Annotated in this window: 37 protein-coding genes and 3 tRNA genes; 11 read left to right on the top strand and 29 right to left on the bottom strand. The window is 59.4% G+C overall.

Annotated features, from left to right (window positions below):
* From IE111_RS09385 to rluC, 3 genes are all read right to left on the bottom strand, one after another.
* The coding region (locus tag IE111_RS09385) for an IS1182 family transposase (protein ID WP_189608298.1) at nucleotides 1–1,094 on the bottom strand (1,094 nt) is incomplete at its 3' end.
* A 177-nt stretch (nucleotides 1,095–1,271) separates the two neighbouring features.
* Nucleotides 1,272–2,264: a S49 family peptidase gene (locus IE111_RS09380; protein WP_189608297.1), complete on the bottom strand. Its 993-nt coding sequence runs from the start codon at nucleotides 2,262–2,264 to the stop codon at nucleotides 1,272–1,274.
* A gap of 48 nt (nucleotides 2,265–2,312) precedes the next feature.
* Nucleotides 2,313–3,266 (bottom strand): 23S rRNA pseudouridine(955/2504/2580) synthase RluC, encoded by a 954-nt coding sequence (gene rluC / locus IE111_RS09375; RefSeq protein WP_229805303.1) that lies wholly within the window; start codon nucleotides 3,264–3,266, stop codon nucleotides 2,313–2,315.
* Between the two features lie 536 nt (nucleotides 3,267–3,802).
* Here rluC and rne point away from each other — a divergent pair.
* Entirely contained in the window at nucleotides 3,803–6,652 is a 2,850-nt protein-coding gene (gene rne / locus IE111_RS09370; RefSeq protein WP_229805302.1) for a ribonuclease E, read from the top strand.
* Nucleotides 6,653–6,748: 96 nt separating this feature from the next.
* Here rne and murB read toward each other — a convergent pair whose 3' ends face one another.
* From murB to IE111_RS09335, 7 genes are all read right to left on the bottom strand, one after another.
* Nucleotides 6,749–7,765, bottom strand: coding sequence for a UDP-N-acetylmuramate dehydrogenase (gene murB, locus IE111_RS09365; protein WP_189608295.1), 1,017 nt, complete (start codon nucleotides 7,763–7,765; stop codon nucleotides 6,749–6,751).
* Nucleotides 7,765–8,274 (bottom strand): low molecular weight protein-tyrosine-phosphatase, encoded by a 510-nt coding sequence (locus tag IE111_RS09360; protein ID WP_189608294.1) that lies wholly within the window; start codon nucleotides 8,272–8,274, stop codon nucleotides 7,765–7,767. Before IE111_RS09360 ends, murB begins: the two co-directional genes overlap by 1 nt.
* Nucleotides 8,271–9,026, bottom strand: coding sequence for a 3-deoxy-manno-octulosonate cytidylyltransferase (gene kdsB, locus IE111_RS09355; protein ID WP_189608293.1), 756 nt, complete (start codon nucleotides 9,024–9,026; stop codon nucleotides 8,271–8,273). Before kdsB ends, IE111_RS09360 begins: the two co-directional genes overlap by 4 nt.
* On the bottom strand, nucleotides 9,019–9,972 hold the full coding sequence (lpxK, locus tag IE111_RS09350; protein ID WP_189608292.1) for a tetraacyldisaccharide 4'-kinase: 954 nt from the start codon (nucleotides 9,970–9,972) through the stop codon (nucleotides 9,019–9,021). The genes kdsB and lpxK overlap by 8 nt, the downstream gene beginning before the upstream one ends.
* 59 nt (nucleotides 9,973–10,031) lie before the next feature.
* Complete coding sequence (locus IE111_RS09345) at nucleotides 10,032–10,451, bottom strand: ExbD/TolR family protein (RefSeq protein WP_189608291.1); 420 nt, start codon at nucleotides 10,449–10,451, stop codon at nucleotides 10,032–10,034.
* A gap of 12 nt (nucleotides 10,452–10,463) precedes the next feature.
* On the bottom strand, nucleotides 10,464–11,078 hold the full coding sequence (locus IE111_RS09340; RefSeq protein ID WP_189608290.1) for a MotA/TolQ/ExbB proton channel family protein: 615 nt from the start codon (nucleotides 11,076–11,078) through the stop codon (nucleotides 10,464–10,466).
* A gap of 115 nt (nucleotides 11,079–11,193) precedes the next feature.
* A complete protein-coding gene (locus IE111_RS09335) occupies nucleotides 11,194–13,401 on the bottom strand; it encodes a DNA internalization-related competence protein ComEC/Rec2 (protein WP_189608289.1) in 2,208 nt (735 codons plus the stop codon).
* Between the two features lie 306 nt (nucleotides 13,402–13,707).
* Here IE111_RS09335 and IE111_RS09330 point away from each other — a divergent pair, with 306 nt between their 5' ends.
* On the top strand, nucleotides 13,708–14,253 hold the full coding sequence (locus IE111_RS09330) for a DUF2062 domain-containing protein (protein WP_189608288.1): 546 nt from the start codon (nucleotides 13,708–13,710) through the stop codon (nucleotides 14,251–14,253).
* On the opposite strand, the gene lolD is transcribed toward IE111_RS09330, so the two are convergent.
* The gene (lolD, locus tag IE111_RS09325) at nucleotides 14,254–14,964 is read right to left on the bottom strand and encodes a lipoprotein-releasing ABC transporter ATP-binding protein LolD (RefSeq protein WP_189608287.1); all 711 of its coding nucleotides are present in this window, start codon (nucleotides 14,962–14,964) and stop codon (nucleotides 14,254–14,256) included.
* Nucleotides 14,954–16,198 (bottom strand): lipoprotein-releasing ABC transporter permease subunit, encoded by a 1,245-nt coding sequence (locus tag IE111_RS09320; RefSeq protein WP_189608286.1) that lies wholly within the window; start codon nucleotides 16,196–16,198, stop codon nucleotides 14,954–14,956. Before IE111_RS09320 ends, lolD begins: the two co-directional genes overlap by 11 nt.
* A gap of 109 nt (nucleotides 16,199–16,307) precedes the next feature.
* Here IE111_RS09320 and IE111_RS09315 point away from each other — a divergent pair, with 109 nt between their 5' ends.
* The gene (locus tag IE111_RS09315) at nucleotides 16,308–16,844 is read left to right on the top strand and encodes a PilZ domain-containing protein (protein WP_189608285.1); all 537 of its coding nucleotides are present in this window, start codon (nucleotides 16,308–16,310) and stop codon (nucleotides 16,842–16,844) included.
* 68 nt (nucleotides 16,845–16,912) lie between these two features.
* Nucleotides 16,913–17,968, top strand: coding sequence for an agmatine deiminase family protein (locus IE111_RS09310; protein ID WP_189608284.1), 1,056 nt, complete (start codon nucleotides 16,913–16,915; stop codon nucleotides 17,966–17,968).
* 16 nt (nucleotides 17,969–17,984) lie between these two features.
* Here the strand turns inward: IE111_RS09310 and dinG are convergent, their stop codons facing one another.
* Nucleotides 17,985–20,099, bottom strand: a complete 2,115-nt coding sequence (dinG, locus tag IE111_RS09305; protein ID WP_189608283.1) for an ATP-dependent DNA helicase DinG — start codon at nucleotides 20,097–20,099, stop codon at nucleotides 17,985–17,987.
* Between the two features lie 64 nt (nucleotides 20,100–20,163).
* On the opposite strand from dinG, the gene kdsA reads away from it, so the two are divergent.
* Nucleotides 20,164–21,009: a 3-deoxy-8-phosphooctulonate synthase gene (kdsA, locus tag IE111_RS09300; protein WP_189608282.1), complete on the top strand. Its 846-nt coding sequence runs from the start codon at nucleotides 20,164–20,166 to the stop codon at nucleotides 21,007–21,009.
* 93 nt (nucleotides 21,010–21,102) lie between these two features.
* Here the strand turns inward: kdsA and IE111_RS09295 are convergent, their stop codons facing one another.
* The 11 genes from IE111_RS09295 to IE111_RS09245 form a co-directional block, all read right to left on the bottom strand.
* Complete coding sequence (locus IE111_RS09295) at nucleotides 21,103–21,657, bottom strand: KdsC family phosphatase (protein WP_189608281.1); 555 nt, start codon at nucleotides 21,655–21,657, stop codon at nucleotides 21,103–21,105.
* Between the two features lie 11 nt (nucleotides 21,658–21,668).
* The gene (locus IE111_RS09290; protein ID WP_189608280.1) at nucleotides 21,669–21,902 is read right to left on the bottom strand and encodes a hypothetical protein; all 234 of its coding nucleotides are present in this window, start codon (nucleotides 21,900–21,902) and stop codon (nucleotides 21,669–21,671) included.
* A gap of 144 nt (nucleotides 21,903–22,046) precedes the next feature.
* Complete coding sequence (locus IE111_RS09285; protein ID WP_189608279.1) at nucleotides 22,047–23,927, bottom strand: SurA N-terminal domain-containing protein; 1,881 nt, start codon at nucleotides 23,925–23,927, stop codon at nucleotides 22,047–22,049.
* Between the two features lie 122 nt (nucleotides 23,928–24,049).
* Nucleotides 24,050–24,322, bottom strand: coding sequence for a nucleoid-associated protein HU-beta (hupB, locus tag IE111_RS09280; RefSeq protein WP_189608278.1), 273 nt, complete (start codon nucleotides 24,320–24,322; stop codon nucleotides 24,050–24,052).
* A gap of 189 nt (nucleotides 24,323–24,511) precedes the next feature.
* A complete protein-coding gene (gene lon, locus IE111_RS09275) occupies nucleotides 24,512–26,935 on the bottom strand; it encodes an endopeptidase La (protein ID WP_189608277.1) in 2,424 nt (807 codons plus the stop codon).
* A gap of 237 nt (nucleotides 26,936–27,172) precedes the next feature.
* Nucleotides 27,173–28,459 carry an ATP-dependent Clp protease ATP-binding subunit ClpX gene (gene clpX / locus IE111_RS09270; RefSeq protein ID WP_189608276.1) on the bottom strand — a complete coding sequence of 429 codons (1,287 nt, stop codon included), beginning with the start codon at nucleotides 28,457–28,459 and terminating at the stop codon, nucleotides 27,173–27,175.
* A gap of 149 nt (nucleotides 28,460–28,608) precedes the next feature.
* Nucleotides 28,609–29,247 carry an ATP-dependent Clp endopeptidase proteolytic subunit ClpP gene (clpP, locus tag IE111_RS09265; protein ID WP_189608275.1) on the bottom strand — a complete coding sequence of 213 codons (639 nt, stop codon included), beginning with the start codon at nucleotides 29,245–29,247 and terminating at the stop codon, nucleotides 28,609–28,611.
* A 119-nt stretch (nucleotides 29,248–29,366) separates the two neighbouring features.
* A complete protein-coding gene (tig, locus tag IE111_RS09260) occupies nucleotides 29,367–30,680 on the bottom strand; it encodes a trigger factor (RefSeq protein ID WP_189608274.1) in 1,314 nt (437 codons plus the stop codon).
* A 279-nt stretch (nucleotides 30,681–30,959) separates the two neighbouring features.
* Nucleotides 30,960–31,035 (bottom strand) — tRNA-His (locus IE111_RS09255).
* 28 nt (nucleotides 31,036–31,063) lie between these two features.
* Nucleotides 31,064–31,140: transfer RNA gene (locus IE111_RS09250), tRNA-Arg, on the bottom strand.
* A gap of 65 nt (nucleotides 31,141–31,205) precedes the next feature.
* Nucleotides 31,206–31,282 (bottom strand) — tRNA-Pro (locus tag IE111_RS09245).
* A gap of 198 nt (nucleotides 31,283–31,480) precedes the next feature.
* Here IE111_RS09245 and folD point away from each other — a divergent pair.
* The 3 genes from folD to IE111_RS09230 are packed head-to-tail and all read left to right on the top strand — an operon-like array spanning nucleotide 31,481 to nucleotide 33,600.
* Entirely contained in the window at nucleotides 31,481–32,347 is an 867-nt protein-coding gene (folD, locus tag IE111_RS09240; protein WP_189608273.1) for a bifunctional methylenetetrahydrofolate dehydrogenase/methenyltetrahydrofolate cyclohydrolase FolD, read from the top strand.
* Between the two features lie 13 nt (nucleotides 32,348–32,360).
* Nucleotides 32,361–32,858, top strand: a complete 498-nt coding sequence (locus tag IE111_RS09235) for a peptidylprolyl isomerase (protein WP_189608272.1) — start codon at nucleotides 32,361–32,363, stop codon at nucleotides 32,856–32,858.
* Nucleotides 32,859–32,862: 4 nt separating this feature from the next.
* Entirely contained in the window at nucleotides 32,863–33,600 is a 738-nt protein-coding gene (locus tag IE111_RS09230; RefSeq protein ID WP_189608271.1) for a UDP-2,3-diacylglucosamine diphosphatase, read from the top strand.
* 173 nt (nucleotides 33,601–33,773) lie between these two features.
* Here the strand turns inward: IE111_RS09230 and IE111_RS09225 are convergent, their stop codons facing one another.
* Nucleotides 33,774–34,370: a MiaE family protein gene (locus IE111_RS09225; protein ID WP_189608524.1), complete on the bottom strand. Its 597-nt coding sequence runs from the start codon at nucleotides 34,368–34,370 to the stop codon at nucleotides 33,774–33,776.
* Nucleotides 34,371–34,553: 183 nt separating this feature from the next.
* On the opposite strand from IE111_RS09225, the gene trmA reads away from it, so the two are divergent.
* Nucleotides 34,554–35,639, top strand: coding sequence for a tRNA (uridine(54)-C5)-methyltransferase TrmA (gene trmA / locus IE111_RS09220; protein WP_189608270.1), 1,086 nt, complete (start codon nucleotides 34,554–34,556; stop codon nucleotides 35,637–35,639).
* A 7-nt stretch (nucleotides 35,640–35,646) separates the two neighbouring features.
* On the opposite strand, the gene IE111_RS09215 is transcribed toward trmA, so the two are convergent.
* A complete protein-coding gene (locus IE111_RS09215) occupies nucleotides 35,647–36,069 on the bottom strand; it encodes a secondary thiamine-phosphate synthase enzyme YjbQ (RefSeq protein WP_189608269.1) in 423 nt (140 codons plus the stop codon).
* A 24-nt stretch (nucleotides 36,070–36,093) separates the two neighbouring features.
* On the opposite strand from IE111_RS09215, the gene IE111_RS09210 reads away from it, so the two are divergent.
* The gene (locus tag IE111_RS09210; RefSeq protein WP_189608268.1) at nucleotides 36,094–37,197 is read left to right on the top strand and encodes a class I SAM-dependent methyltransferase; all 1,104 of its coding nucleotides are present in this window, start codon (nucleotides 36,094–36,096) and stop codon (nucleotides 37,195–37,197) included.
* Nucleotides 37,198–37,209: 12 nt separating this feature from the next.
* Here IE111_RS09210 and rlmKL read toward each other — a convergent pair whose 3' ends face one another.
* Entirely contained in the window at nucleotides 37,210–39,357 is a 2,148-nt protein-coding gene (rlmKL, locus tag IE111_RS09205) for a bifunctional 23S rRNA (guanine(2069)-N(7))-methyltransferase RlmK/23S rRNA (guanine(2445)-N(2))-methyltransferase RlmL (RefSeq protein ID WP_189608267.1), read from the bottom strand.
* Nucleotides 39,358–39,640: 283 nt separating this feature from the next.
* On the opposite strand from rlmKL, the gene rmf reads away from it, so the two are divergent.
* Complete coding sequence (gene rmf / locus IE111_RS09200) at nucleotides 39,641–39,856, top strand: ribosome modulation factor (RefSeq protein ID WP_189608266.1); 216 nt, start codon at nucleotides 39,641–39,643, stop codon at nucleotides 39,854–39,856.
* A 67-nt stretch (nucleotides 39,857–39,923) separates the two neighbouring features.
* Here rmf and IE111_RS09195 read toward each other — a convergent pair whose 3' ends face one another.
* Together IE111_RS09195 and IE111_RS09190 are read right to left on the bottom strand one after the other, a co-directional pair.
* Nucleotides 39,924–40,937 (bottom strand): quinone-dependent dihydroorotate dehydrogenase, encoded by a 1,014-nt coding sequence (locus tag IE111_RS09195; RefSeq protein WP_189608265.1) that lies wholly within the window; start codon nucleotides 40,935–40,937, stop codon nucleotides 39,924–39,926.
* 72 nt (nucleotides 40,938–41,009) lie between these two features.
* Complete coding sequence (locus tag IE111_RS09190; protein WP_189608264.1) at nucleotides 41,010–41,234, bottom strand: DUF2835 domain-containing protein; 225 nt, start codon at nucleotides 41,232–41,234, stop codon at nucleotides 41,010–41,012.
* Nucleotides 41,235–41,715: the final 481 nt, after the last annotated feature.

The raw sequence follows: 41,715 nt of genomic DNA, 5'->3' as shown, positions 1-41,715 counted from the left end.
CCCGTCCTTGATAGAAGCTGCCCCCGGGGGCACAGGTAGACGTCGCGCTCAGCATCGTAGGTGAAGGCCTGGCGGGAGAAGCGGCCGTTTTGGTCGAAGCGTTTCGCGGTGTTCGGGATGGCGACGTAGGCGGTGACGCCGTTATCTTCGCACTGCTTGAGTTGATCGCTTTCGTAGTAACCCGCATCGCTCAGAGCGGTCAGACTCTCCACATCCAGAGCCTCTTTGGCCCGTTCGGCCATGGGGGCCAGTTGATGACTGTCGTTCCCCTCATTGGTGACCTCGCTGGCGGCGATCAGCTTGTGCTCATCGTCCACAGCGATCTGGACGTTGTAGCCACTGACGGATTGACCGCGCTTAGTCAGTCGGCGCGCATCGGGGTCGGTTGTCGATATCTGCTTGTCGCCGCTGGCTTCCAGGGTTTGAAGCTGCTCTTGCTTGGCGGACAATTTCTCCTGCATCGCCTCCAGCTTGGTGGTCAGCGACGGATCCTCGGTGGTGGCCGGTGTGTCGGGGCGACTGTCTTGCCGGTCGTTTTGATCCAGTTCCGTATGCCACGCCTCGATGTCCTGTTCCAGCGAGGCGACCTGCTTTTTGAGCTTGTCTTGGGTGTGGATGCTGCTTTTGCTGGCGTTGGCCCGGAAAAAGCTGCCGTCGATCCCCACGGTGTGGCCGCCGAATAACGCCAGTTCTCGACACAGCAGCGTGAACTCCCGGTTCACCCGTACCAGGGCCTGGGCGTTGTGTTTGCGGAAGTCGGCGATGGTCTTGTAGGACGGCTCCAGCCCCCCAAGCAACCAGATCACTTCGAGATTGCGCCGGGTCTCGCGCTCGAGGCACCGGCTGCTGCGCACCTTGTTGGTGTAGCCGTACATGTAGAGTTTGAGCAAATCCGCCGGGTCGTAGGCCGGCTGCCCGGCCTGGGTCGCACTGCCGGCGGCATGCAGAAAGCCCAGCTGGGCCAGGTCCAGGCTGTTGACGTAGGCGTCGATCGCACGAACGTGATTGCCTTGATCGACATAATCATCCAGGCGTGGCGGCAACAAGCTCTCTTGCAGACGGCATTGGCCGGTTTTGTAGCGGCGGGCAGGCACTGGAAAGCTCCCTTTTGAATAGCAAGCCGTGATTGTAACCTTAAAGAAGGGATACTTTCACAGCCTCATGGCCCGCCACGACAGATTAATGACCCCACATTTCCGGTCACTTTTCCGTTGAATGGCAATCGCACGGTTCAGTAATTTCTTTAGCTGCGCTGGTGGGCAGTGCCCACCCTACTTAAGAGTCCAATTGTCGGTAATGCCGAGCTCGACAAGGGTCTCGGCCATGCCGACTCCCATCTCGCGGGCGAACTGGCGCCACGGCGACGGGCGCATGGTGAAGTCGATCAGTTTCGGGTAACCGAGTTCCCGGGCCAGTTGGGAGGTGGATTTCAGACCATCCACCAATCCGAGCTCCACCGCCTGTTGTCCGGTCCAGACCAGCCCTGAAAACAGGTTGTCATTGCTCGTGTCGAGACGCTCGCCCCGCCCTTCGCGAACGTCGGCGATGAACTGCTCATGCACGTCGTTCAGCAATTCCTGGAACAGTTCGCGTTCTTCCGGGTCCACATCCTGAAACGGGTCCATAAAAGCCTTGTGCTCACCCGCGGTGAAGTCTCGCCGTTCCACCCCGATCTTGTCGATAAGCTCGGTAAACCCGAAACCGGCCGCTGTCACACCGATGGAGCCGACGAGGCTGGCACCGTTGGCGTAGATGTTTTCGGCGCCGGCGGCGATGTAATAGGCACCACTGGCACCGGTGTCCGTAATGACGGCGTTGATGGGAATATCCGGGTGTTCGTCGCGCAATCTGCGCAACTCTTCATAGACATAGGCGGACTGAACCGGGCTGCCGCCGCCACTGTTGATGCGCAGAATCAGTGCCCGGGTGTCCGGGTGATCCAGCGCCGAACGCAAGCCGCTGTAGATATTGTCGGCGCTGGCCTGTTCGTTGGCGGCAATCAGACCTCGCACTTCGACCACCGCGGTATGACCGCCAGTAGTCTCCGGTATCACACCGCCCCCAAAATCCCGGCTCGCGATGATCAGCCACAGCAAGGCGAACAGGTATATAAATGTCATCAGCTTGAAAAAGATGCCCCACCGCCGCTGTTTGCGCAGCTCCAGGGTGTTGGCCATGACCACTTTTTCGATCAGATGCCATTCTTTCCGGGAGCCGGCCCACTGCTCGCTGGTGTTATCGTCGGTGTTGCGATTTCCAAACATGATGTCTCAGCCTGTCCAGAAGTTCATAGAATCATCGGTCACCCACGCTCAGCGTGAGGTATCTTGCCGGCTTAAGTCCGTCAGCAGCCGGGTCAGTGCCGGGTCGAGAGGCGCTTGTACGGTCAGGGGTTCACCGCTGTCCGGATGCGGCACCCTAATTTGTGCCGCGTGCAAAAACAAGCGCCCCAGCCCAAGACTGCGACACAGTGCCTCGGCCCGGGGTGTTTGATACTTGGTATCCCCAAGAATCGGATGACCGGCGTACTGGGTGTGAACGCGGATCTGGTGGGTTCGCCCCGTTACCGGCTGGGCTTCGACCCAGGTGGCCTTGTCGTAATGCTTTAACACCCTGAACCGAGTCAGCGAGGGTTTGCCGTCCGGTGCGACGGTTACGATGCGCTCCCCGCCATTCGCCTCGTTCTTGCGCAGCGGCGCCTCCACCCGATCCAGGTCATCGGGCCAGGTGCCGTGCACCAGGCACCAATAGGTCTTGCGGACCTCGTGTTTCTGGCGAAAGGCGTCCTGCAGGGTCTTCAGGGCGCTGCGTTTCTTGGCGATCAGCACGACACCCGAGGTGTCCCGATCCAGCCGATGCACCAACTCGACGAACTTGAGCTCCGGCCGAATCACCCGATAGGATTCGATCAGGCCGAGCGCAATGCCCGAACCGCCGTGTACCGCCAGACCATGCGGCTTGTTGATCGCCACAAGCCAGTCGTCTTCATACAGAATGGCCTTGTCCAGTTGATGGCGCAGCTGTTGCCCCGGAACGGCGGTGTTCACCGGTTTTTCACTGACTCTGACCGGCGGGATACGGATTTCGTCGTCCGCCTGCAGCCGGTACTCGGGCTTGACTCGCTTGCCGTTGACGCGGACTTCGCCTTTACGCAAAACCCGGTAGACCCGGCTCTTGGGTACCCGCTTCCAGTAACCAATAAGAAAATTATCGACCCTCTGACCGGCGCGATCCACTTCTACCCGATAAAAACTGACTTTTGACACGGTGCCCCTGTCGTTGACGCAAATAAAAACGCGATTGTACCAGCTCGAAGCGAAAGCACGCAGCGCCAGCATGCGTGAGGCTCCGGGGTGGCCGCGGGAATTGTCCACAGGGATCTTTGCTGCTAGACTCGAAAGCGCTGGGAATCCGGCGGACCTACCGCCCAGAGACCACACAGGCGGCAAGGACCGGACCCCAACCCACGGAATACAAACAACGTGTATTCCGGACGTATTGGTTGGGCAGCAAGTACAGTTTAAAACAGTGTATGACCCAGGGTTCATACGGAAGAACGCACTTCATCATCTCGGAGACCTCAGTCAGAGTCCCGGCTACGCAAGTGCATCTAAAGAGAGCAGGCATCCCCATAAGACTCTGTCCGTGTGCCCGGTTATTGTTGGAAGACACCGAAACGCTGTACCGGTAAAAAACCGGTGCAATTCATAGTGTTACCGATTTTCTATCGGTGTTCGCCTGCCTGTAGACCCTGCCCTTGCTGCTCTGTCACTCATAGCTAATTGCAGAGTAAAGAATCTCGATGAAAAGAATGCTGATCAACGCAACCCAGGCAGAGGAGCTCAGGGTTGCCCTGGTAGACGGTCAGAAATTGTATGACCTGGATATCGAAACTGGCTTCAGGGAACAGAAAAAAGCCAACATCTACAAAGGCAAGATCACCCGCATCGAACCCAGCCTGGAAGCCGCCTTCGTCGACTTCGGCGCCGAGCGCCACGGCTTTCTCCCGCTTAAAGAAATCGCCCGTGAGTACTTCGTCGATCCGAACATGTCGTCCCGTTCCGGTATCCGCGAGTTGGTGAAGGAAGGGACCGAGGTCATCGTCCAGGTGGATAAGGAAGAGCGCGGCAATAAAGGCGCGGCCTTGACTACCATGGTCAGCCTGGCCGGTCGTTATCTGGTGCTGATGCCGAACAACCCCCGCGCCGGCGGTATTTCCCGCCGCATCGAAGGCGACGAGCGCGCCCAGATTCGCGAGGCGTTGCAGGGTGTGAGCATCCCGGATGGCATGGGCGTGATCGTTCGCACCGCCGGCATTGGCCGCAGTGCCGAGGAACTGCAGTGGGATCTGGACTACCTGATCCAGCTGTGGGGCTCCATCAAGGAAGCCTCCACGTCCCGCCCGGCGCCCTTCCTGATCTTGCAGGAAAGCAACGTTATTCTGCGTGCGATTCGCGATTATCTGCGTCAGGACATCGGCGAGGTATTGATCGACAGTAAGGATGCCTACAACTACGCCCTGGATTTCGTGCAGAAAGTCATGCCGAACTACCAGAGCAAGTTGAAGCTGTATGAAGATCCGGTCCCGCTGTTCAATCGCTACCAGATCGAGTCCCAGATCGAGAGTGCCTTCCAGCGCGAAGTGAAACTGCCCAGCGGCGGTTCCATTGTCATCGATCCGACCGAGGCGCTGGTGTCCATCGACATCAACTCCAGTCGCTCCACCAAGGGTGGCGACATCGAGGAAACCGCCTTCCACACCAACCTGGAAGCGGCCGAGGAAATCGCACGCCAGTTGCGCTTGCGCGACATGGGCGGCCTGGTCGTTATCGATTTCATCGACATGAATCAGGCCAAGCACCAGCGTGAGGTCGAATCCCGCATCAAGGACGCGACCAACTCCGACCGGGCCCGCGTCCAGGTCGGCCGATTGTCGCGTTTCGGCTTGCTGGAAATGTCGCGTCAGCGCCTGCGTCCCTCCCTGGGCGAAACCAGCGGCATCGTCTGCCCGCGCTGTAACGGACATGGTATTATCCGCGACGTGAAATCCCTGTCGTTGGCGATTTTGCGCCTGGTGGAAGAGGAAAGCCTGAAGGAACGCACGGCGCAGATTCGCGCTATTGTTCCGCTGTCGGTGGCCACCTTCCTGCTGAATGAAAAGCGCGACACCATCCATGACATCGAGAAGCGCCTGGGCGCCCACGTACTGATCGTGCCCAATCCGCAGATGGAGACCCCGCATTACGAAGTGGTTCGTCTGCGCGATGACGACGAAGCGCTGGCCAATGCCGAACCGAGCTACGCCCTGAAACTGGAAGAAGCGCCAACGGAGACTGAAACCGTACTGGAAGCCCAGGCCAAGCCTCAGGAAGCGGCCATTTCCAGCATTCAGGCTCCGCGCGCTCCGGCTCCGGTACCGACCGAAGAAAGCCAGCCGGCGCCCGCCCAGAAACCGGCACCGGCGGCCAAGCCCGCTTCATCCGGTGAGACCGGTCTGTTCGGTCGCATCGGTCAATGGCTGGGCGGCCTCTTGGGTGGCGGTGAGTCGACGGAAGAATCCACCCGGTCTTCGCGTCCATCTTCGCAAAGCCCTCAGCGCAGCAACCGCGACAACCAACAGCGCAATGGTCGCAAGCCTTCCGGCGGTCGCCCGCCACGTGGACGGGGTCGCGATGGACAGCGCGACAGCGGTCGTCCGGCCCGTGCCAAAGGCCCGTCCGACAGTGCCGAGTCCCGCGCTCCGAGCCAGAAAGACAGCGCCAAAGGCGGCGGTCGCGGCAAGGACAACAAACGTCCTGAACGGACCGAGCGCACCGAGCAGCGGACCGAAAGCACGGACGAGTCCAAGGACCGCAAGGATCGCAAACAACGCCAACTGAAGCGTCGTGAAGAGCGCGATGCGAGTACCGGACGCGTACCGTTGGACGAAGTCGGCAAGAACCGCAAGGTTCGGGGCATCAGCAAGAACGCCAGCAAGCGGCCGAATCCGGAAAAACCGGATGAAGTGGTCAGCGACATCGACAAGGTGATTGAACTGATTGGCGCCAAGCCGTCGGAAGAAGCCACTGTGGAGTCGAAGCCTGCGGCCTCGACTGAAACGGCCCGGGACGAAACCCAGGTCGCCGACACCACGAAGCAGCGTGAACAGGCACCGGCCAAGCGTCCGGAGCAACCGGAAACCGACACCAAGCCGGAGCCGGAAGCAGCGAAGCAAGAGACCGCCGAGCCTGCGGAGAGCGCCAAGCCATCCGCCGGCGAGCCGTCCAAACTGGAAGAGTCGCCTTCGCCGCGCGTCGAGCACGAACCCGTGGAAAGCGACACCGTCACGGAAACCCGCGAAAAACCGGCCAAGCCTGTCGAGCAAGATCAGGCGACGTCTCAGCCGGTAACGTCCGAAGCCACGACCGAAGCTAAAACCGACGGAGCCAAGACCGAAGCCGAACCGACAGAAAAACCGGCGGAATCGGTTCAGCCGGAAGCGCCGAAAGAGGCCCCGGTGACGCAATCGGCCGAAGAAGCGACGACCAAAGCGACCTCGGAGTCCTCGGAAGACAAGACCGAGCCCGGTTCAGAGGACGCGGCACCGAAACGCGCGCCGAACGACCCGCGTGAAGTGCGTCGCCGTAAAATGGAAGAGCAGCAAAATCAGTAATTCCGTTCGCTGACTTTCACTTAAAAAAAACGCCCCGAATTCGGGGCGTTTTTTTTGTCCGGTCGATGCATCACATTCGGAAACCAGTGATCACCACTAGGACCCGTTCCAGAGCCTCGGTTCGCGTTCCAGGCGGACACCGAATGTGCTCTCCACTTCCGATTGAACGTGACGCTGCCAGTCCAGAATTTCGCTGCCGTCGGCTCGACGGGGATTCACCACCACCAACGCCTGCTTGTCATAACACCCCACGCCGGACGCGTTGGCCTGGCCCTTCAGGCCGCATTGGTCGATCAACCAACCGGCGGCCAGTTTCCAGGCGGCACCCGACGGATAGGCCACCAGTTCTGGCCAGCGCTGTTTAAGCGACCGATAAACCTCTTCCGAAACCAGCGGATTCTTGAAAAAACTGCCGGCGTTCGGAATATCCCCCGGGTCGGGCAGCTTGGATTGCCGAACCGAGATGACGGTGTCCATTACGGTCCACGGTGTCAGATCATCACGGTTTTTGAGGGATTGCAGCGGTCCGTAATCCAGTACCGGGTGGAAATCACGGGACAATTCGAGATCGATCGAGGTGATGATGTAACGGTTGGAGGCTTGCTTGAACCGGCTGTCCCGATAGGCGAAGTCGCAGTCTTTACTGGCGAACCGCACCCATCGACCTTCAACGGTATCGAAGGCATCGACCGCCACCAGTACATCGCTGAGTTCCACGCCGTAGGCACCGATGTTCTGTATGGGGGCCGCGCCGGCCTGACCCGGAATCAACGCCAGATTTTCCAGCCCCGACAGGCCTTGCTCCACACTGAATCGAACACATTCATGCCAGTTCTCCCCGGCCTGGAAACGCCAGTGTTCGAGCCTTCCATCGGATGAATCCAGCCGTTGCCGGCCACGTAGATTCATACCCAGAACCAGGCCGCGAATTCTCGGCGCCATCACCAGATTGCTGCCGCCACCGAGAACGCGTACCGGCAAAGATCGGGCCTGCGCCCAGTCGACAAGTTCCGGAATCTGCGTTCTATCGGTAATGTCCGCCCAGTAGTCGGCGTGAGCGGTCACGCCCAGGGTATTGCGAGCGGACAGATCGACGTCGCGTTGAATGGTCATCAACGATCGCGCTCGCCCGGGCTATGGTGCAAACGTTCCAGCCAGGCATCGCTGGCCGCTTCACACAGGTCGAGCACGTGGGAAAACCCTTCATCCCCGCCATAGTAGGGGTCCGGCACTTCGGTCTCCGCTACGTCCTTCAGCGGTTCGAGGAACAGGGCCAGCCGGGCACGGCATTGAGCCGGCATCATGGCTTTCAGATTGGCCAGGTTGCTGCCGTCCATCGCCAGGATCCAGTCGAAGCGATGGAAATCGTCGACACTGACCTGGCGGGCACGCAGATGGTCGAGTTCGTACCCCCGTTCTTTCGCGGCCTGCCGGGCGCGCGGGTCGGGGGCTTTACCGATGTGCCAGTCGCCGGTTCCCGCCGAGTCGGTCTCGACCGATCCGGCGAGTGGCGAGCGGGCGAGCTTATGGTCAAATACACCCTGTGCGGTCGGCGACCGGCAGATATTGCCCAGGCAGACAAACAGGACGGCTGGATTGGTGTCGGCGTTGGAACGGCTCATGACGACCCTCTTGTGTTAAACCAGTGACGGACGGTATCAAGATCGGCCTGGGTGTCCACCCCGGCCGGTACGCTCTGGGCCGCTTCGGCGGCCACAATAACCCCGCCCTGCTCCATGAAACGCAACTGCTCCAGCTTCTCCAGCCGTTCCAGCTGGCTTTCCGGCCAGGCGACAAACGCGTCCAGGGCGCTTTTGCGATAGGCGTACAAACCGATGTGACGCTTCCACAGCCGGCTGTCATCCGATTCGGAGGAGTCCCGGTCGTGCGGTATGGCGGAGCGGCTGAAATACAGCACCTGGCCGTCCAGTCGCTGTACCAGTTTGACCGCGTTCGGGTTGTTGCGTTGCTCGATCGAGGTGATGGGTTCGTACAGTGTCGCCACATCCGCTTCCAGATGATCTTCCAGCAGCTGGGCAACCTGGCGCAGATTCTCCAGTGGCATCAGCGGTTCATCACCCTGCAGATTGACGACAATATCCTGCGCCGACAGCGACAGCTGATCGGCCGCCTCCTGCAGACGATCGGTGCCGGAGGGATGGTCCGAACGGGTCATGACGGCGTTGTGGCCGGCCTGCTCGACCGCTTCGAGAATGCGCCGGTCGTCGGTGGCGACGACAACACGATCGAACCCGGCGTCGCGCGCGGCCTCGGCGACCCGGACGACCATGGGCTGGCCGGCGATGTCCAGCAGGGGTTTGCCCGGTAGGCGACTCGAGCCGAAACGGGCGGGAATCATGATGACCTTAGCCATGTCGGTGCCTCCTGATGGCGTCTTCCAGTTGGTCGATGAATTCGTTAGGCAATTCGGGCTCCAGCCGGGCGACATAACAGTGCTCCGGCCAGGGCAAGGATAGCTTGATCGCATCCTTTTCGGTCAGGATCAGCGGAACAGAGGCGTCATCGAGTCGCTCCCGGGGGATGGCTTTGTGGTCGCCGGGCGTCAGCAAATGGCGGACGCGATATCCCTGGCCCCGGATCTGTTCCAGGAAGGCCTCGGGATGACCGATACCGGCGCAAACGTCCGCTTCGATCCCTTCCGGCAGGATCGATCCGTCGTGACGACTCGGTCGGGTCGGGTTCAGAACCAGTACGGCGTCCACGTCCAGCCCGGCCGGAGCCCGGGCCTTGGCGACCACCCAGTCGGCCAGTCGCAGCCTGGACGCTGGCTCCCGCAAAGGACCGCTCGGTAACAGACGGCCATTGCCAAGCCCGCGCAGACCGTCAACCATGACCAGTTCGAAATCCCGCCCCATCCGGTAATGCTGCAGCCCGTCGTCGCTGATAACAACATCGACCTCATGGGTATCGAGCAGAAACCGGACGGCCCGGTCCCGGTCCGGATCGACCACCACAGGACAATGGAGCGACCTAGCCAGCAACAGGGGTTCGTCGCCCGCTTCATTGGCCGGGGAATCCATGCGCACCGGATAGGGATACTGCGGCGCCCTGCCCCCGTATCCCCGCGAAACGATGCCGCAGTGCAGACCCCGATTGGTCAGGGCGCGGACAATTGCCTGGATGGCCGGGGACTTGCCTGTTCCCCCGACGGCGATATTACCCACCACCAATACCGGCGCTTTATAACGTCCGGCATGTCGGCTTTGAGCCCGATGACGGACAACCCGCCCCATCAAACCGCTCAACGGTGACAACAGGTACGCCTGCCACGTCGCTCGGGGTCGGTACCAGAATTCCATATCCGGCCTTCAGGCTACGCGGAGAGAGGCGACCCCCTGGGTCGCCCGGCAAGGGTTCATCATTCCTCCGGCATCCGGGTGGCGTAGCTAACCTTGGTGAACCCCATCTGGCCGACGGCATCGAGTGCGAAAATCATCGCCTGGTGCGGCGCCTGGGCGTCCCCGGTGATGATGACGGTCTGGTCCCGGTTCTGGCCGGCCACCTCGGCCAGGGCCTGCTTCAGGGAGTCGCTGTCGTTGCGCAGCAGGGGCGTATTGTTGACCGCGTAATTCCCGTTGGCATCGACCAGGATCTCGAGCGGACGCTCGTCGCCCAGAACCGCCTCACTGGAACTCTCCGGCAGGTCGATCTCCAGCTTGGTTTCGCGGGTAAAGGTGGTCGACACCATGAAGAAGATCAGCAACAGGAAAACGACGTCAATCAAAGGCGTCAGGTTGACCTGAACCTCTTCCTGACGGGTGCTGCGTCTGAATCGCATGCTTCGCTCCTGTCAGTTGCCGCTGGCGTCGGAATGGATGGCGTCCACCAGTTTGGCGCTGTCCTGCTCCATCGAGACCAGCAGCTCATCGACGCGACGGCTCAGAGCCCGGTGAAAGATCAGGGCCGGGATGGCGACGCTCAGGCCCGCGGCCGTGGTGATCAACGCCTGGGAAATACCGCCGGCCAGTACGCCGGTGTTGCCGGTTCCTTGAACCATGATGGCGGTAAACACCTCGATCATACCCAGCACCGTACCCAGCAGGCCTAGCAAGGGGGAAACCGCAGCAATGGTGCCCAGGGTGCTGAGGAATTTTTCCATCTCGTGTGCGACGTGGGTGCCGGCCTCCTGGATGGCGTCCTTCATGGCCTCGCGGCCGTGCTTGGATGCCGTCAGACCGGAGGACAGGATATATCCGAACAGGCTGCCGCCCTTCAGTTCCTTCAGCTTGGACGAATCCAGCTCCTGATTCTTGATCCACATCCACACTTTTGGCAGTTGGTCCTTGGGTTTGACCTTGGCCAAGCGCAGCGCCCAATACCGTTCCACGATGATGGCGATGGCAATGACGGAGCACAGCACGATTGGCACCATCAACCAACCGCCCGCTTTGATAATCTCAAACACGAAAGTTACCTCCACTAAGACGAGCGTAATTTAACACACTCATAGACAAACTTAACTCGTTGAATTCACGCAGATTCTGACGTATTTCTCGGTTTGGGAACCGGGCCCGGCCTGGTCACTCCAGCAGCCTCTCGCGGAAGGCCGATGCCCGGTCCAGCGCGCGCCAACCGCCGTCCCGCTGGACCACCGTCACCGTTCCCCGCCGGGCCGTACTGGTCAGCGGCCGGCCCCGGTCCCCGAGATAGGTCAACAAGGGTCGACTCGGCCAGCGGGGCGATGCCCGGTCGCCGGAACTGACCAGCAAGAGCGCGTCCGGACTGGCATCGAGAAACGCACTGGCACTGCTGGTATGACTGCCATGATGGCCAATGACTTGAATCGCCACCGGAAAGACCTCTGGAAACGCCTGTAGTAGCCAGTACTCGACCAGTCGATCGGCATCACCGGTGATCAGCACCCGCCCCGAGGGCGTGTCGATGGCGATGACGCAGGAATGTGCGTTGGAATCGACCCGAAAGGACTTGGGAATCGGCAATACCCGGAAGGTCAAGGACGCATCCTCAGCCAGCGCATGACAATCCTGCCACCCGCGAGCCCGAGCAATGCTCGCTACCGCATCCGGCTCCCCGGCCAATCGCCGGGCGGCGGGCCACTGGTGAACCGCCCAGGCGGCTCCGCCGACATGATCCAGATCGGCGTGGCTGACCAGGATACCGTCCAGTTCGATGTCCCGACGTTTGAACCAGCCGGCCAGGCGCTGGGCCGCGATCGAACGGCCATCGCTCCACTGCCCGGCGGTGTCGTACAGCCAGGTGGCGTCGGGCCACTCCAGCAGAATCGCCTCGCCGTGCCCGACATCCAGCATCGTCATTCGGAACGCTTCGGGCGCGCTGGACGTGCGAGGACCCAACCCCACGATCGCCAACATCGGCACCAGCAACCAACGTTGGCGACCGGCCACCATCTGACTGAGCAAAAACCACAGCCCTACTCCCACCAGGCCTACCTCCAACCCGGTCCAGGCCGGAGAAGAGGCGTGCCAGTCGGCCAGAACGTCCAGCACCTCTATTCCGATCGAAACCAGGCTCTCGTAACCCGGGACCCAGGCCAGAGTCGGCATGGCCAGAATGACCAGACTCCAGGGCAACACCACCAGCGTAACCAGCGGAATCATCACCAGATTGATCGGAATCGACAGCGGATGCCAGTCAAACCCCATCACACTGCCCACCGGCACCATCAATACCGACAACGCCAACTGAAGCCGGATAGCCAATTGCCAGGTCGGCAGCTCCAGGCTGCGCCAACGCTCGGCCAACCGAACCAGAACCGCCACCAAGCCGAAACTCAACCAGGCACCGCTGTCGAGCCAGGCCTGTGGCTGCAGTACCGCAATCGCCACCGCCGCACTGGCCAGAACCTGGGTGCTGCTCAAACGAAACCCCAACGCCAGCGCGGTCAGGGGAATCACCAGCATCACCCAGGCCCGAACCCCCGGAAACCCGAATCCGGTCAACGCCACGAACGCCCCACTCGCCGCCGCCACCGACACCAGTCGCATCAGCCCGACGCCCAATCGATCCGCACCCGGTACACGCATCAACAGGCCGCAGGCAAACAACGCCCAGGCCGCCACCATCCCCACGTGCATGCCGCTGACCACAACCAGGTGCTTGATCTGATTCTGCTCGAAGACATCCGACAGCGAATCGTCAAGCGCTCCCGACCAACCCAGGGCCAGAGCCGCCCAGACACCCAAAGCCTGCGACCCCGCAAACACCGGTTCGGCACGCCGATACAACCGCGTCGGCACCGACGGCCGGGTAAATCGACGCTCAACCTCGACCAAGGTCGCCAACGCATCGATACGTTCCGAAAAATAATACCGGGTCGGATTGAAATTCCCCGGCACCAAACGTCCCAACGGCTGCCGCAAGCGAACCTTCGCCACCAGACACTCGCCTGGCACCAAAGCCACCTCCGGCTCCGCCGTCACCCGAACCCGTCGCAACGTCAACGCCTCCGGCTGATCAACCACCCGAACCACCGCCGCCTGATAATCGCCATAGTCCCGAGCCGGCTGATCCAGACACACGGTCAACACATGAGCCTTATGCTGCTCCACCCGGGGCAACACCCGCTCCAACTCCCACTCCAGCCGGACCAACAAAACTAACACCAGGGCGCCACCCAACACCCAAACCCCAGGCCGCCGCCACCCCATCAATGCAACCGTGACCAACGCCCAACCCGCCGCCCAAGGCGGCCCCCAGTAAAACCAGACAATCGGTAGCGTGATCGACAACCAAGCGGCTGCGGTCATTCCATTGACCATGTTGGAGTAGGCTCCCTATGTAAAAATTGCGATCAGTAATGTGTGGTTATTCAGGGGCCAGTGGCCGCCGTTGGGGGTGCTCTGGAAGGGACATCTGAGGCAAGGATGCCGAAGCTAAGCGCCCATGGACGGGTTCACAGCGGTCCCTGGAAGAGCGCGCGCAACGACGGCCACGGGTTTTGGCACGTAGCCATCCACCCTACTCTACGTAACAATTCCACAAAGGGTGTACCTTTATTCAGTGGGCCGGACCCGGCATAATGCGCACCCTTTGGCCAATCACCCCGCGACTCTATGCCCCGTAAAACGCTGCAAAAATGGATGCCCGACCCGGAACGCGTACGCCGCATTCCGAGCCTGCAGCGGTTCGGTCACTGGCTGCACGAGCCCGGCATCTGGCACCTCAATCGACACAGTGTCGCCCGCGCCTTCGCCATCGGCCTGTTCATCGCCATGATCCCGATTCCGGGCCAAATGGTCATCGCCGGCCTGCTGGCCATTCGACTGACCGCCAACCTGCCTTTCTCGGTGGCCCTGGTGTGGTTGACCAACCCCTTCACCATGCCGTTCCTATTCTACGGCACCTACTGGCTAGGATCCCGGTTGATCGGGAATTCTGTGATTGCCTTCGAAACTCTGCAGCAAAAAGGACTGATCGCCGCCCTGATGATGGACCTCTATTGGCCCATGATGCTGGGAGGTATCATTGTCGGAGGGGTTCTGGCGCCCATGGGATACGGGCTGATGAGCGGGCTCTATCACTGGAAATACCGCCTCAATCGCCGCCGGCGGGATCAGAAGCGGCGACAGAGACGGCAAGCGGCGCACGAAAGCCGCTGATTACGCCTTCGGGTCTTGATCCGACGCCGACTGGATCGTCGAAATACGACCTTTCTTCAAACGCAACTGTCTCGGCATCTGCTGCGCCCATTCCTGGTTGTGCGTCACCACCACAAAACTGGCGTTGGAATCCCGGTTCAATTCCATAATCAAATCATGGACCTGCTCCGAGGTGCTGTCGTCGAGATTCCCGGTGGGCTCATCCATCAGCACCACCTTCGGCTCATTGATCAGGGCACGCGCGATGGCCACGCGCTGACGCTCCCCCCCGGACAGCTCCGCGGGACGGTGCAGAGCGCGATCCTTCATACCGACCCGCTCCAGCAGATCGTGCGCTTTTTGATGCGAATCGGACCGGTAATGGCCACCGATCACCATTGGCATCACAATGTTTTCCAAAGCACTGAACTCGGGCAGCAAATGGTGGAACTGAAACACGAACCCCATGTACTGATTGCGTAGCCGGGCGCGTTCACGGTCACCCAGTTTCGACAGCGCCTGACCGGCCATATAGACATCGCCCTCGGACGGCGTATCCAGCCCGGCCAACAAGTTCAACAACGTGGTTTTGCCCGAACCGCTGCTGCCGACAATGCTGACCAGTTCACCCGGCTCCACACTGAAATCGATGTGGCTCAACACCTCGACCGTCTGCGGCCCCAATTTGAAATGCCGGCTGACATTGTGGCATTGCAATACTTCACGACTCATAACGCAGCGCCTCCGCCGGTGAAATGCGCGATGCCCGCCAAGCCGGATACAAGGTCGCCAAAACACTGATCACGAAAGAAGCGATGGCGATAACGCGCACGTCGGACCATTTCAATTCCGATGGGATATAACTGATGAAATACACCTCGGCGCTCAGAAATTGGATGTTAAAGACGTTTTCGATCCAGTTGATGATGTCCGCCACGGACCAGGCACCCACAACGCCCAAGACAACCCCCAGGGTAATGCCGATCAACCCGATGGCCGTGCCCTGTACAATGAAAATGCCCATGATCTGTGAACTGCGCGCCCCGAGCGTACGCAAAATGGCAATCTCACCCTGCTTGTCTGTCACCATCATCACCAGGCTGGAGACGATGTTGAACACCGCCACGGCCACGATCATGAACAACAGCAGGCCGACCATGCGTTTTTCCATCTGGATGGCCTGAAACAGATTTCCTTGCGTGCGGGTCCAATCGGATACCAGGTACCGCCCCTGGAGCTCCCGACCGGCTTCGATACCGATGCGCCGGGCCTGGAAGATGTCGTCCACTTTCAGGTGGACGCCGTCGACGGCACTGCCGTAGCGCAACAACCGGCCCAGATCGTTCATATGAGTCACCGCCAGGTTGGCATCCAGTTCGGCGCCTACGGCAAAGGTGCCGACGACGGTGAATCGTTTGAATCGAGGGGACACCCCGGCCAGACTGACGGTAACCTCGGGCACCATCATGGTCACCTTGTCGCCCACGGAGACCCCAAGCCGACGGGCCAGAATGTCGCCCAACAGGATGCCGAAATCACCCTCGACCAAATCACCCAGGGAGCCGGATTCGATGTGATTCGGGAGGATGGACACCTGGTCGAGCGTTTCGGGATGAATGCCCTGAACCAGAGCGCCCCGGGTTTCTCGCGGACCCACCAGCATGCCCTGGCTTTCGGTATAAGGGCTGGCACCCGTGACCTGAGGGTGCTGCATAGTGGCCTCGGCCACGTTTTGCCAATCGCTCATGCCACCACGCTCGGACAAGGTCACGTGCGGCACCATGCCCAGAATACGGTTGCGCAGTTCCCGGTCGAACCCATTCATGACCGACAGCACGATGATCAGGACCATCACGCCCAACGTCAGTCCGACCATGGAGACACCGGAAATAAAGGAAATAAAGTGATTACGTCGCCGGGCGCGGAGGTAGCGCAGCCCGATCAACACAGGAATATTATTCAGCATGGCGCGCATTAAACCATTCGGCCCACAGCGTGCCAAGCTGAAATTGGCTACACTTTCGGGATCGTTACAAACACTGTGAGGCCGCGCGACGGCCGGAAGAGGAGTACCCATGGATACCGATCGCCGGGAATTTTTCCGCGTCACCGATACCGCCTACCTCAGCACCGCTCCGTTCGAGCCGGATAAGCCGTCGGTACCGGATTACTTCCCCGACCTGCACCAGATCGCGATCGTGAAGGAATTCGAACAGGTGGACGCTCAGTTTCTCGAATTTCTGGATCGGGTGAAGGACGCCTCGGTCCGCAAGTTGATGAAGCTGTTCAACGATAAGCTCGACCTGATGTCGCGCACCCTGCACATCCGCGACGTCCAGGAGAGCAACCTGAACGCCCAGAACATCGACATCAGCGAAGGCGGCTGTTCCGCCCTGCTGCCGGGCGATTTCAATGTGGACCAGGAATTGGCGCTGGCGATCATCTTCACACCCAGCTATCTGTCGCTGTTCTGCCAGGCCCGGGTCGCCGATGCCGCCCGGGAAGGCGACCAAACCCGGCTGCATCTGGAGTTCATCGGTTTGACCGAATCACAACGCCAAACCCTGACGCGTCATATGTTTAAAGTGCAAGCGAGAAACCGCGATAAATAAAGCGCCCATCCTCCCGCTCATGTATAATACGCGCCCTTTTTTCGTAAGCCGGCCTTCAAGGAGCTCGTATGCCCGTCCGTCACCTGCCCGCTGAATGGCACAAACAGGATGCCATTTTGCTGACCTGGCCCCACGCGGAGTCCGACTGGGTCGACCAGATGGAAGCCGTCGAAGCTGTCTATCTGGACATCGTGGGGGCGCTCAGCCACACCCAGGATGTGGTCATCCAGGTGCATGAATCGGTGGACACGGAACGGCTGGTGGTCCAGTTCGAGCGGGAAAGCATCAACCAGGCCCGGTGCCATCTGGTCCGGGTCGACAGCGACGATACCTGGGCCCGCGACCACGGCCCGATCACCGTGCTGGAAGACGGAACACCCAAGCTGCTGGATTTCACCTTCAACGGCTGGGGGAACAAGTTCGATGCCCGTCGGGACAACGCCTTGAACCAGACCATGGCCGACCTGGGTCTTTTCCGGGCACCGCTCGAGACGGTCGACTGGGTACTGGAAGGCGGCAGCATCGAATCCGATGGCCGGGGCACTCTGATGACCACCCGCGCCTGCCTGCTCAACCCCAATCGAAACAACACCCAGGATACCGCCACGCTGGAAGCCCGGCTTAAAGACTGGTTCGGCGCCCGAACAATCCTGTGGCTGGACGATGGGGCACTGGCGGGCGACGACACCGATGCGCACATCGACACGCTGGCGCGGTTTGCGCCGGACAATACCCTGGTGTACCAGGGCTGCGACGACCCGCGGGACGAGCATCACGCGGCGCTCGGTCGCATGGCCGATCAGTTGAAAACCTTTCGCACCGCCGATGGCGACACCTTCCGCCTGATCGCCCTGCCCTGGCCGGAGGCACAGTTCAGCGCGTCAAAACAACGCTTGCCGGCCACCTACGCCAACTTCCTGGTTACCAACCAATTGGTGCTGATGTCAACCTATGGCGTCCCCCAGGATGGCCCGGCTTATGAAGCACTGGCCACCGCCTTTCCGGACCACCGCGTGGTCGCCATCGACTGCCGGGCACTGATCGAACAGTTCGGCAGCCTGCACTGCATCACCATGCAGTTGCCCGAGGGCGTGTTGAGCAGCCGGGTGCTCGACCGCGACTGATCCCGAAACCCGGGAATCAGTCGATCCGCCAGCGGTAGGCCGGCAGGGATTGACGCACCAGATTCCCGTAACGCTTCTCGACCAGCCGCCGGTCCATAAACCAGATCGTGCCGGTGTCCGACTCATTCCGAATCAGACGGCCGCAAGCCTGGACCAGACGAATGATGGCCGTTGGCAGACTGACGTGCTGAAACGGGTTCGAACCGCGTTTCTCAAGCCACAGCGACAGGGTGGACAGGATAGGATCGTCCGGCGTCGCGAACGGTAACTTGGCGATCATCAGATGGGTCAGGTAATTACCGGGCAGGTCGACACCCTCCGCCAGACTCGCCAAGCCGAACAACGTCGAACCGATGCCCTCTTCCAATCGCTCCCGATGGTGCCGTATCAGGGCGTTCTTCGGCAGAGCATCCTGATGCGTGACCCGTTCGCGCCATTCCTCACTCAGCCCGCGATACACCTCGTTCATCTGCTGGCGGGAGGAAAACAGCACCAGATTGCCCGTCTCCGCCGGTAAATAGGATTGCACGGCTTCGATCATGGCGGCGGTATGGGCGTCTCTCAGCCCGCCATCGCACGCCAGCGCCGGAATGCAGGCGGTCACGTTATTCTGGTAGTCGAAGGGGCTCTCGACCCGAAGGAAGTCGGCTGAATCCGGCAGACCCGCCTGAATGGCGAAGCGCTTGAATTCACCGGCGATGGTCAGGGTCGCCGACGTCAGGATACTGGCAAAACACCGGTTCCAGATGTGCTGGCGCAGGATCGACTGGGCGGAGACCGGGCTGGCGTTGAGTACCAGATCCTGGTATTCCGGCTGGTCGATGTTTTCGAACCAGCGAGCCGTCGGCGGCGCTTCGGGCGGATCCACCGACAACCAGGATTGCACCAGATCACGGGCCGGCTCGGCGCGACTCAGCCAGCGGCCGATCAGCGGCAGACTTTGTTCCAGTCGCGATTTTTCGTCCAGTTCCTGGCTGGCGGACAGTCGTTTGCGCACCTGCTCATCCAGTTGCAGCAGCGCAATGCATAACTGCTTCAGCGGGGATTCGAGCGGCGCCAGTATCTCCTTGGTCTGCAGCAGCCAATGCTCCTCCTGCACCGCGACCGTCGCCATGTGCCCGTCCAGGCGCATCCGTACCGGTTGCAGCGCACCCCAGGCATCGGTCAGTGAGGCATGGGCGTCACCGATCGACCGTTCCAGCAGATCCAATTGGTGTTCTTCGGCATCGCCATACCCCAGCTCGAGGCGCAGCTTGGGCATTTGCTTGCGCCAGCCTTCGAGCTGATTGAGCGTACTCTTGAACGGCAATTGACTGGCGAAATGGGACAAACCCTTGTCCGGCAGGTGGTGGCCCTCGTCGAAGACGTAAATGGCCTGGGCCGGGGGTGGCAGAATGGCACCGCCGCCCAGCGCCAGATCGGCCATCACTAAATCGTGGTTGGCGATGATGACATCGGCCTCTTCGAGGTCCTTGCGGGCTTCGTAGAACGGGCAGTTCTGAAAATGCGGGCAGCGACGATTCAGGCATTCGCGGTGGGTCGAGGTGACCGGGCGCCACTGGTCTTCTTCCAGTCGGTCCGGCCACTGATCGCGATCACCGGTCCATTCGCCCCGCCCGAATTGATCCAGCATGTCGTTATAGAGCGTCAGGGCGGCCTCGTCGGAAGCCATGGTCTCTTCGAACAGGGACAAGGCCGTGACCGCCCCTTCCTGCATCTGAATGGTCTGCTCAAGGCGCTGCAGGCAAAGATACCGGCCCCGGCCCTTGGCCAGTACCGCCTTGAATTCCAGGCCGCTGTGCTTCTGGATTTCCGGAATATCCTTCTGAACCACCTGCTCCTGCAGCGCGACCGTAGCCGTGGCGATGACCAGCTTTTTGTCGTAGTGCTGAGCCAGCGGAATCGCACTCAGGGCATAACCGATGGTTTTTCCGGTACCGGTGCCGGCTTCGACCACGGCGATGGGCGCATCGCCCTGGCGCAGGCCATCCGCCGAGAGCTCGACCTTGGACAGCGTACGGGCGATCTGGGCCAGCATGTGCTTCTGGCCACCCCGGGGTTTCAATTCGCGGGCGTCCAGATAGCGGCTGTAGGCCGTCTGGATGGTTTCCTTAAGCTCGTCGGATAGCATTCGGTGGTTCAGCTTCTCTCGGTCAGCGGCTACAATCGCAGCCGGATCATCATTGGAAAGAGTTATGCAACAGCGTCAGGTATCAATACAGCAATTAAGCGTCGGCAACGACCAGCCTTTTACCCTGTTCGGCGGGCTGAACGTCCTCGAAGACCGGGACCTCGCCCTCTCCGTAGCGGAGCAGTTCGTTAAAGTCACCGAAGCTCTGAAGATCCCCTACGTCTTCAAGGCCAGTTTCGACAAGGCCAACCGCAGCTCCATCAGCAGCTTTCGCGGCCCGGGCCTGGACGAAGGGCTGAAGATACTGCAGGAGATCAAGCAGACTTTCAATGTGCCCGTGATCACCGATGTGCACGAGCCCTACCAGTGCCAGCCCGCCGCCGAAGTGGCGGACGTCATCCAACTGCCCGCCTTCCTGTCGCGTCAAACCGACCTGGTCATCGCCATGGCCAAAACCGGCGCCGTGATCAACATCAAAAAGGCCCAGTTCCTCGCCCCGCACGAGATGGCGCATATTTTGAGAAAATGCGAAGAAGCTGGCAACGATCGTTTAATCCTGTGTGAACGGGGTACCAGTTTCGGTTACAACAACCTGGTGGTGGACATGCTCGGTTTCGGCATCATGAAACAGACCGGCTACCCGGTGATCTTCGATGTCACCCACGCCCTGCAAAAACCGGGTGGACGCCTGGACTCCGCCGACGGTCGCCGCGCCCAGGTCACCGATCTGGCCCGGGCCGGCTTGTCCCAGAAGATCGCCGGCCTGTTCCTGGAAACCCATCCGGACCCGGACAACGCCAAATGCGACGGCCCCAGCGCCCTGCCCCTGACTCAGTTGAAACCGTTTCTGGAACAGATGAAGGCGATGGACGAACTGGTTAAGAGCTTGCCGGAATTGACCACGGGCTGACCATCGCCCATAGCGTCAAAAGTGTCGGATCAGGCGCTATCGCGCCCATCCGACCGACGTCTATAGCCAGACAAGGTTGCGGACCGGCCCGCCCTACCGATCTCGCTCGAAATGCGGGAGTGAGGCGGTCTTGTAGGCTTGTTCGAACTTGCCCTGGGCTTGAAGGATCAGGTCGGCTACATAACGTGCGACACCATGGCCGCCGTTCACCGGTACCACCACGTCCGCCCGGTCGCGGACATACTCATAGGCATCCAGGGGAGCCAGGCCGACACCACACCAGGCCATGGCATGCAGATCGACCATGTCATCGCCGACAAAGGCGACTTCTTCCGGTGCTAAACTGAGATTCCGAGCCAGCGCTTCCACACTTTTACGCTTGTCTTTGGTGCCCGGGTAATAGTGATGCACACCGAGCTCGGCCATTCGGCAAGCCAGCATGGAGCTGTCTTTGGCCGATACGATGGCCACATCGACCCCCATATCGGGCAGCAGCTTCAAAGCCACGCCATCGCGAACGTGGAAGGCTTTCAGGGTCTCGCCCTCATCGGAATAAAACAGCTGCCCGTCGGTGAGCACGCCGTCCACATCGAACACCACCAGGCGAATGCGCTGAAGACCCAGTTTCAGATCCCCGCTGATTTCCATTCCGTCACTCCTCACCCAAACAAATCGTAGTTTGGACCGGAATCGGAGTCGCCGCCATCCAGCCAGTAAGCCGGTTTGCTGAAGGTTTGCTCGATCTGACGGGCCAACTTGTCGGTGAGTTTCTTGCGCCCCTGGCACAAGGACAAGGCCTGGTCGGGTTCAATGCCCAGGCAGAACGCCAGTTCCTCTTCAGATATGGCGTTCTCCGAGAGCAGTTGTTGCAGTTTATGCTGTTGATCGCTCATCGTGCTGTCCTGATACAAAAAAGCGGCATCCGTTCGATACCGCGGAATCCGCAGTTCGAAGGTGCCGCCATCAACGCAACGGGTTTCTCTATCCATTCATGGATTTGACGCGATCAAGCCACCCTGGCGGCTTGAAGTCCGGCGTCACATCGGGCTGTTTTGTGACGGTGCCTGGCCCTGACCCTGAATTTCGATATCGGCACCGGCTCGCAGCGCATTGAAAAAACTCTGGTACTCGGTTTGACCATGTCTTTCCGCCAGGAAGTCCGACAGATTATCGACTTCCTCAGCTTCCGGCTCACCGCTCGATACGTCAAGAACAGCCACGGTATAGACGCCCTCACTAACCCGGCTTTGATCCACCGTCAAGGCGGCGCCATTCGGCTTGGGCATGCTGAAACTGAAGTTGACCAGGTCGGCCGGCAGTTCCGAATTGTTACGACCGATCACCACAGGCTCGACCCAACCCTCGCCGGGCAGAGCGCCCTCGGCGCGAACCTGTTCGATTTCGGCTTCGGCCGCGGCTGTCGCCAGTTCGCGGGACTGCTCGGCGGTCAATACCTGCTCGATTTCGTCACGGACTTCCGCCAGCGCCTGAACCTGCTCCGGCTGGTAATCCTCCAACTGCATGACCACCAGGTCGCCATTGTCCAGGCGGACCACATCGCTGATGCGACCTTCGTCGATCACCGCCGGCGAGAACGCCGTGCTGAGGAAGGCCGGATCGGAAGTGACGCCCTCGTTGCCATTGCGGGTTATCCAGTCCGTGATATTCACCGTTGTTCCGAAGGTTTCGGATACGGCTTCGATGCTTTCGGATGTGAACGCCGCATCGGCCAACTGGCTTTCGACCAGGGCGAACTCTTCTTCGGCTTTTTCACGCTTGATCCGCTGCTCCAGCTCATCGCGCATGTCGGCCAACGGAGTAATCTGGGCGGAACTCAGGGAGTCCAGCCGGATCAGGTGGTAACCAAATTCGGTTTCGACCGGTTCGCTGACTTCACCGACTTCCGTCAATGACATCGCCGCCTGGTAAAACTCTTCGACATAGAAGCCTTCGACCAGCTCACCCAGGGAACCGCCGGCATCGGCGCTGGCGGGGTCGTCGGACAATTCGGCCGCCAGATCCGCGAAGGACTCGCCCGACTCGAGGCGTTCGAGCGCCGAACGAGCTTCGGCCAGGGTATCGTCACCCTCGGCGAACAGAATATGGGACACCTCTCGATTGGCATCGGATTCCTGCTCGGCGACATAGCTGTCGTATTCGGCTTCGAGGTCGGCTTCGGTAACAACCATGTCCGGAACCAGATCACTCGCGCTCAGGCGGACGAAGCGCACCTGAACGCGCTCGTCGCTCAGGAATTCCGAACTGTTGGCGTCGTAATAGGACTGAATATCGGCATCGGTGATATCGACTTCCTCGACGAAATCTTCGGCGCGGAACAACTTGTAGGAGACTTCTCGCTGTTGGTTGTCCAACTCGGCGACGCGGTCGACTTCACGATCCAGAGTGAAGGCGCTCGCCACAAGTCCGGTCTGCATCTGGTTCAGACGCAGCTGCGATGCGCGTTCGGCGCGGAATGTATTCGGGGTATAGCCATTTTGAGCCAGTACACGACGATAGGTTTCTTCATCGAATTGGCCGTCCACCTGGAAGGCGGGAATGGAGGTGATCTCGCGGCTGACCTGTTCGGGGGACACCGCCATGCCCAGATTGCTGCTGGCCTGCAATTGCAGTTCCTGGTTGATCAGGGAGTTGATGACGGATTGGCGAATAAACGCGGAATTCAACAGCTCGGGCGTGGCGTTTTCTCCCAGCTGTTGCATCAACTGCTGCTGACGCATGCTGACCAGACGCTGGATTTCAACATCGCTGATGCCCTCGCCGTTCACCTGGACCGGATCGGAATTGTTCACGATATTGACGACGGAAAAGGCGCCACCCAAGGTAAAGGCAACGACAATCACACCCACTATCACTTTCCCCGCCGTCCCTCTGGCGAGTTTACGGACGATCTCCAGCATTCAGCTTCCCACCCCGTTTAATTTACGGACACATAAACAAAAAAAAAGCGCATCGCCTTGATACGCTGTCGGGTCGTTGCGAAGTTCAGGGGAGCGCCTAGAAGCTCCCCTAAACCGGCAAATCAGTTTACGGCGTCTTTCAGAGCCTTGCCAGCCTTGAAGCTGGGTACTTTGGCGGCCTTGATTTCAATCGGCTGGCCGGTCTGCGGGTTACGGCCGGTGCGAGCGGCGCGTTCTTTCACACCGAAGGTACCAAAACCGACCAGCACCACCTGATCACCGTTTTTCAGAGTATCCGTGACCGAATCGATCATGGCGTCCAGGGCACGGCCGGCAGCCGCTTTAGGAATGTCAGCCGCAGCGGCTACAGCATCAATCAGTTCAGACTTGTTCACACTATTCCCCTTTCAACTTCGTTGTGAGACGCAGTTCTCAAATCCGTGGTGCGGAGCCTTGGGCTCTTCCGGCTGTCGGCCCCGCCTACCGATGAGGTCCACGTCTGTTTTGTTATTAATTCAGCCTGTGCTTTCGAGATAAGTCGAAACCACTTTATACCAGCCCCAAATTTCGACTGTCAAGCAGTTCTAGTGGGTGCTGAGGCTAGATGTCGTCTGGCTCTCAGACCGGGACTTGGCCATTTCCGCCTCGACTTCCTCGTCGGTCAGCGGCGTCGGCTTACGCTCGAGAGCTACATCTAGCACATCATCGATCCATTCAACAGGTCGAATATCCAGTTCGTTCTTGATGTTATCCGGAATTTCCTTCAAATCACGAACGTTTTCCTTCGGAATGATGACGGTTTTAATGCCACCACGCCGTGCGGCCAGCAGTTTTTCCTTAAGGCCGCCAATTTGCAACACCTGTCCGCGCAGCGTGATCTCGCCGGTCATGGCGACATCGGCCCGGACCGGTATACGGGTCAGGACGGAGACCAGGGCCGTGCACATGCCGATACCGGCGGACGGACCGTCTTTCGGCGTCGCCCCTTCGGGAACGTGGATGTGGATGTCACGGTTCTCACTGAAGGTCGGCATGATACCCAGGCTCTGTGCCCGCGAGCGGACCACCGTCATGGCTGCCTGGATCGATTCTTTCATGACGTCGCCCAGAGAGCCCGTCTGAACCGTACGACCCTTGCCAGGCACGGCAGTGGCCTCCAGGTTCAGCAATTCGCCGCCGACGGAAGTCCAGGCGAGACCGGTCACCATGCCAATCTGGTTTTCCTTGTCGGCCAGACCGAACTTGTAGCGGCGGACGCCGGAGTAATCTTCCAGTTTCTCGGGCGAGATCTCGACCGATTTGACCTCCTTTTCGAGAACGTTGGACATCACCACTTTACGGCAGACTTTGGCGATTTCCCGTTCCAGATTCCGCACCCCGGCTTCTCGCGTGTAGTAGCGTATCAGGTCGCGGGTGGTCTCGGTCGGCATGATCAATTCGTTTTCTTTCAGACCGTTCGCTTTCAATTGCTTGGGCAACAGATAGCGTTCGGCGATATTGACCTTCTCGTCTTCGGTGTAACCGGGAAGCCGGATGACTTCCATCCGGTCCATCAACGGGCCCGGAATATTCATGGAGTTGGCCGTGCAGACGAACATGACGTCCGACAGGTCGTAGTCCACCTCCAGGTAGTGATCGTTGAAGGTGTGATTCTGTTCCGGGTCCAATACCTCAAGCAGGGCCGATGCCGGATCGCCCCGATGATCCATGCCCATCTTGTCGATTTCGTCGAGCAGGAACAGCGGGTTGCGCACCCCGACTTTGCTCAGCTTCTGCACGACCTTGCCGGGCATGGAACCGATGTAAGTCCTGCGGTGACCGCGAATCTCGGATTCGTCACGCACACCACCCAGCGCCATACGGATGAATTTCCGGTTGGTGGCGCGAGCGATGGATTTACCCAAAGAGGTTTTACCCACCCCGGGCGGGCCGACCAGGCACAGAACCGGGCCCTTGATCTTTTTCACGCGCTGCTGCACCGCGAGGTATTCCAGGATGCGTTCCTTGACCTCATCCAGACCGTAGTGGTCCTCTTCGAGAACCTCCTTGGCCCGGCTCAGGTCATGGCGAACCCGGGACTTCTTGGTCCAGGGAACATTGACCATCCAGTCCAGGTAATTGCGCACCACGGACGACTCCGCCGACATCGGCGACATCATCTTCAATTTGTTCAGTTCGGCTTCCGCTTTCTCGCGTGCCTCTTTGGGCATGCCGGACTCTTCGATCTTGCGCGCCAACTCTTCCGCTTCGTTCGGGTTGGCGTCGTCCATATCACCGAGTTCTTTCTGAATGGCCTTCATTTGTTCATTCAGGTAATACTCGCGCTGGGACTTCTCCATCTGCTTCTTGACCCGACCGCGTATGCGCTTCTCGACCTGCAACAGATCGATCTCGGTCTCGAGGATGGACAGCAGATGTTCGATGCGCTCACGGTCACCGGCGAATTCCAACACCTGTTGCTTCTCGTCGATTTTCAACGACAGATGCGCCGCGATGGTGTCAGCCAGGCGACCGGGTTCTTCAATGCTGTTCAGGGAGGTAATGACCTCGGACGGTACTTTCTTGCTCAGTTGAACGTACTTGTCGAACTGGGACATCAGGATCCGCACCAGGGACTCGTTCTCACGCTCGGACAGCGGTTCGCCGAACTTGAGGGTGGCATGTCCCTTCAGATAGTCATCGCCTTCGACCAATTGGTCGATCTGGACGCGATCGACCCCTTCGACCAGCACTTTGACGGTGCCATCCGGCAGCCGAAGCAGCTGCAGGACGGTGGCCAGGGTGCCGACCTGATACAAATCGTTCTGTTCCGGATCGTCGTCGGAGGCATTGCGCTGGGCTACCAGCAGTATTTTTTTGCCATCGTCCATGGCGGCCTGAAGAGCGGCGATGGACTTCTCACGGCCGACGAACAGCGGAATCACCATGTGAGGGTAGACAACCACATCCCGCAACGGCAGCAGCGGCAGTATGATCGGGTCGCCTGTACGGGAGTCAGTATGCTCCATAGGTACCTCGGTAACTGTTTGGATTTACAGTGATAATGGCGACAGGCGCCATCAAATCAAGAGATGCGTGAAAAAAATGGCCCAGGGTGGGAAATCACGAAGGCCGCTCCCGAAACATCCTGTTCTGCGATCGAATCACATCCCTGTACGGCATGCGCACGTTACTGTGTCGCAGCAAAAGCACATTTCTATACGGAAAAAGGGCTTCGTTCAAAGCCCTTTTACTCATGCGGTCGATCAGTCGTGTTGCCCGTTGGCGGTTTTTTGACTGTCCTGATTCTCGTATATCAGCAGAGGCTCGGCCTCGCCTTTGATGACACTTTCGTCGATGACCACCTTGGTGACACCGGTCTCCGACGGAATGCGATACATGGTATCGAGCAAGACGTTTTCCAGAATCGAGCGCAGACCGCGAGCGCCGGTTTTACGCTCCATGGCCTTGTGGGCCACGGCCTTGAGCGCGCTCATGCGGAAATCGAGCTCGACATTCTCCATATCGAACAGTTTTTGATACTGCTTGATCAGGGAGTTCTTCGGCTCCGTCAGGATCTGGATCAATGCCGCCTCATCCAACTCCGTCAGCGTCGCCAGTACCGGCAGACGCCCGATGAATTCGGGAATCAGGCCGTATTTGACCAGATCCTCCGGCTCCACCTCGGCGATGGTCTCGCCCAGACGACGGTTGGAATCCTTGCTTTTGACGGTGGCACTGAAACCGATACCGCCCTTTTCCGACCGGTCACGGATGATTTTTTCCAGGCCGGCAAAGGCGCCGCCACAGATAAACAGGATGTTCCCCGTGTCGACCTGCAGGAACTCCTGCTGCGGGTGCTTGCGGCCGCCCTGGGGCGGAACCGAGGCCACGGTGCCTTCGATCAGCTTGAGCAGGGCCTGCTGCACGCCTTCCCCGGACACATCCCGGGTGATGGACGGGTTATCGGACTTGCGGGAAATCTTGTCGATCTCGTCGATATAGACGATACCGCGCTGGGCTTTGTCGACGTCGTAGTCGCATTTCTGCAACAACTTCTGAATGATGTTCTCGACGTCTTCACCCACATACCCGGCTTCGGTCAGGGTCGTGGCATCGGCGATGGTAAAGGGCACGTTCAACATCCGCGCCAGCGTCTCCGCCAACAGCGTTTTACCGCTGCCGGTCGGGCCGATGAGCAGAATGTTGGACTTGCTCAGTTCGACGTCTTCGTTGGTCTCGCCGTACTGCAGCCGCTTGTAGTGGTTATAGACCGCAACCGAGAGCACCATCTTGGCACGCGACTGCCCGATGACGTATTCATCCAGTGTTTCGCGAATCTCAGCGGGGGTCGGCAGCCGGCTGCTTTCGTTCTTCGGGCCGCTCTCCTGCAGTTCTTCCCGGATGATGTCGTTACAGAGATCGACGCATTCATCGCAAATGAACACCGAAGGCCCGGCAATCAGCTTACGGACTTCGTGCTGACTTTTACCGCAGAACGAGCAGTACAGCAGCTTTCCGTCGTCGCCTTTTCCGGTTCTATCGTCGGCCATTCAACTACTCCATACTTAACGGTTGCCAGACTAAAGATGAAACCACAACCCCATAAATGCAAGTTTTTTTAGGGCTTGTCTGTGGTTGTTTCGTAATATTCAACAACCGCTTGATTTTATTTACCTTTTTGGGCGGGAACGGCCGGGCCTCAGCCCAGGTCCCGACCCGCCAATACCTGGTCGACCAGGCCGTACTCGACAGCCTCGTCCGCTTTCATGAAGTTGTCCCGATCGGTGTCTTTTTCAATGACCTCGAGCGGCTGACCGGTGTGATGGGCCAGAATTTCGTTCAAACGGTGTTTCATTTCCAGGATCTCACGCGCGTGGATCTCGATATCCGACGCCTGACCCTGGAAGCCACCCAACGGCTGGTGGATCATCATACGGGAATTCGGCAGGCAATACCGCTTGCCCTTCGCCCCGCCGGCCAGCAACAAGGCGCCCATACTGGCCGCCTGGCCGATGCACATGGTACTTACGTCCGGCTTGATAAACTGCATGGTGTCGTAAATGGCCATGCCCGCCGTGACCGAACCACCCGGTGAATTGATGTACAGGTTGATGTCCTTGTCCGGGTTCTCACTCTCAAGAAACAGCAACTGAGCAATGATCAGGTTCGCCATATGGTCTTCAACCTGACCTACCAGGAAGATGACATTTTCCTTCAGCAAACGGGAGTAGATGTCGTACGCCCGTTCACCCCGCGCCGATTGCTCGACCACCATGGGAACGAGACCACTGGCATTCATGATATCGGGTGCGGACCCGTTCGCATCAAATTTTGACATTCACTCGACTCCTGGTTGATGGGGTGTCCAAATAAGCCTTCCAAATAACAAAAAAGTTGGCACTTCAACCGAAGCGCCAACTTTCATTGTAGCGGAGGAATGGCTGCGCTTGGCGCGGCTCAGCCTTGCTCTCCGGATTTCGACTTAACGGCATCCTCGTAACTTACGGTGCTTTCAGCCACCTTGGATTTACTCAGGATATAGTCGATAGCCGCGTTTTCAACAACCACGGCACGAACTTGGTTCAACAATTCAGCATTGCTGTAATAGTAGTCGATGACCTGCTGCGGGTCCTGATAGACGGACGCCTGGTCTTCGATGTAAGCCCGAACGGCTTCGTCGTCGGCCTTCAACTCGGCGCTGTTGATCAGTTCGTTCATCAGCAGGCCGATCTTGACCCGGCGCTCGGCCTGGTCCTGGAACAGCTCTTTCGGCAGGCTGGACGGGTCCATCTGGGCACCACCACCGAACTGCTGCACCGCCTGCTGCTGCAGACGACCGATTTCCTCGTCGATCAGTGCGCTCGGCACATCGATCGGGTTGTCTTCCAGCAATTTCTCGATGACGTCGTTCTTCACCTTGCCTTGCAGCGCGTTACGGGCCTCGCGCTCCATGTTCTTGCGCACTTCGACCTTGAAGGATTCCAGATCGGTGCCTTCGGCGCCGAATGCCTTGAAGAACTCTTCGTTCAGTTCGGGCAGCTCGGCCTCGGCCACTTCGTGGACGGTGATGTCGAAAACCGCGGATTTTCCGGCCAGGTCTTTATTGCCGTAGTCTTCCGGGAAGGTGACTTCAACCGCTTTGGTCTCGCCGGCCTTCATGCCTTCGATGCCCGCTTCGAAGCCGGGAATCATGGATCCGGAACCCAGCACCAGTGTCTGGTCTTCGGCACTGCCGCCTTTAAAGGCTTCACCGTCGACCTTGCCGACGAAATCGATTTTGACCTGGTCGCCTTCTTTCGCCTCGCGCTCGACCGGCTTGTACTCGGCACGCTGCTGGCGCAGGTTGTCGAGCATTTTGTCGATGTCGGCATCGGTCACTTCGGCTGCCGGCTTCTCGAATTCGTAACCTTCGATTTCCGCCAACTTCACTTCCGGAAATACTTCGAAGGTAGCCACAAATTCAACGTCTTCACCCGCCTTGTCCTGGGTGAATTCGATGCTTGGCATACCGGCCGGCGTCAGCTGTTCTTCGGACAGGGCCTTGGCGTAGTTCTCACGTACGACATCCTGCAGCACTTCGGCGCGAATGCCGTCGCCAAAACGCTGTTTGACAACCGAGACAGGTACCTTGCCTGGGCGAAAACCGTCGAGGCGCACGCGGCGGGCGGTTTCTTTCAGCTTTTGATTGACAGCATTGTCCACTTCGCTGGCGGGAACTCCCACCTTCAAGCGGCGTTCCAGGCCCTGGGTGGCTTCGACAGACACTTGCATGAGGCTTCCTCTTGCTTTCTATAAAGGTAAACTTTCTATTAGCTGTAACGTTTACAGTGACGGCTACGACCTAATAGTTGCGATTCGCTGGGGGCAGATAATGTAGGGATGCGGAGGACGGGAATCAAGCCCAACCGCCGGTTTCCAAGCCACCCGGCCTTGATAAAACCGGGCCAACCGGCAGGCGGCCCCTTCGTTCCGGGCCCGCCCTGGCCCGACCGGGACTTTGTCAGCCCCAACAAAAAAAGCCGGAGACCGGCCTTTTTCGCAAAGAATAAGTGGGGTGGACGATGGGACTCGAACCCACGACGACTGGAATCACAATCCAGGGCTCTACCAACTGAGCTACGCCCACCACAGAGTACATTGTCACGTTGCGAGACTGGCGCGCCCGGCAGGACTTGAACCTGCAACCACTCGCTTAGAAGGCGAGTGCTCTATCCGGTTGAGCTACGGGCGCCTATATAACCGACCCGAAAACCGGATCTGCAACCGCCTCACCCACCGAGACACCATCGCTGATTTTGGTCGGAGCAGAGGGATTCGAACCCCCGACCCTCTGGTCCCAAACCAGATGCGCTACCAGGCTGCGCTATGCTCCGAGCGATACGTCCCGTCAACGTGGGGCGCATATTACTCATGCCATTTAGGGGCGTCAAACCTTTTTTTAAAAAAATTCAGGAAAAACAAGACGATAGAGATATCTGAACGGTTTTAACCGTGTGGTCGGAATCCCTGCCTTTACCTTGCCCACCCCCGGAGGGCATGAGAAAATCCGCGAAACCATTGAGGAGCCCTTCATGCCTGCGAAAATTCTGGATGGCAAAGCCGTTGCCAGCAAACTCCGCGCGAGAATTGCCGAGGATGTATCCGGTCTGATCAGTCAGGGGCTGCGCCCGCCCGGCCTCGCTGTGATCCTGGTCGGCGACGATCCGGCGTCCGAGGTTTATGTGGGCAGCAAACGTCGCGCTTGCGACGAAGTCGGTTTCAAATCGGTCAGTTACGACCTGCCGGCGGCCACCCGGGAAAGCGAACTGCTGGCTTTGATCGATGAACTGAATGAAGACGCTTCGATCGACGGCATTCTGGTCCAACTCCCCCTGCCCGACCACATCAATGCCGACACCATTGTAGAACGTATTCGGCCGGACAAAGATGTCGACGGCTTTCATCCGTTCAACTCCGGCCGGCTGGTCCAGCGTCGACCGATGCTCGAAAGCTGTACACCCAAGGGCATTATGACCCTGCTCAAGGAAACCGGGGAGCCGATTCGCGGCAAGGAAGCGCTGGTCATCGGCGCTTCCAACCATGTCGGTCGCCCCATGGTGCTCGAATTGCTGCTGGCCGGATGCACCCCGACATGCGCCCACCGGTTCACCGAAGACCTGGAAGGACACGTTCGCCGGGCGGACATCGTCGTCGCCGCCGTCGGCAAACCCGGCCTGGTCAAGGGCGAGTGGATCAAGGACGGGGCGATTGTCATCGATGTCGGCATCAGCCGGATGGAAAACGGCAAGCTGAAAGGCGATGTCGAGTTCGACGCCGCGGCCGAACGAGCCGCCTGGATCACTCCGGTCCCCGGTGGTGTCGGTCCGATGACCGTCGCCACCCTGATGGAAAACACCCTGATCGCCACCAAGCGTCTGCATCTGAAACTGACGCAATAATCGAGGAAAGTCCGTGAACGTATTGTTAAACACCAACCTGGGTGACATCACCCTGAAACTGGACACCGAAAACGCCCCCAAGACCAGTGAGAATTTCGCCGAATACGTCAAGGCCGGCTTCTATGACGGTCTGATTTTCCACCGGGTCATCAACGGCTTCATGGTTCAGGGCGGTGGTTTTGAACCGGGTATGGTTCAGCGCCCGACCCGCGCACCCATCGACAATGAAGCCAACAACGGCCTGAAAAACACTGTCGGCGCCATCGCCATGGCCCGGACCATGGATCCGCATTCCGCCACGGCCCAGTTTTTCATCAATGTGGCCGACAACAGCTTTCTGGATTTCAAATCCGAAACCGCCGATGGCTGGGGTTACTGTGTTTTTGGTGAGGTCACCGACGGCATGGACGTCGTGAACCGCATCAAGGCCCTACCGACCACATTCAAGGCCGGTCATCAGGACGTTCCCACCGAAGACGTGATCATCCAGAAAGCGGAAATCCTGGACTGAGCCCATGCTCTCATTCGACCGTGCGATCCTGATTTCGGATCTGCACCTGTGTGACACACGCCCGGCCATCAACCGGGCGTTTTTCGAATTTCTCGACCACAGCGCCTCCCACTACCCCGCCCTGTTCATTCTGGGGGATTTTTTCGAATATTGGGTCGGCGACGACGCCGCCTCTGCGTTTCACCTCGACGTGGCCGATCGGCTAAAGCGACTGTCCCGAGACTGTTCCATTTTCCTGATGGTCGGCAACCGGGATTTCGCACTGGGACACGACTTCGCGGGCCGTTGCGGCGCCACCTTGCTCGACGATCCGAGTCGGGTTCGACTGGCCGGACGGGACTGGCTGCTCAGCCATGGCGACGCCCTGTGCACCGACGATGTCGGTTATCAGCGTTTTCGGCGGGTGATTCGTCATCCACTGGTGCTGGGGACTCTGCGTCGATTACCCAAAGGCCTCCGGATCCGCCTGGCGGAGCGACTGCGGGCCAGCAGCCAGAACCGTCATCGTGCCGACGCCAATCCCTATGTGGATGTGAACGATACCGCGGTGGTTCGGTTACTGGAAACGCAGGGCGTTCGCGGTCTGATTCATGGCCATACACATATGGCCGATTGGCATGAGCATTGGCTGGACGACGGATCGAAAGCCGATCGGTTGGTGTTGGGCGACTGGCACGACCACGGCTGGTGCATTCGGTTTGACGACGCGGAACCCGTGCTGGAGCGTTTTCGGATCGATTAAGTACGTTTCAATCCGTAGGCTGAAGCAAATCGAAGCTTATTCTATGGGAGATCGTAGGGTGGGCACGGCCCACCAGCACTGTAAATTCGACCAAGTTCCAGGCCCAAGCCGTCTGATTGGTCATTCGCGCGTTTTAGTGGTTTGTAGTTCTACCTTGGTGGGCCGTGCCCACCCTACGCGGGTACACCGCTGTGGAAACGGAAGATGTCGTCCGGCGTTTCGATCAGTTCGGCTTCTTTTTCCCGGAACGCCTGAACCCTGGGTTCAATCGGTTCTTCGGCGTATTGCCGGGCCAAACCCAGGTAATCCTTGTAGTGTCGTGCTTCACTCTTGAGCAGGGACTGGTAGAACCGGGCCAGCTCCTCGTCCAGATGCGGTACCAGGGCGGCAAAACGCTCGCAGGAGCGGGCTTCGACGAAAGCACCCAGAATCAAGCGGTCGATCAGCCGCTGAGGCTCCCCACCCCGAACCAACTCATGCAATGCGCCGGCATAGCGCCCGGCGGACAAGTGCCGGTACGTCAGACCGCGTGCGTCCATAAGCTTTAAAACCTGATCGAAATGCACCAGTTCTTCCCGCGCCAGCTTACTCATTTTGGCCAGCAGTTCCCGACGATCGACGTACTTGTACATCATCGACAGAGCCGTGGATGCGGCCTTTTTCTCGCACTGGGCATGATCGATCAGCAGAATGTCCTGTTCGTTCAAGGCTTTTTCAATCCACGCCATGGGCGTGCGGTTGCCCAGGAATTCGGGGATGTCGCCGAGCATGTCGTTGAGAGCGGTGGAGTCCAAACGGGAACCTCTATGCGGACCTGATTTGAGGGCCGCAGATTATAGCGGTTCCGGATAAAGAACACAGCCACCGGATGGCATCGGGTTAGATAACGGTATAAGTTGGCCGATGGCGACACGATGCCTAAAATGCGCCTCCTGAATCTCACAGGTGTCCTTATGCCCTTTCCATTCAACCCCGATCAATACGATCAACAACTGCACGACAAGCTGATTGCCTTGCGGGACTTGTTTGATCCGGAAACGCTGCCCGAGGTCGATGTCTACCCCTCACGGCCGGAACATTACCGCATGCGGGCGGAATTCAAGCTGTGGCATGACGGCGATGAATCCTGGTACGCCATGTTCAATCCGGCCGAGCCCAAGAAGCCTATTCGGGTCGATGAGTTTCCGGTTGGCAGCCGCTTGATCAACGACCTGATGGGTCGGGTCCGGGACGCGGTTCATCAGGATGACCAATTGCGGCGTCGACTGTTTCAGGTCGAATTCCTGACCACTCAGGAAGGCGACGCCCTGATCACCCTGATTTACCACAAGAAGCTGGATGAGGCCTGGGAGGAGCGGGGTCGTCACTGGCAGGAGGTCTGGGGTTTCCCGGTGATCGGCCGGGCCCGCAAACAGCGGTTGGTGTTGTCCCGCGACTATGTGAACGAGACGCTGGAGATCAACGGCCGGCGCTATCGCTTTCGCCAGTACGAGAACTCCTTCACCCAGCCCAACGCCGGTGTGTGCGAGCAGATGGTGGGCTGGGCCCAACGCCACACAGAGGGCAGCCGGGGCGATCTGCTGGAGTTGTACTGCGGCAACGGTAATTTCTCCATTCCGTTGGCGGGCCACTTCCGCAAGGCACTCGGCACGGAAATTTCCCGGGTCTCGGTCAACAGCGCCCAGCACAACATCGAGGCGAACGGCGTCGACAACCTGCGCATCGCCCGGATGTCGAGCGAGGACTTCGCCAATGCCTGGCTCGGTCGAACCCAGTCACGGCGGTTGCGTGAATGGGGTGTCGAAGACTACGACTTCACCACCCTGCTGGTCGATCCGCCCCGGGCCGGGCTGGACGACGACACCCTGGCACTGGCCCGCCACTTCGATCGCATCGTTTATATCTCCTGCAATCCGGAGACCCTGGCCGCCAATGTCCGGGCACTGGGTTCCGACTACCGCATCGAGGCGGCGGCGCTGTTCGATCAATTCCCCTACACGCACCATATGGAAGCCGGCCTGGTGCTGAGTCGGGTCTGAAGGCGATTCAGCCCTCGCCCTGCAGCGTCGCGATGATCGAGCGGGAAGAGGCCCGATTGCGGTGTTCGCCCAGATAGATCCCCTGCCAGGTGCCCAGGGCGAGACGACCGTCCCGCACCGGCAGGTAGATCGAGACGCCGAGCAGAGAGGATTTGATGTGCGCCGGTAGATCGTCCGGTCCTTCCATGGTGTGTTCCAGATCGGTCCGATCCTCCCGCACCAGACTGTTGAAGACCGTCTCGAAATCCGTCCGAACACTGGGATCGGCGTTCTCGTTCACCGTCAGCGACGCCGAGGTGTGTTGCAGCCACAGATGCAACAGACCAACCCGAACGCTCTTGAGCTCCGGCACACCGGCCAGAACGTCGTCGGTGATCAGGTGAAAGCCGCGACTGCGCGCATGCAGTTTAATGGTATGCTGAACCCACATAAGAAACCTCACTGAAACCGTTAAATGACGACCGATTCCGTATTCGCCTCTCTCAACCTGACCCGTGTACCGCCCGCCCCCAAACTGCAGGCCTGGAACGCCGCGGATGAACTCGCGCTCTCCCGACTGGCCGAGGATTCCGAAGCCCCTGAAACTCTGTTGCTCGTCAACGACGCCTTTGGCGCCCTCGCCGTAGCACTCGGCGACCGGGTCCGGGCATGGTGGAGCGACAGTGCCATGGCCGAAAAAGCGCTGCTGGAAAACTGCAGGGCCAATGTGACACCCCCTCCTCCGGTCGTAACCTCGCCGGAGGACCTGGCGGATGACTACGACGGCATTCTGCTCCAGGCGCCCAAATCACTGGCGCTGTTCGAGTGGCAACTGGCCCATCTGGCGCCGCGGTTGAGAGCCGATGGTCGTCTCTATGTTCTGGGCATGGTAAAGCACCTGAGCCGGGGGCACCAAAACACCATGGCCCGCTACTTCCGGGACATTCATCCGGGTTGCGCCGTGAAGAAGGCGCGGTGTGTCGAACTGCGCGAACCGATCCCCTCGGTTCAACCGCCCACGCCCAAACAGTACCGGAGCCCTAACGGCCTGACGCTGGTGAATCACCCGGGCAGTTTCAGCGAATCCAGCGCGGATCCGGGCGCCCTGGCCTTTCTGCAGTATTTCGGTGAACTGCCCAAGGTCGATACCATACTGGACTTGGGGTGCGGCAATGGCATTCTGGGGCTGAGTTATCTGCATTCACATCCGCAGGCGCGCGTTTTCCTGGTCGATGAGAGCGCCCAGGCGGTTGCCTCGGCACGGGATACCGCCCGGGAAAACGGCCTGAGCCAAAACGTCGAGGTGATTCGGAACCACGGTCTGAACGGGCTGGACCTGCCTGAGTTACCGCTGATTCTCTGCAACCCGCCCTTTCACCAGCAGACAACGCTGACCGATGACATCGCCGACACCCTGTTTCAGCAAGCACACGATGCACTGGCGCCGACCGGCGAGTTCTGGATGGTCGGCAACCGGCACCTGGACTATCACCGCCGCCTGAAGCACTGGTTCGGCGATGTCGGGGTGGTGTCCCGACACCCCAAGTTCGTGGTTCTGCGGTGCCGGCAACCGCGCTGAAAAACCGGCAAATCAGCGGTGCCGCAGGTGCCAGCACTGGTGGGGGCGTTTTCGCTTGAAGTCTTCCGGCACGCTCAGGTGGGTGACGTCCTTGACCTGGTACCGCTCGATCAACGACTCGTCCAGTTTGAACTTCCGGAAATTGTTCGAAAAGACCAGAACGCCATCCGGGTTGAGCGACCGCATCGCCTGTTCGATCAACTCAACATGGTCGCGCTGGATATCCAGGGTATCGGTCATGCGGGACGAATTGCTGAAGGTCGGCGGATCCATAAAGATCAGATCAAAGCGCTCGGTATTCTCCCGCAACCACTTCAGACAATCCGCCTGAATAAAACGGTGCTGGTGATCGGGCTTGCCGCCATTGAGTCGAAGGTTTTCCCGGGCCCAATTCAGATAGGTCCGGGACAGGTCCACACTGGTGGTACTGGCCGCCTGTCCGACATAGGCATGCGCCGTGGCCGCGCCGGTATAGCAAAACAGGTTCAGCACGCTGCGGCCGCCGGCCTGTTTCTGGATCCAGGTCCGGGTCGGGCGGTGATCCAGAAAAACACCGGTATCCAGATAGTCCTTCAGGTTCACCCGCAAGCGCACGCCCTCTTCCCGAATCGTGAAGAATTCGCCACTTTCGGACTGTCGCTCGTATTGCTGACGGCCTTTCTGGCGTTGGCGCTGCTTCAGCTCGATGCGCTCGACCGGGATACCGGTCACCTCGGCCAGCACGGCCATGGCGTGCAGTAACCGCTGGCGCGCCTTGTCCTCGGGGATGTCTTTGGGCGGCGCGTACTCCTGAACATGCAGCGCGTCGCCATAAACGTCTACAGCGATGGCGAATTCCGGCAGGTCCGCGTCGTACAGCCGATACGCCTCGATGTCCTGCTTCTTCAGCCATTTCCGGCGCTGTTTCAGGTTCTTTCGCAGCCGGTTGCGCAGCGCTTCGTCCTGTTCGGTCTGGGCGGGCGACGGCTCGGCGGCTCGTTCACCGGGGGTGAACACATACAGATGGGTTTCGATCCGACCGTTGAAGAACCGGTGCTTTTCACCGGCCCGCAGACCGGTTTCCCGGGCGAGAACCGCATCCGATGTGAGCAGGCCCAGGGTCCAATCCGACAACTCATTGCGGAACAGGTCCCCGATGCGTCGATACAGCGCCAGCAGTTCCGGCTTGTTGCCGAGACGCTCGCCGTAAGGCGGGTTGGAGACCACTAATCCCGGTTTCAGCGTCAGATGGGTGGGACGGGTCCACTGGTCCAGTGGTTTGTGGTAGCACCGCGCCTGCCGATAGAGCCCCAGACGCTCCAGCGTCTCGTTAGCCCGCGCAACCACTCCGCCGTCGGCATCGTAGCCCAGCACCGGGGGCATGGAGGCTTCGCCGGTCTGGCGACGTTGACGGGCTTCGCTCACCAAATCGTTCCACAGCGACCGGTCGTGCCCCAGCCACTGCTCGAAGCCGAACCGCTTGCGCAACAGGCCGGGTGCAATATCGGCGGCGATCATGGCGGCCTCGACCACCAGGGTGCCGGAGCCGCACAAGGGGTCGATAAACGCCTGTCCGTCCCGTACCCGCTCGGGCCAATCCGCGGCCATCAACACCGCCGCGGCCAGATTTTCCTTCAGGGGGGCCGGGCCGGTGGCCTGACGATACCCGCGTCGATGCAACGAATCTCCGGACAGATCGATGCCCAGATCGATGCGTTTGCGGCGGACCTGAACATAAACGGTCACATCCGGATTATCGCGATCCACATTGGGGCGGACGCCGTGCCGGTCCCGGAACTGATCGACAATGAAGTCCTTTACCTTTTGTCCGCCGTAGCGGGCATCGTCGATGCCGTCCATGCGACCGTGGAAATCCACTCGCAAGGTTCCGCTCGGCCGCAGATGCGCATCCCAGGCCACGCTTTCGACCAACTCCCTCAGGCCGTCGACACTGACCTCCGAGCTTTGGCCTAGACCGAGATACACTCGATTGGCCAGTCGGCTCCACAAGCAGAGCCGGTACGCGATATCCAGTTCGCCACGGACGCTGACCCCCTGCGACCAGTCGGCGGGTGTCTGGCCGGTCAGATCGGCGATTTCCCGCTTGAGCAGGCCGTGAAAACCGTTCGGGCAGGTCACCCAGACATCGAGGTCGGTTTCCGTATGAAGATTGGAGGACATCGTTAGACAAATTCTCTATATAAAATACGTTAATTCTGACCGAGTGATCTAAAAACGCTCGAACAGGGTTATTGCAAGGCCGTTGGAACGCCGCCATGCCGGGCTTCAATGCGTTTTAAGTCCATTTTATTACAACCCAACCTAAAGCCGGTCCTTTTTAGACTGATTTGTTCATCGACAGCGATGGCCATGATTCGATACAACAATACCAAAGCCGGCTTCAATAAACCCGAGCCTGGAGTGTTCGGGTTCTTCCCCCATGGACTGCAAGAGAGGTCTATTTATGAAGCGACAGAAGCGTGACCGTATGGAGCGTGCATACCAAAAAGGCTACATGGCAGGAGTACAAGGCAGATCCAAGAGTTTATGTCCCGATGGTAAACCCGAATTGCATCAGGAGTGGATGAACGGCTGGCGGGACGGCCGCAGCGACCAATGGGACGGCTACACCGGCGTCAGCGGCATACATCGCATCAACGAAGTGTTACTGCATCATTAACCCACCTTAACTGCCTGAAGACTTTGAAGCCGGCTCCCGCCGGCTTCATGGTTTCCGGCTCCCGCCTTTACAACTCCGCCAGTTTCTCCACACAGTCGCGCACCAGACGCGGCCCCTTGTAAATAAACCCGGTGTACAACTGAACCAGATCCGCCCCGGCCTGAATCTTGGTCAGCGCATCCTGTCCAAAGGTGATCCCGCCGACACCGACCAGGGGAATGTCATCGTTCAACCGGGCGCGAAACGCCTCCAGAACCCGAGTCGAGTCCTCGAATAGCGGCCGCCCGCTCAGCCCGCCCGCCTCTTCGGCGTGCTCCTGCCCCTCGACTCGTTCGCGTGACAGGGTGGTGTTGGTCGCCACCACGCCATCGACCCGGTACTCATTGAACAACTGGGCTACCTGTTCGATCTCGTCGGTGGTCATATCGGGAGCGATCTTGATCAGAATAGGCCTGTAGCCCCACTCCTCGGACAACGTTTCCTGCCGGGACTTCAACCCCGCCAGCAAGCCCTTCAGAGCATCCCCGAACTGCAGGTTCCGCAGTCCCGGCGTGTTGGGCGATGACAGATTCACAACCACGTAGTGGGCGTGCGGGTAAACACGATCGAGGCAATAGAGATAATCCGCCAAGGCGTCCTCTTCCGGCGTCACCTTGTTCTTGCCGATGTTGATACCGATCACACCGGGATATTTCGCCTTCCTGACCCGCTCGACCAGATAATCGACCCCCTTGTTGTTGAACCCCATCCGATTGATGATCGCTTCGCTCTGCGGCAATCGAAACAGCCGCGGCTTCGGGTTACCCGGTTGCGGTTTCGGTGTCACCGTCCCGACTTCGATGAACCCGAACCCCAACTGACCCAGCGCGTCCAGATAATCCGCGTTCTTGTCCAAACCGGCCGCCAGACCCACGGCATTCGGAAACTCGATGCCAAAGACCGTTTTGCGGGCCTCTACACGCGGCTGCGGCAACAAATGCAACAGCCCCAGACGTTGCAGGCCACTGAGGCCGTCCAGGCTGAAGTCGTGGGAGGTTTCGGGGCTCAGGGTAAACAGTGCGCGGCGCACGAGGTCATACATGGCTCGGGGGCTCCTCAGGGAAACGGCGCGCAGTATATCAGATAATACCGGCCTCTCGGCCAGGAAACCGGTTCAGGCGATTCGTTGTATGGCGACAAGCTTGTTGTTGTCGTCGAATTCAATGCGAAAGGCGCCATGAATGCCACTGCGGCTGACAAACCGCTGCAGAATACCTGTGGGAAACCTGACCCGGCGACCGTCGCGGGCGGTACACACCACCTGTTTGGCGCTGCCCTGATAATGGCGCAGAAACTCATCGGCATCGATGTGGAGGTCAACAATCAACGATTGGGGCATAACGACTCAGTCGAACTCTGACTGTGTGGATTATGCCGATGGTCTACGTCTTGGCAAGTACAGCAATGATTCGGTGCTTGGTCTAGTTTGGTTTGGTGCCAATGGCCAGAGGTGCCTGGGTAGGCTTCTCTGCCAATGGCCCGTGCCCGACACAGGGGTGCGCCCTTCCAGGGGCCGCTGTGAACCCGTCCATGGGCGCTTAGCCTCGCCATCCCTGGCTCGGATGCCCCTTCCAGGGCGCACCCCTGCATCGAGCACTCGAATTGCAGCTTCTACGACAGACATCTCTTGCGCCTCCACATCATCGAGCAGGACAGTAAAAGTCTTAACCGATACCTGGCCTCGAGGTTATTTCAAACCAGCGATTCAGAAACGAGCTGCTTGTATTAGTGGCACGCAAGATAGAGACCGATGCAGGGGTATGTCCTGGAGGGGACATCTGAGGCAGGATGCCGAAGTTAAGCGCCCATGGATGGGTTCA

This window comes from Saccharospirillum salsuginis (assembly GCF_014651855.1).
GTDB classification, from domain to species: domain Bacteria; phylum Pseudomonadota; class Gammaproteobacteria; order Pseudomonadales; family Natronospirillaceae; genus Saccharospirillum; species Saccharospirillum salsuginis.
The sequence above is the reverse complement of the archived record's forward strand: the minus strand, read 5'-3'. Positions and strand labels throughout refer to the sequence as shown.

Bases quoted from the DNA above. Each gene is read 5' to 3' on its own strand.
- IE111_RS09380 (WP_189608297.1), bottom strand. From the start codon at position 2,264: ATGTTTGGAAATCGCAACACCGACGATAACACCAGCGAGCAGTGGGCC.
- rne (WP_229805302.1), top strand. From the start codon at position 3,803: ATGAAAAGAATGCTGATCAACGCAACCCAGGCAGAGGAGCTCAGGGTT.
- murB (WP_189608295.1), bottom strand. From the start codon at position 7,765: ATGACCATTCAACGCGACGTCGATCTGTCCGCTCGCAATACCCTGGGC.
- IE111_RS09360 (WP_189608294.1), bottom strand. From the start codon at position 8,274: ATGAGCCGTTCCAACGCCGACACCAATCCAGCCGTCCTGTTTGTCTGC.
- kdsB (WP_189608293.1), bottom strand. From the start codon at position 9,026: ATGGCTAAGGTCATCATGATTCCCGCCCGTTTCGGCTCGAGTCGCCTA.
- lpxK (WP_189608292.1), bottom strand. From the start codon at position 9,972: ATGGAATTCTGGTACCGACCCCGAGCGACGTGGCAGGCGTACCTGTTG.
- IE111_RS09345 (WP_189608291.1), bottom strand. From the start codon at position 10,451: ATGCGATTCAGACGCAGCACCCGTCAGGAAGAGGTTCAGGTCAACCTG.
- IE111_RS09335 (WP_189608289.1), bottom strand. From the start codon at position 13,401: ATGACCGCAGCCGCTTGGTTGTCGATCACGCTACCGATTGTCTGGTTT.
- IE111_RS09330 (WP_189608288.1), top strand. From the start codon at position 13,708: ATGCCCCGTAAAACGCTGCAAAAATGGATGCCCGACCCGGAACGCGTA.
- lolD (WP_189608287.1), bottom strand. From the start codon at position 14,964: ATGAGTCGTGAAGTATTGCAATGCCACAATGTCAGCCGGCATTTCAAA.
- IE111_RS09320 (WP_189608286.1), bottom strand. From the start codon at position 16,198: ATGCTGAATAATATTCCTGTGTTGATCGGGCTGCGCTACCTCCGCGCC.
- IE111_RS09315 (WP_189608285.1), top strand. From the start codon at position 16,308: ATGGATACCGATCGCCGGGAATTTTTCCGCGTCACCGATACCGCCTAC.
- IE111_RS09310 (WP_189608284.1), top strand. From the start codon at position 16,913: ATGCCCGTCCGTCACCTGCCCGCTGAATGGCACAAACAGGATGCCATT.
- dinG (WP_189608283.1), bottom strand. From the start codon at position 20,099: ATGCTATCCGACGAGCTTAAGGAAACCATCCAGACGGCCTACAGCCGC.
- kdsA (WP_189608282.1), top strand. From the start codon at position 20,164: ATGCAACAGCGTCAGGTATCAATACAGCAATTAAGCGTCGGCAACGAC.
- IE111_RS09295 (WP_189608281.1), bottom strand. From the start codon at position 21,657: ATGGAAATCAGCGGGGATCTGAAACTGGGTCTTCAGCGCATTCGCCTG.
- IE111_RS09290 (WP_189608280.1), bottom strand. From the start codon at position 21,902: ATGAGCGATCAACAGCATAAACTGCAACAACTGCTCTCGGAGAACGCC.
- IE111_RS09285 (WP_189608279.1), bottom strand. From the start codon at position 23,927: ATGCTGGAGATCGTCCGTAAACTCGCCAGAGGGACGGCGGGGAAAGTG.
- lon (WP_189608277.1), bottom strand. From the start codon at position 26,935: ATGGAGCATACTGACTCCCGTACAGGCGACCCGATCATACTGCCGCTG.
- clpX (WP_189608276.1), bottom strand. From the start codon at position 28,459: ATGGCCGACGATAGAACCGGAAAAGGCGACGACGGAAAGCTGCTGTAC.
- clpP (WP_189608275.1), bottom strand. From the start codon at position 29,247: ATGTCAAAATTTGATGCGAACGGGTCCGCACCCGATATCATGAATGCC.
- tig (WP_189608274.1), bottom strand. From the start codon at position 30,680: ATGCAAGTGTCTGTCGAAGCCACCCAGGGCCTGGAACGCCGCTTGAAG.
- folD (WP_189608273.1), top strand. From the start codon at position 31,481: ATGCCTGCGAAAATTCTGGATGGCAAAGCCGTTGCCAGCAAACTCCGC.
- IE111_RS09230 (WP_189608271.1), top strand. From the start codon at position 32,863: ATGCTCTCATTCGACCGTGCGATCCTGATTTCGGATCTGCACCTGTGT.
- IE111_RS09225 (WP_189608524.1), bottom strand. From the start codon at position 34,370: ATGCTCGGCGACATCCCCGAATTCCTGGGCAACCGCACGCCCATGGCG.
- trmA (WP_189608270.1), top strand. From the start codon at position 34,554: ATGCCCTTTCCATTCAACCCCGATCAATACGATCAACAACTGCACGAC.
- IE111_RS09215 (WP_189608269.1), bottom strand. From the start codon at position 36,069: ATGTGGGTTCAGCATACCATTAAACTGCATGCGCGCAGTCGCGGCTTT.
- IE111_RS09210 (WP_189608268.1), top strand. From the start codon at position 36,094: ATGACGACCGATTCCGTATTCGCCTCTCTCAACCTGACCCGTGTACCG.
- rlmKL (WP_189608267.1), bottom strand. From the start codon at position 39,357: ATGTCCTCCAATCTTCATACGGAAACCGACCTCGATGTCTGGGTGACC.
- rmf (WP_189608266.1), top strand. From the start codon at position 39,641: ATGAAGCGACAGAAGCGTGACCGTATGGAGCGTGCATACCAAAAAGGC.
- IE111_RS09195 (WP_189608265.1), bottom strand. From the start codon at position 40,937: ATGTATGACCTCGTGCGCCGCGCACTGTTTACCCTGAGCCCCGAAACC.
- IE111_RS09190 (WP_189608264.1), bottom strand. From the start codon at position 41,234: ATGCCCCAATCGTTGATTGTTGACCTCCACATCGATGCCGATGAGTTT.